The 56,330-nt window shown below is 42.3% G+C and carries 59 protein-coding genes, 11 tRNA genes, 1 riboswitch and 1 other annotated feature (1 of these 72 only partly in view); of the genes, 17 read left to right on the top strand and 53 right to left on the bottom strand.

The features are described from left to right. Positions 1-109 precede the first annotated feature (109 nt). The 12 genes from DET59_RS13975 to DET59_RS13920 all read right to left on the bottom strand — a co-directional run bounded on the left by DET59_RS13975 (position 110) and on the right by DET59_RS13920 (position 2,006). Positions 110-183 (bottom strand) — tRNA-Gly (locus DET59_RS13975). Between the two features lie 14 nt (positions 184-197). Continuing rightward, positions 198-274: transfer RNA gene (locus tag DET59_RS13970), tRNA-Pro, on the bottom strand. Between the two features lie 55 nt (positions 275-329). Beyond that, positions 330-406: transfer RNA gene (locus DET59_RS13965), tRNA-Arg, on the bottom strand. Positions 407-425: 19 nt separating this feature from the next. Continuing rightward, positions 426-511 (bottom strand) — tRNA-Leu (locus DET59_RS13960). Between the two features lie 84 nt (positions 512-595). Then, positions 596-677: transfer RNA gene (locus tag DET59_RS13955), tRNA-Leu, on the bottom strand. Between the two features lie 37 nt (positions 678-714). Then, positions 715-790: transfer RNA gene (locus DET59_RS13950), tRNA-Lys, on the bottom strand. Between the two features lie 5 nt (positions 791-795). Beyond that, positions 796-870 (bottom strand) — tRNA-Gln (locus DET59_RS13945). Between the two features lie 80 nt (positions 871-950). Continuing rightward, positions 951-1,027: transfer RNA gene (locus DET59_RS13940), tRNA-Asp, on the bottom strand. A 113-nt stretch (positions 1,028-1,140) separates the two neighbouring features. Beyond that, positions 1,141-1,212, bottom strand: a tRNA-Glu gene (locus tag DET59_RS13935). 15 nt (positions 1,213-1,227) lie between these two features. Further along, positions 1,228-1,318 (bottom strand) — tRNA-Ser (locus tag DET59_RS13930). Positions 1,319-1,325: 7 nt separating this feature from the next. After that, a tRNA-Asn gene (locus DET59_RS13925) sits at positions 1,326-1,400 on the bottom strand. Positions 1,401-1,529: 129 nt separating this feature from the next. Continuing rightward, positions 1,530-2,006 (bottom strand): SprT family protein, encoded by a 477-nt coding sequence (locus DET59_RS13920; protein WP_113970255.1) that lies wholly within the window; start codon positions 2,004-2,006, stop codon positions 1,530-1,532. A gap of 149 nt (positions 2,007-2,155) precedes the next feature. Here DET59_RS13920 and cmpA point away from each other — a divergent pair, with 149 nt between their 5' ends. Continuing rightward, on the top strand, positions 2,156-2,269 hold the full coding sequence (gene cmpA / locus DET59_RS13915; protein ID WP_113970254.1) for a cortex morphogenetic protein CmpA: 114 nt from the start codon (positions 2,156-2,158) through the stop codon (positions 2,267-2,269). 88 nt (positions 2,270-2,357) lie between these two features. Here the strand turns inward: cmpA and DET59_RS13910 are convergent, their stop codons facing one another. The 14 genes from DET59_RS13910 to acpS form a co-directional block, all read right to left on the bottom strand. Further along, on the bottom strand, positions 2,358-4,526 hold the full coding sequence (locus tag DET59_RS13910; protein WP_258549677.1) for a Tex family protein: 2,169 nt from the start codon (positions 4,524-4,526) through the stop codon (positions 2,358-2,360). A 462-nt stretch (positions 4,527-4,988) separates the two neighbouring features. Then, complete coding sequence (locus DET59_RS13905) at positions 4,989-5,585, bottom strand: PP2C family serine/threonine-protein phosphatase (protein ID WP_113970252.1); 597 nt, start codon at positions 5,583-5,585, stop codon at positions 4,989-4,991. Next, positions 5,585-6,382 (bottom strand): RNA polymerase sigma factor SigB, encoded by a 798-nt coding sequence (gene sigB / locus DET59_RS13900; RefSeq protein WP_113970251.1) that lies wholly within the window; start codon positions 6,380-6,382, stop codon positions 5,585-5,587. Before sigB ends, DET59_RS13905 begins: the two co-directional genes overlap by 1 nt. Beyond that, positions 6,360-6,827, bottom strand: a complete 468-nt coding sequence (gene rsbW, locus DET59_RS13895) for an anti-sigma B factor RsbW (RefSeq protein WP_282139240.1) — start codon at positions 6,825-6,827, stop codon at positions 6,360-6,362. The genes sigB and rsbW overlap by 23 nt, the downstream gene beginning before the upstream one ends. Continuing rightward, positions 6,827-7,159: an anti-sigma factor antagonist gene (locus DET59_RS13890; RefSeq protein ID WP_113970249.1), complete on the bottom strand. Its 333-nt coding sequence runs from the start codon at positions 7,157-7,159 to the stop codon at positions 6,827-6,829. The genes rsbW and DET59_RS13890 overlap by 1 nt, the downstream gene beginning before the upstream one ends. An 80-nt stretch (positions 7,160-7,239) precedes the next feature. Next, a complete protein-coding gene (locus DET59_RS13885) occupies positions 7,240-8,250 on the bottom strand; it encodes a PP2C family protein-serine/threonine phosphatase (RefSeq protein WP_113970248.1) in 1,011 nt (336 codons plus the stop codon). A gap of 10 nt (positions 8,251-8,260) precedes the next feature. After that, positions 8,261-8,662 carry an anti-sigma regulatory factor gene (locus DET59_RS13880; RefSeq protein WP_044340428.1) on the bottom strand — a complete coding sequence of 134 codons (402 nt, stop codon included), beginning with the start codon at positions 8,660-8,662 and terminating at the stop codon, positions 8,261-8,263. 2 nt (positions 8,663-8,664) lie between these two features. Then, positions 8,665-9,021 carry an STAS domain-containing protein gene (locus DET59_RS13875; protein WP_034763058.1) on the bottom strand — a complete coding sequence of 119 codons (357 nt, stop codon included), beginning with the start codon at positions 9,019-9,021 and terminating at the stop codon, positions 8,665-8,667. After that, positions 9,018-9,848: an RsbT co-antagonist protein RsbRA gene (locus DET59_RS13870; protein WP_113970247.1), complete on the bottom strand. Its 831-nt coding sequence runs from the start codon at positions 9,846-9,848 to the stop codon at positions 9,018-9,020. The genes DET59_RS13875 and DET59_RS13870 overlap by 4 nt, the downstream gene beginning before the upstream one ends. Before the next feature lie 413 nt (positions 9,849-10,261). Then, positions 10,262-10,612, bottom strand: a complete 351-nt coding sequence (gene ndoA, locus DET59_RS13865; protein WP_034763063.1) for a type II toxin-antitoxin system endoribonuclease NdoA — start codon at positions 10,610-10,612, stop codon at positions 10,262-10,264. Positions 10,613-10,616: 4 nt separating this feature from the next. After that, the gene (locus DET59_RS13860) at positions 10,617-10,898 is read right to left on the bottom strand and encodes a CopG family ribbon-helix-helix protein (RefSeq protein ID WP_032085355.1); all 282 of its coding nucleotides are present in this window, start codon (positions 10,896-10,898) and stop codon (positions 10,617-10,619) included. Positions 10,899-11,024: 126 nt separating this feature from the next. Further along, entirely contained in the window at positions 11,025-12,230 is a 1,206-nt protein-coding gene (gene alr / locus DET59_RS13855; protein ID WP_113970246.1) for an alanine racemase, read from the bottom strand. A gap of 285 nt (positions 12,231-12,515) precedes the next feature. Continuing rightward, on the bottom strand, positions 12,516-13,529 hold the full coding sequence (locus DET59_RS13850) for a LolA family protein (protein ID WP_113970245.1): 1,014 nt from the start codon (positions 13,527-13,529) through the stop codon (positions 12,516-12,518). 224 nt (positions 13,530-13,753) lie between these two features. Further along, positions 13,754-14,104, bottom strand: a complete 351-nt coding sequence (gene acpS / locus DET59_RS13845) for a holo-ACP synthase (protein ID WP_113970244.1) — start codon at positions 14,102-14,104, stop codon at positions 13,754-13,756. Positions 14,105-14,803: 699 nt separating this feature from the next. On the opposite strand from acpS, the gene DET59_RS13835 reads away from it, so the two are divergent. After that, positions 14,804-15,388, top strand: coding sequence for a rhomboid family intramembrane serine protease (locus DET59_RS13835; RefSeq protein WP_113970242.1), 585 nt, complete (start codon positions 14,804-14,806; stop codon positions 15,386-15,388). A 45-nt stretch (positions 15,389-15,433) separates the two neighbouring features. On the opposite strand, the gene DET59_RS13830 is transcribed toward DET59_RS13835, so the two are convergent. The 8 genes from DET59_RS13830 to DET59_RS13795 all read right to left on the bottom strand — a co-directional run bounded on the left by DET59_RS13830 (position 15,434) and on the right by DET59_RS13795 (position 24,890). Then, positions 15,434-16,891, bottom strand: a complete 1,458-nt coding sequence (locus DET59_RS13830) for a PH domain-containing protein (RefSeq protein ID WP_113970241.1) — start codon at positions 16,889-16,891, stop codon at positions 15,434-15,436. Beyond that, on the bottom strand, positions 16,884-17,363 hold the full coding sequence (locus tag DET59_RS13825) for a PH domain-containing protein (protein WP_113970240.1): 480 nt from the start codon (positions 17,361-17,363) through the stop codon (positions 16,884-16,886). The genes DET59_RS13830 and DET59_RS13825 overlap by 8 nt, the downstream gene beginning before the upstream one ends. Before the next feature lie 100 nt (positions 17,364-17,463). Then, entirely contained in the window at positions 17,464-18,426 is a 963-nt protein-coding gene (gene uvsE, locus DET59_RS13820) for a UV DNA damage repair endonuclease UvsE (protein WP_113970239.1), read from the bottom strand. A gap of 47 nt (positions 18,427-18,473) precedes the next feature. Continuing rightward, a complete protein-coding gene (locus DET59_RS13815) occupies positions 18,474-19,445 on the bottom strand; it encodes a nuclease-related domain-containing protein (RefSeq protein WP_181778166.1) in 972 nt (323 codons plus the stop codon). A gap of 336 nt (positions 19,446-19,781) precedes the next feature. Continuing rightward, complete coding sequence (gene cshA, locus DET59_RS13810; RefSeq protein ID WP_258549676.1) at positions 19,782-21,293, bottom strand: degradosome RNA helicase CshA; 1,512 nt, start codon at positions 21,291-21,293, stop codon at positions 19,782-19,784. A gap of 262 nt (positions 21,294-21,555) precedes the next feature. After that, positions 21,556-22,245: an alpha/beta hydrolase gene (locus DET59_RS13805; protein ID WP_113970236.1), complete on the bottom strand. Its 690-nt coding sequence runs from the start codon at positions 22,243-22,245 to the stop codon at positions 21,556-21,558. Positions 22,246-22,353: 108 nt separating this feature from the next. Beyond that, positions 22,354-23,730 carry a UDP-N-acetylmuramoyl-tripeptide--D-alanyl-D-alanine ligase gene (locus DET59_RS13800; RefSeq protein WP_113970235.1) on the bottom strand — a complete coding sequence of 459 codons (1,377 nt, stop codon included), beginning with the start codon at positions 23,728-23,730 and terminating at the stop codon, positions 22,354-22,356. Between the two features lie 89 nt (positions 23,731-23,819). Further along, positions 23,820-24,890 (bottom strand): D-alanine--D-alanine ligase, encoded by a 1,071-nt coding sequence (locus tag DET59_RS13795; protein WP_113970234.1) that lies wholly within the window; start codon positions 24,888-24,890, stop codon positions 23,820-23,822. 300 nt (positions 24,891-25,190) lie between these two features. On the opposite strand from DET59_RS13795, the gene DET59_RS13790 reads away from it, so the two are divergent. The 3 genes from DET59_RS13790 (at position 25,191) to DET59_RS13780 (ending at position 28,292) form a co-directional block, all read left to right on the top strand. Further along, positions 25,191-26,378 (top strand): dicarboxylate/amino acid:cation symporter, encoded by a 1,188-nt coding sequence (locus tag DET59_RS13790; protein WP_113970233.1) that lies wholly within the window; start codon positions 25,191-25,193, stop codon positions 26,376-26,378. Positions 26,379-26,639: 261 nt separating this feature from the next. After that, positions 26,640-27,191 (top strand): GNAT family N-acetyltransferase, encoded by a 552-nt coding sequence (locus DET59_RS13785; RefSeq protein WP_113970232.1) that lies wholly within the window; start codon positions 26,640-26,642, stop codon positions 27,189-27,191. Between the two features lie 12 nt (positions 27,192-27,203). Next, positions 27,204-28,292 (top strand): NAD(P)/FAD-dependent oxidoreductase, encoded by a 1,089-nt coding sequence (locus DET59_RS13780; RefSeq protein WP_181778165.1) that lies wholly within the window; start codon positions 27,204-27,206, stop codon positions 28,290-28,292. Positions 28,293-28,393: 101 nt separating this feature from the next. Here the strand turns inward: DET59_RS13780 and DET59_RS13775 are convergent, their stop codons facing one another. The 8 genes from DET59_RS13775 to DET59_RS22095 form a co-directional block, all read right to left on the bottom strand. Further along, complete coding sequence (locus tag DET59_RS13775; protein WP_113970230.1) at positions 28,394-29,818, bottom strand: dihydrolipoyl dehydrogenase family protein; 1,425 nt, start codon at positions 29,816-29,818, stop codon at positions 28,394-28,396. Between the two features lie 12 nt (positions 29,819-29,830). Next, positions 29,831-30,412, bottom strand: coding sequence for a CDP-alcohol phosphatidyltransferase family protein (locus DET59_RS13770; RefSeq protein ID WP_113970229.1), 582 nt, complete (start codon positions 30,410-30,412; stop codon positions 29,831-29,833). Positions 30,413-30,426: 14 nt separating this feature from the next. Continuing rightward, on the bottom strand, positions 30,427-31,086 hold the full coding sequence (locus DET59_RS13765; protein ID WP_113970228.1) for a TVP38/TMEM64 family protein: 660 nt from the start codon (positions 31,084-31,086) through the stop codon (positions 30,427-30,429). A 12-nt stretch (positions 31,087-31,098) separates the two neighbouring features. Beyond that, positions 31,099-32,067 (bottom strand): ABC transporter ATP-binding protein, encoded by a 969-nt coding sequence (locus DET59_RS13760; protein WP_181778164.1) that lies wholly within the window; start codon positions 32,065-32,067, stop codon positions 31,099-31,101. Continuing rightward, positions 32,064-32,699, bottom strand: a complete 636-nt coding sequence (locus DET59_RS13755; protein WP_258549675.1) for an ABC transporter permease — start codon at positions 32,697-32,699, stop codon at positions 32,064-32,066. The genes DET59_RS13760 and DET59_RS13755 overlap by 4 nt, the downstream gene beginning before the upstream one ends. A 172-nt stretch (positions 32,700-32,871) precedes the next feature. Further along, positions 32,872-33,735, bottom strand: coding sequence for an ABC transporter permease (locus tag DET59_RS13750; RefSeq protein WP_113970225.1), 864 nt, complete (start codon positions 33,733-33,735; stop codon positions 32,872-32,874). After that, positions 33,713-34,807 (bottom strand): ABC transporter substrate-binding protein, encoded by a 1,095-nt coding sequence (locus DET59_RS13745; protein WP_258549674.1) that lies wholly within the window; start codon positions 34,805-34,807, stop codon positions 33,713-33,715. The genes DET59_RS13750 and DET59_RS13745 overlap by 23 nt, the downstream gene beginning before the upstream one ends. Positions 34,808-34,813: 6 nt before the next feature. Then, complete coding sequence (locus DET59_RS22095; protein WP_258549673.1) at positions 34,814-34,945, bottom strand: hypothetical protein; 132 nt, start codon at positions 34,943-34,945, stop codon at positions 34,814-34,816. Between the two features lie 215 nt (positions 34,946-35,160). On the opposite strand from DET59_RS22095, the gene DET59_RS13740 reads away from it, so the two are divergent. Beyond that, entirely contained in the window at positions 35,161-35,652 is a 492-nt protein-coding gene (locus tag DET59_RS13740) for a BsuPI-related putative proteinase inhibitor (RefSeq protein ID WP_113970224.1), read from the top strand. 43 nt (positions 35,653-35,695) lie between these two features. Here DET59_RS13740 and sfsA read toward each other — a convergent pair whose 3' ends face one another. Continuing rightward, positions 35,696-36,421: a DNA/RNA nuclease SfsA gene (gene sfsA, locus DET59_RS13735; protein ID WP_113970223.1), complete on the bottom strand. Its 726-nt coding sequence runs from the start codon at positions 36,419-36,421 to the stop codon at positions 35,696-35,698. Between the two features lie 24 nt (positions 36,422-36,445). After that, positions 36,446-37,225 carry a hypothetical protein gene (locus DET59_RS13730; protein WP_113970222.1) on the bottom strand — a complete coding sequence of 260 codons (780 nt, stop codon included), beginning with the start codon at positions 37,223-37,225 and terminating at the stop codon, positions 36,446-36,448. Between the two features lie 458 nt (positions 37,226-37,683). On the opposite strand from DET59_RS13730, the gene DET59_RS13725 reads away from it, so the two are divergent. The 3 genes from DET59_RS13725 to DET59_RS13715 all read left to right on the top strand — a co-directional run bounded on the left by DET59_RS13725 (position 37,684) and on the right by DET59_RS13715 (position 41,636). Further along, on the top strand, positions 37,684-38,859 hold the full coding sequence (locus DET59_RS13725; protein WP_113970221.1) for an FtsW/RodA/SpoVE family cell cycle protein: 1,176 nt from the start codon (positions 37,684-37,686) through the stop codon (positions 38,857-38,859). A 51-nt stretch (positions 38,860-38,910) separates the two neighbouring features. Further along, positions 38,911-39,114 (top strand) — a binding site (T-box leader). Between the two features lie 51 nt (positions 39,115-39,165). Beyond that, positions 39,166-40,848: an arginine--tRNA ligase gene (gene argS / locus DET59_RS13720; RefSeq protein WP_113970220.1), complete on the top strand. Its 1,683-nt coding sequence runs from the start codon at positions 39,166-39,168 to the stop codon at positions 40,846-40,848. A gap of 206 nt (positions 40,849-41,054) precedes the next feature. Next, the gene (locus DET59_RS13715; RefSeq protein ID WP_113970219.1) at positions 41,055-41,636 is read left to right on the top strand and encodes a YqaA family protein; all 582 of its coding nucleotides are present in this window, start codon (positions 41,055-41,057) and stop codon (positions 41,634-41,636) included. Positions 41,637-41,684: 48 nt separating this feature from the next. Here the strand turns inward: DET59_RS13715 and DET59_RS13710 are convergent, their stop codons facing one another. The 3 genes from DET59_RS13710 to DET59_RS21705 form a co-directional block, all read right to left on the bottom strand. Then, the gene (locus DET59_RS13710) at positions 41,685-42,584 is read right to left on the bottom strand and encodes a diacylglycerol/lipid kinase family protein (protein ID WP_113970218.1); all 900 of its coding nucleotides are present in this window, start codon (positions 42,582-42,584) and stop codon (positions 41,685-41,687) included. Between the two features lie 166 nt (positions 42,585-42,750). Further along, positions 42,751-43,032, bottom strand: coding sequence for a hypothetical protein (locus tag DET59_RS13705; RefSeq protein WP_258549672.1), 282 nt, complete (start codon positions 43,030-43,032; stop codon positions 42,751-42,753). Between the two features lie 83 nt (positions 43,033-43,115). Beyond that, on the bottom strand, positions 43,116-43,265 hold the full coding sequence (locus DET59_RS21705; protein WP_181778163.1) for an Lmo0850 family protein: 150 nt from the start codon (positions 43,263-43,265) through the stop codon (positions 43,116-43,118). A 166-nt stretch (positions 43,266-43,431) separates the two neighbouring features. Between DET59_RS21705 and safA the strand changes: the two genes are divergently transcribed. The 7 genes from safA to DET59_RS13675 all read left to right on the top strand — a co-directional run bounded on the left by safA (position 43,432) and on the right by DET59_RS13675 (position 50,107). Next, positions 43,432-44,052, top strand: a complete 621-nt coding sequence (gene safA / locus DET59_RS13700) for a SafA/ExsA family spore coat assembly protein (protein ID WP_113970258.1) — start codon at positions 43,432-43,434, stop codon at positions 44,050-44,052. Between the two features lie 129 nt (positions 44,053-44,181). Next, complete coding sequence (locus DET59_RS13695; protein ID WP_113970217.1) at positions 44,182-44,595, top strand: CBS domain-containing protein; 414 nt, start codon at positions 44,182-44,184, stop codon at positions 44,593-44,595. Positions 44,596-44,814: 219 nt separating this feature from the next. Further along, complete coding sequence (locus DET59_RS21700; protein ID WP_181778162.1) at positions 44,815-44,982, top strand: hypothetical protein; 168 nt, start codon at positions 44,815-44,817, stop codon at positions 44,980-44,982. Between the two features lie 252 nt (positions 44,983-45,234). Next, positions 45,235-46,437, top strand: coding sequence for a DUF819 family protein (locus tag DET59_RS13690; protein WP_113970216.1), 1,203 nt, complete (start codon positions 45,235-45,237; stop codon positions 46,435-46,437). A gap of 309 nt (positions 46,438-46,746) precedes the next feature. Continuing rightward, on the top strand, positions 46,747-48,180 hold the full coding sequence (locus tag DET59_RS13685; protein WP_113970215.1) for an alanine/glycine:cation symporter family protein: 1,434 nt from the start codon (positions 46,747-46,749) through the stop codon (positions 48,178-48,180). A gap of 117 nt (positions 48,181-48,297) precedes the next feature. Beyond that, positions 48,298-49,746 carry a cardiolipin synthase gene (gene cls, locus DET59_RS13680; RefSeq protein WP_113970214.1) on the top strand — a complete coding sequence of 483 codons (1,449 nt, stop codon included), beginning with the start codon at positions 48,298-48,300 and terminating at the stop codon, positions 49,744-49,746. Positions 49,747-49,834: 88 nt separating this feature from the next. Next, positions 49,835-50,107 carry a YpbS family protein gene (locus tag DET59_RS13675; RefSeq protein WP_181778161.1) on the top strand — a complete coding sequence of 91 codons (273 nt, stop codon included), beginning with the start codon at positions 49,835-49,837 and terminating at the stop codon, positions 50,105-50,107. 104 nt (positions 50,108-50,211) lie between these two features. Here the strand turns inward: DET59_RS13675 and DET59_RS13670 are convergent, their stop codons facing one another. Next, complete coding sequence (locus DET59_RS13670; RefSeq protein WP_113970213.1) at positions 50,212-50,484, bottom strand: DUF2187 family protein; 273 nt, start codon at positions 50,482-50,484, stop codon at positions 50,212-50,214. A gap of 292 nt (positions 50,485-50,776) precedes the next feature. Further along, positions 50,777-51,949, bottom strand: coding sequence for an MFS transporter (locus DET59_RS13665; RefSeq protein ID WP_181778160.1), 1,173 nt, complete (start codon positions 51,947-51,949; stop codon positions 50,777-50,779). A 226-nt stretch (positions 51,950-52,175) separates the two neighbouring features. Further along, a riboswitch (SAM riboswitch) is annotated at positions 52,176-52,280 on the top strand. Positions 52,281-52,366: 86 nt separating this feature from the next. On the opposite strand from DET59_RS13665, the gene DET59_RS13660 reads away from it, so the two are divergent. Then, positions 52,367-53,683, top strand: a complete 1,317-nt coding sequence (locus tag DET59_RS13660) for a Na+/H+ antiporter NhaC family protein (protein ID WP_113970211.1) — start codon at positions 52,367-52,369, stop codon at positions 53,681-53,683. Positions 53,684-53,769: 86 nt separating this feature from the next. Here DET59_RS13660 and DET59_RS13655 read toward each other — a convergent pair whose 3' ends face one another. The 4 genes from DET59_RS13655 to DET59_RS13640 all read right to left on the bottom strand — a co-directional run. After that, positions 53,770-54,525 carry a (S)-benzoin forming benzil reductase gene (locus DET59_RS13655; protein WP_113970210.1) on the bottom strand — a complete coding sequence of 252 codons (756 nt, stop codon included), beginning with the start codon at positions 54,523-54,525 and terminating at the stop codon, positions 53,770-53,772. A 105-nt stretch (positions 54,526-54,630) separates the two neighbouring features. Next, positions 54,631-55,416 (bottom strand): divergent polysaccharide deacetylase family protein, encoded by a 786-nt coding sequence (locus DET59_RS13650; RefSeq protein ID WP_113970209.1) that lies wholly within the window; start codon positions 55,414-55,416, stop codon positions 54,631-54,633. Between the two features lie 125 nt (positions 55,417-55,541). Further along, complete coding sequence (locus tag DET59_RS13645; RefSeq protein WP_113970208.1) at positions 55,542-56,015, bottom strand: helix-hairpin-helix domain-containing protein; 474 nt, start codon at positions 56,013-56,015, stop codon at positions 55,542-55,544. Between the two features lie 15 nt (positions 56,016-56,030). After that, positions 56,031-56,330 carry the final stretch of an ABC transporter permease subunit gene (locus DET59_RS13640; RefSeq protein ID WP_142675591.1) on the bottom strand. Its footprint extends 1,680 nt past the window's final position, so only the last 300 of its 1,980 coding nucleotides appear in the window; its start codon lies beyond the right edge, outside the window; it ends in the stop codon at positions 56,031-56,033.

The raw sequence follows: 56,330 nt of genomic DNA, 5'->3' as shown, positions 1-56,330 counted from the left end.
CAAACTCTCCGATAAAAGTTTGAATAGCTCTTTAAAAATAAATCTAGAATTAACGTTGACGTATTGTCTTGTTTTGTTCAGTTTTCAAGGTTCAATAAAAGCAATAAATTGGAGCGGGTGAAGGGAATCGAACCCTCATCATCAGCTTGGAAGGCTGAGGTTTTACCACTAAACTACACCCGCATATAATATTGTGATGGTCGGGAAGACAGGATTCGAACCTGCGACCCCTTGGTCCCAAACCAAGTGCTCTACCAAGCTGAGCTACTTCCCGCTAGAAAAGCATATGTATTACTATGAGTATGAAACACTCGCTTGTAGAAATAAGATGGCGCGCCCGAGAGGAGTCGAACCCCTAACCTTTTGATCCGTAGTCAAACGCTCTATCCAATTGAGCTACGGGCGCAATATGTTTTAAATCCTTTTGGTGCGGCCGAGAGGACTTGAACCTCCACGGGGTCGCCCCCACTAGGCCCTCAACCTAGCGCGTCTGCCATTCCGCCACGACCGCGTTTAAAGCGACAAACACTATTATAACGAGGATACTATGTTGTGTCAATAGCTTTTCGAAAAGTCATTTCAACAACTTTCAAAGTGCGGGTGAAGGGACTTGAACCCCCACGCCTTGCGGCGCCAGATCCTAAGTCTGGTGCGTCTGCCAATTCCGCCACACCCGCATAAATGGTTAGATATTTTTGCTACCGCAAAAATCTTTGGTGAGCCATGAAGGATTCGAACCTTCGACCCTCTGATTAAAAGTCAGATGCTCTACCAACTGAGCTAATGGCTCTTAAATGGCTGGGCTAGCTGGATTCGAACCAACGCATGTCGCAGTCAAAGTGCGATGCCTTACCGCTTGGCTATAGCCCAATGTTTCGTCAAAAAGTGACGAGGTTTATATAATAACATGTCCAAAACATTAAAGTCAATAACTTTTTAAATAAATAATCTGGCGGTCCGGACGGGACTCGAACCCGCGACCTCCTGCGTGACAGGCAGGCATTCTAACCAACTGAACTACCGGACCAAAGTTTTTTCGCGTTAGCGAAAATAACTATCCTTACCTTGCGAAAGCAAAATAACTTTCATTATTCACGCTAGCAAAATGAATTTTTTAAGTTGCAATAACAAAAATAAAAATGACCCATACGGGATTCGAACCCGTGTTACCGCCGTGAAAGGGCGGTGTCTTAACCGCTTGACCAATGGGCCATGTTCTGAAAGTAATGGCGGAGAAGGAGGGATTTGAACCCTCGCGCCAGTTGCCCGACCTACACCCTTAGCAGGGGCGCCTCTTCAGCCACTTGAGTACTTCCCCATAAAAATGGCTCCGCAGGCAAGATTCGAACTTGCGACCGATCGGTTAACAGCCGATAGCTCTACCACTGAGCTACTGCGGAACGTAAAGTATTCTTTCGCTTAACTCGTCTTATCGACTCTTTAGATTATAATGACTCCTCTATTTATTGTCAACTACTTTCAAACACTTTTCATCAGAAAAAAATGCTCATCATCAGGGGATTAACCACTCAGGATTTTCCTTCCTTCATAATGACTTCCTTCACTAATTTAAGCTTCCCTTTACAACGTCCACACACGTATTTTCTTAAATTGATCTTCCTTCTTCTTTTAAACTCCAACCCGCACTTCGAGCACACATAAATCAAATACCTTTTTCTCTTATTCACACTCGTTAATATCGAACAATGTCTTGGACCCCCAACTTCATTTAGAAGCCTCTTAAAATCTTCATCTCCATGCTTATATCCTTTACCTTCAATATGCAAATGATAATGACACAACTCATGTTTAATGATTCCTATTAATTCATCCATACCATGCTCGTCCAAATATTTACGATTAATATCGATATTATGACTACCTAACATATACCTTCCCCCAGTGGTTCTTAGTCTTGGGTTGAAATATGCTTTATGAAGGAAAGGCTTACGAAAAGATTGAATAGATATTTTTTCAACAAGAAATTGAAGCTCAGCGTCCGTCATATGAAATCCTTCTTTCTTAATTAGAACATGACAACCTATTATAGCATAAACTAGATATCACCCTTACTGTTTCAGCATGACAAAATACTCCAAGGAATGTCATCACACGGATTCAGCTGGCACTTTCTTAGAGATAAGGAGGTTACCCCATGCCTAACTGGCTTGTGAATCAATTGAGGAGAGCCTATTTTGAGAAGGATCGATATCAAATCAAGCTCCTTAATCAATGCTGGTATTTTTACCGTAAGAAGAACAGCTCTTAAGTATGGACATTAATCATGCCCCATCCTAAATGGCAAAAAGAGCTGACCTGAGATAGCATTCACTACCACGCAGTCAGCTCTTACCTGATTATTGAATCATCGTCAATGCGACTCTGCCTTTTTGAACATCCACGCTATCAACCCAAACGGTTACAACATCCCCAACAGACACCACATCTAATGGATGCTTAACGAAACCATTTTTCAGTTTTGAAATATGGACAAGTCCATCTTGTTTCACACCAACATCGATAAACGCACCGAAATCCACTACATTTCTTACGGTCCCTTGCAACTCCATACCTTGTGTTAAATCTTCTAGTTTCAAGACATCCTTCTTGAGAAGAGGTTTAGGAAATTCATCCCGCGGATCACGCCCTGGTCGAATTAACGAATCTACAATATCTTTCAGCGTTAATCTTCCTATTTCCAACTCAAGAGAAACCTCTTCCAAATTCAATTGGTTCAAAGACTGTTTCAATTCTTCTGACCCGATGTCAGCTACACTCAACCCGACTTTCATAAGAAGCTTCTTCACATCGTTATAATTGTCCGGATGAATAGATGTTCGATCAAGTATCTCTTTCCCATCCATTATTCTCAGGAATCCAATACATTGCTCGTACGTTTTTGCACCCAGTCTTGGAATTTTCTTTAATTGGGATCTGGAAACAAACTTGCCTTCTTCTTCTCTCTTTTTCACAATATTAGTAGCCACCGTCTTGGAGAGTCCCGCAACATATTGCAATAGTGATGAGGAGGCAGTATTCACATTTACGCCCACTTGGTTTACAGCCGTTTCCACTACGAAAGTTAATGATTCATTTAGCTTCTTTTGTGAAACATCATGTTGATATTGCCCAACTCCAACTGATTTAGGATCGATTTTCACTAATTCAGCTAACGGATCCTGTAATCTTCTTGCGATGGAGACGGCACTTCTTTCTTCAACCTGAAGGTCCGGAAACTCTTCCCTTGCCACATCTGATGCTGAATAAACACTCGCTCCCGCTTCGTTGACTATTAAATAGAAGATCGATTGATCCATATCTTTTAACACATTCACGACAAATTGCTCGGTTTCCCTGGATGCCGTCCCATTCCCAATAGCCACAACCTCAATCGAATATTTTGTCATTATCGATTTGATTGCTTCTTCCGCTTTTGCGAGTTGAGATTGGGATGAATGTGGATAAATCACATTTATATCAAGAGTTTTTCCTGTTTCATCAATGACCGCTAATTTGCAGCCTGTTCGGAAAGCGGGATCGACACCCAAGACCATCTTTCCTTTCATCGGTGGCTGAAGCAATAACTTTCTCAAGTTTTCTGAGAAGATATGAATGGCTTGATCCTCTGCTTTCTCTGTTAATTCATTACGAATTTCTCTTTCTACCGATGGTTGGATCAGTCTTTTATAGCTATCTTCCACCGCTTCTTTCACAAGAGGGACGGAGATGGAATGAATATTTTTAATGACCTGTCTTTGCAAATAGCTAAGGATACCTTCTGCATCAGGCTGGATATTCACCTTTAATATATCTTCCTTTTCCCCTCTGTTCATTGCTAAAATGCGGTGAGGAACTACTTTATGAATGGGTTCTTGATAAGAGTAGTACATTTCGAAGACCTTTTTTTCGTCCTGTTCTTCCTTTTTTACCTTTGATTCAATTAACCCTTTACGGAACGTATAACTTCTTATGTATTCTCGGTATGAAGCTTCATCGGAAATGTACTCAGCAATAATGTCTTTTGCTCCATTTAAAGCTTCCTCGGTTGTCATTACTTCCTTTTCTTCAGACACGTAGAGAGAAGCCTTTTCTTCAAGCTCTCCTGATGCCGGGAATGTAAGGAGCCATTCCGCCAGGGGTTCCAGTCCTTTTTCTTTCGCTACGGTCGCTTTTGTTCTTCTCTTTTGCTTATATGGACGGTACAAATCTTCTACCGTTTGCAGCTTATCCGCCTTTTTAATGGCATGGGTTAACTCTTCCGTCAACTTCCCCTGTTCTTCGATCAATCGAATAACTTCTTCTTTTCTCTGCTCTAAATTTTGCAGGTAATTCCATTTATCCATAATATTACGGATTTGAACTTCGTCTAGTGCTCCGGTTTGTTCTTTCCGGTACCGTGCGATGAAAGGAACTGTGTTTCCTTCCTCCAGTAGTGAGATGACGTTTTTCACGTTTTTTATTGATAGGTTCAATTCTTTGGATACTCTGATAAGTAATGGTTCTTGATTTGTTAATGTTGTTGCCAATTGTATTACCTCCATTAAAAGGATTCTTATTTATTTTACCATAACTGTCTTTGAGGATTGAAAAGGGGGGCTTAACATAAAGCATATATCTGATGAATTGAAATGAAAACTCCGTCTCCCCAATCCACACTGTGACCGTTCCTTTCCGCTCCAGGCACTTCCTTTCCGCGGGGAGGAAGTCGAGCCTCCTCGACGTTCCGTCTGTGGGGTCTCGACCTTTCCTCTATTTCCCGCAGGAGTTAAGTGCCTTCCGCTACAATCCACTCTTCTCTACTACATCAGCATAAATATCCAAACTAATTTAAAGGAAGAATAAAATTAACAAAATTATGATTTTCAAAAATCAGTTATAAGATATATTGAACCGATCCCCCATCCATCGCGCACTGGATTACTGGGGTGAGTTAAAATCCAACTGTTTCTGTGAAAAGATCCTAAACAAAAAAACTTACCCTAAGACCGTTAGAGTAAGTTTCCTATAATGTATGTTGTATCGTCTGATGTACCGTCGACTAGAGATTGAATATCACCTAAAGCGCCATGAAGCGTTGGATATCTTTGAAGGATATTCTTTACTCCTGATATACTCAGTCCATCTGAGTGAATGAGAAATCTTGAGTTGGAATCGTAATGAAAACGTTGGGTCTTATATGTTTGCGGTCTTCCGGATAAATACCCTGTAACCGGTAATGGATAAGTCATCTTTCCTTCAGGTGCATACATATAAAAACGTATATTTCCTACACAGCTATACACAAACTCTTTGGAATGGTAATACGCTTTAATGATCGCTACTGCAGCGCCTCGTTTTTTCTGAAGAGCTTCGTTACAACGACTCATGAGGGTTTCAACATCCTCATGGTGATGCTCTTCCACTATATCGACGACCACATGAGACGATTCATAAGCAAACTTCCCACTTCCTAAACCATCGGCCAAAACACAGATAAAGTATTCGCTTGTAGAGGTATAGAAATAACTGTCTCCACAATAAGGATTTCCGTTTTTCGATACTTGCTCTGCATAAAGCTCTATTTCATTTTGTTGAAGATAAGCCATTAATAATGACTCTCCGAATCGTTCATCTCTTCCTGAATGGCTTCCCTAAGCTTTTTGATCGCTCTTCTTTGTAAACGGGAAACATGCATTTGGGAAATGCCGAGCTTCTCGCCAGCTTCTTTTTGGCTTAAATTTTCTAAATAGGTGTGTTGTATAATAGCCTTTTCTCTGTCGGAAAGAACATGAAGCACTTTCTCAAGAACGAGTCGCTGATTGACTTTCTCGTAGCCCTCATCCTGGTCTCCCACAATATCCAATATTGTAACAGTGCTTCCCTCTGAATCCGCTTCAATCGAGTGATCCACTGATAACGCTTGATAACTCCTGCCCATTTCCATTGCTTCCAGAACTTCCTCTTCACTAACTTCCAGATATTCAGCAATTTCATGGACTTGAGGAGAACGTTCTAATTGGTTTGTTAACTCTTCAACCGTAGATTTTATTTTCGGACCAAGCTCTTTTATTCTTCGTGGAACATGTACGCTCCACGTTTTATCTCGCAGGAACCTTTTTATCTCTCCAATGATTGTCGGAATCGCAAATGCCTCGAATGATCTACCGAAAGATTCATCGTACCTTCTGATTGCACCAAGCAATCCAATCATCCCTACCTGGATAATGTCTTCGTGGAAAGATCTTCCCTTTGAATATTTCCTCGCAATGGACTCAACAAGATTCTGGTAATGTAAGATCAGTTGACTTTGTGCATCATCATCTTGTCTTTCCTGATAGTCTTTGATCCATTGAAGTACTTTTTCTTTTTGAGCCTGCTGGTTAGGTTGAGATAGTTTTTTCATCCCTCTCCACCTGCTCCCCTGATAGGAATTTAGTCATAAAGACTGTCACTCCCTCCTTGTGATGCACTTTTACATCATCCATCAAGCTCTCGATAAGGTAAAGACCTAACCCACCTTCTCTTAAGAACTCCACTGAATGATCGGCATGATAAGGACCAACAGCACTGCGAATTTCTTTAAAATCAAAACTTTCACCGTGATCCGCTACCATAACCTCAAGACGATCCTCATATAGCGCGAATCCAACAACCACTTCTCCGTCGTTGTCTTTATACGCATGCTGAACCGCATTTGTGATAGCTTCACTAGTAGCAATCTTCAAATCCTCAATTGCATCGTAGTCAAATCCCATACGACTTGCAATTCCTGAAAGCGTCAAACGAATGACCCCGACATATTCCGGCTTTGCGGGGATCTTCATCTCGATGTAATCAAAAGCTTTCATCATTCCACGCCACCTTCTACCTTGGAATTAATATTCATAATATCCCCTAAACCTGTAATATCAAACAGTCTCTGCAGACGATCGGATAAACCGATTAGATTTAATTGCCCACCGCGAGCTTTAACCGTTTTGAAAAGACCAACAAATACACCTAATCCAGTACTATCCATATATGATACGTCTGAAAGATCCACCGTTATATCTTTATCATCAGCCTCAGCAGAGGGTAGAAGCGTTTCTTTAAGCTTTGGAGCTGTATATGCATCAATTTCACCGGCTACTTTGACGAGTAGCTCGTTCTCTTTTTCTTTCATATCTATTGATAAGTTCATAAAAAGACCACCTTTTTTTTGGCAACATTTATAATAAGTCTTTATACATTTACCCTATTTATAACAAGAATAAACTTTATTTATGAATTTCTTTTTATGATGATTAGAGTGAAATCGTCTCTAAGCTCAAAGTGCTGCATCTTCTCGAGTTGTTTGTATACATTATTGACAATCTCTTGAGGGGGGAGGTGATGGTACTTGCTTATTAATTGAACCAAATCTTCCCTTTCGATGAAGCCATCTTCGGAACGGCACTCTGTTACTCCATCGGAGAGAAGGATGATCATATCACCTGTCTCAACTTGTCTTTCGTATTGTCGGTACTTCGCTTTTTTATCTACACCTAATAGAAGACCCTTTGCATCAAGATCTTCAAATTCATTGGTTGACGCTCTATAAAAAAAGCCGGGTTCATGCCCAGCTGATGAGTATGAAAATAGATGTTCCTTCGAATTGTATACACCGTAAAACATTGTTATGAACATACTTGCATCCACATTTTGTTCCACTACTCTGTTTAAGCTTTCCAAAACAGCATTAGGTTCATTCCGGTATTCAGGTAAACTATCCATGGCATACTTGATCATGGACATGCAAAGAGCTGCAGGTATACCCTTACCAATTACATCGGCAATGGCAACACTGACGCTGTCATTCTCATCCTGAACAAAGTGATAGTAATCTCCGTTCATCTTTTTGGCAGGTACACTTACAGCTCCAATGTCCAAGGCTTCCACGGTAGGGATGACCGTCCCTAACAGGGTTTGTTGCATATTGGATGCTACATCTATTTCGTTATTTAATTCTTGTTGTTTGGTTCGTAGACTCTGATGCTCGCGATAAGCAAAACCATAGCCAATCATGACTTCAAGTAAAATATCGAATGAGTGAAGCACTTGATGTGGTATATTAGGCTCCATTTCTAATATCACACTCTTATGGAGACTAATGATTTCCTCTGGCGAAACATGGTGCTCAATTGATTTACGACTAAATTTCTGTCCTAAATAAAGGGCTTTTTCATCTTGTTCGTTTAGATAGTGCTCTATAATTTCTCTATATTTAGAATCCATTAAATCTCTGAAATTCATTTAACTCCCCCTAGCGGAGCCACTTAGTCGCTCTGATATCCGTCCCTTCTCCAGGCACAGACTCGACGTTAAACTCGTCCATTAAACGCTTTACTCCAGGCAAACCTGCTCCTAAGCCGCCTGATGTGGAATATCCATCTTCCATTACTTTTCTAATATCTGCAATACCGGGACCTTCATCCAATGCGATAATTCGCACACCTTTTTTCCCGGAATCGAATAACTTTTCAATACAAATCTGACCATAGCCAGCATATAAATATATGTTCCGTGCTAATTCGCTGATAGCCGTAGTGATACGAGCTTGGTCAACGGTCCCGAATCCGAGCTCTTTCGCTACATTCCTCCCTAACTGGCGGGCAGCAACGATGTCCCATTCATTCGTGATCTTCACGCAGGATTGGCTATCCATACCTAGTCCCCCAGTTCCAATTGTAATTTCTCCAGACCTTTTTCCAGATCCAGAGCGGTCAGGACGTCCTCTAACCTGATACCAAGCTCGATCAACGTTATCGCTACAGCAGGCTGGATGCCCGTGATGACTACTTTAGCACCCATTAATCTTGACATGTTTATAACATCACCAAGTACTTTAGCAATGAATGAATCTATAAAATCTATGGAAGTAATATCGATTACTACCCCTCTGGCGCTGGTTTCGTGAATCTTCTGCAGAAGATCTTCTTGAAATTGAAGGGCTGTTTGATCATCAAGCTCCCACTGAATGGAAATCAACAAACAATCATGCAGCTTTAAAATTGGTATTCTCACTCTAATCCCTCCGCCGAAACTATTTTTCGATTTGTCATTTCCAGAGCCTTTTCTATTCCTTTTCTTAACGTACTATTTGTACTGAATTGATTAAGATCAATTCCTAAATTAACGATCGTCTGGGCAATCTCAGGTCTGATTCCCACCAGCATACACTTTGCCCCGACTAAACGCACGGCTTCTGCCGCCTGAATGATATGGTGAGCGACCATGGTATCCACTACCGGTACACCTGTAATATCAATCAGCACAACTTCCGCTCTATGCTTCACCACACCATTTAACAGGTTTTCCATGATCAAACGGGCACGTTCAGTATCGATGGTGCCGACAAGAGGCATTATGGAAATCTTTTCAAATACCGGTATAAGTGGTGCAGATAATTCCTGCAATGCTATCTTTTGAAGAGAAACCGTTCTTTCCCACGATTCTGTATAAGCTTTAACCACTTTGTTATACATCGGTGTCAGCCATTGGTCAAACTTCTCAACCTGTGAAGCGTGATTTTCATCTGTGATCAGCTGATCCTTAGTCATACCTTCGTAAACCACTTTACCAAATGTACCTAAAGCAGTTGTCACAAATGTCAGAGGCCAACCTAACCTGACAACCTTTTCAGCGAAATCCTCCAACCGGCTATTGAACTCCTTGGAATCCCTTAAGTTAGAAGCAATCATTTCTACAAACTCATGGCTTGTCTTAGTAAAAACTTGATCTGAAACAACTTGAAGAAACTTCTCATCCGCTTCGTTCCTCATTCGTTCCATCCAAATACTAGTGATATCTGATTTATTATTCTCAATATAATCCGTGACTTCACTAAACATTTAGTTCTCTCCATTCTATCATATGAAATTTGTAGTTCGTATTTATGCCGAATGATGTAACTTAATTTTAAAGTAGTTTACAACAGTGAACGAAAAAAATGACGCAATTACTTTAATAGTAACAAATAAATACAAAAAAGAAAAAACCTATGCCTTTTCGGGTATTTTTAGTGCTTACTTTTCCCATTATAAATTGTTTACGGTGTTTTGTCATAAAATTGACTATATTTCCATTATCCATATTCTTCTTTTGGGGTTAATTGGAACTAGACTTCTCTTCTAAAAAGAAAAAAAGACAAAACAAAAAGGCTTAATGATCAAGAATGTTGTTGATCAGCAAGCCTTCTGGTTTGAAGTTATATTGTTCCTATTGTATAGCATGATAAAGTATCTGCACGATGAAAAGCTCATGGTTAGAACTGGATTAGACCCACGCTGATTTGCAGGGCGTCATCCACTTTTTCCATCATCTCATCATCCAAGTGCGTAATCTTATCGGTAAGACGTTGTTTATCAATCGTTCGAATCTGTTCAAGCAAGATAACGGAATCACGTTCAAAGCCATAACGTTTTGCATCAATTTCAACATGAGTAGGCAGTTTCGCTTTTTGAATTTGAGCGGTAATGGCAGCTACAATAATTGTGGGACTAAACCTGTTCCCTATATCATTTTGAATAACAAGTACCGGCCGAACTCCGCCTTGTTCTGATCCTACAACAGGAGAAAGGTCTGCAAAATATACGTCACCACGCTTTACAATCAAAGGATTAACCCCCGCTTACTAAGCGTTCGACTGTATGTTCTGCCTCATATTCTGCTTGAATCGCTTCTGAAGCGATCGCGAGATTAATCTTAGCCATTTCCATATAGCCGCGTCTCATAGATTCACGTAATTGTCTCTTCTTACGTTCTCTTAAATACATTTTGGTTGCACGATAAATAAACTCATTGCGATTCACATTTTCTTGATCTGCAAAGCCGTCTAATTCTGTAACGAGCTGTTGCGGTAGACGAATTAAGATTTCTGTTGTTGCGCTGGATTCAGACACAAACTACACCTCCACCAATCACTACATACCGTTTCTGTTCATTAACATATTTATCATACCATCAATTAAGGGGAATGAAAAGTTAATTTATCAATCTCTTCTATTATCCACCATATAAAATACTAATTATTCATCAAAGTTGCGGTTATTTTCCTGTTGACTGTGAATACCAGTCGATAAGAGTTTATTCGATACTTCCGTCGGCTCCCCGTTTCGCATATAGATACGCGGCACCCTCGTTGTGATCATACAAGGGATCTCATAGTTAATGGTATCAAGCTTTCCAGCGATTTCATCCATTGTAATCGCTTCTTCACCCTGATTGCCTATTAACGTCACGCGGGTACCCATATCAAGAAATTCAGGCAGTCGAATCATACATTGATCCATACAGACCCTTCCAACAATTGGAACTCTCTCACCGTTCACAATGACGTCCTGACCTTGTAATTTACGCAGCCAGCCATCAGCGTATCCAATCGGGATCGTCCCAATCCACTCTGCCTCACCCGTTTCATAAGTAGCCCCATAGCTCACTTTCTCTCCAGCTGAAAGTTCTTTTGTATGAATAAGCCTTGAATGAAGAGAAAACACTTCTTTTAAAGGAAAAGGCAGCACAGGCTTCATCTCTTGAGAGGGGGTCAGTCCATACATGGCAATTCCCACCCGCACAGCATTAAAGAGGGTGTTGGTTTTCCTTAATGTAGCGGCACTATTTGAAGAATGGATATAAGCCGGTAATGACTCCAATTGATTCAGCATGTGTTCAAATCGAGCTAACTGCCGGTCAAGATAGTCATCGTTCAACTCATCGGCTGTGGCAAAATGGGTAAAGATCCCCTCAAGCTTAAATTGGGAATGAGCTTGAACATACTGTTCGATAGCCTTTAATTCCTCAGTGGAACGAACACCTATCCGACCCATCCCGGTATCACACTTGATATGAAGGTTTAATCGATCTCCTTCTTTCAGCTGATTTTCAGCTTCCACAAGCCACTCTTGGTGGAATGTGGTTAACGAAATATCCAAATCGGCCGCAATCTTGACATCTTTCGGTCTCGTAGCACCTAATACGAGAATCGGAGCGGTTACGCCGGCTCTTCTTAACGAAATCGCTTCGTCTAAGAATGCAACAGCTAAGCCGTGTGCCCCGGCAGAAAGTGCAGTAAAAGCGGTTTGCACATCCCCATGCCCATAAGCATTCGCCTTCACAACCGCAAACACTTTCACATCTCCAGGGATATGGTCTCTAATATTCTTTACGTTTTCATATAAATGATCTAGGTTGATTTCTGCCCATGTATCACGAAAAAATTGGGTCTGGGTTTCCACTCTCTTCACTTCCTCATATCTTTACACAAAACATTGTCATTCTATTCAAGAATACCATTGATTATTCATATTATCATTCATTGTGTCAAATAGAATTTTGGAAGAGGGGGGTTGGATAAGTGTTTATGAGGCCGTTCGAGGAAGACCTTTGGGTTTTTAGATCGATATTAATTTCTTTTACTAGCGTAGGGTAGATGATGCTTTTACTTCTATTCTTCTATCACATCTCCCTCACGCACACCAAGAAAAGAGGCGAACCTGATAGGCCCGCCCCGTTCAGTTATTTTATTTCACCATCGAACCTTGTACGGATTGAGCTACCATCACCATCTCAGAAGGAGTCAGGTCATTGGAGGCAAGCATATAGTCCACTCCGTTATTGGTCCATCTGATTGATTGCTCTGTCATGGCCGCTACTGTGAATCCTAAGTCCACTAATTCACCTTTAAGAGAAGTAGAAACCGTCATTGTTGGAACGACCGTTGTTTTTTCTTGTACGATTGTGAAGGATTTTTCACCATCGTACGTTAAGATCACACGTTTACCCGTATCGGTGGCGACTTCTTTTTCTTCAATTAATTCGGTGCCGGTGATTTCAGACATTGGGTAAAGAACAGTGAATTCTGTGTCCTCTACATTTGCCGTAACCGGTACTTCAAGCTGGGCACCTGTCATGTTTTTCTTCATGTCGAAGTCCTTTTTATCGAATCCGGCTTTCATATCCATCTTGGAGAACTCTACTTTTACAAGTGGATTTTTATCAGAATCCAATACATTGACCGATGCCGGCGTCAGGTCTTTCTTGTTAAAGGCAATCTCTTGAGTCGGAAGCATCTGACTGTTTTGATAACGAGTCTTCGTGTTAAAGATGTAATGATCCTTTGTTTCTTTGAAAGTAGCCTCTTTATCCTCTAACACATCTTGAACAAGCGATTCATACAAGTACGCCTGACTGCTATTTTCAGGCCAGTTGCTTTGGAATCGGAAGCTTTTGTTCAGAGCCGGCGTAAGGACAAATACACCCTCATCATTACGTAAGATCATTTGACTCTGATCTTTCGCAGCGTTCTTTAATGCCACTCGATAATAATTAGGGTCATTATGCCACACTTCCACATCATAGGTTTGAGGCTCGTCGCCCACCTGCAGGGTCATTTTTGCATCTGCTTTGTACCCCTTCATATCCTCTACTTTAGCCTTAAGATCCTTGGTTACATCTTCTTTCGATTGCTCTCCACAAGCAGCCAGCATAAGCACCGCTAACATGGCCATCACTAGTATCACTAGCTTTTTCTTCATTTTTTCAACCCCTTTTGTCCCAGGATAAACGTAATTGAGAGAGGGGAAAGCCAGCCGTCTAAGAATGGACGATCCTTATAGAATGTCCCGTTCCTTAGTCCAATTGCCATTCGCCAAAGAACCGCGATTGTTAAACACCTGGCCTTGTCTCTCTTATTGCACTACTGAATATATGAGACAACCTGAAGGATTATGCTAGTGAAGATGACAAGCTTGAAATAATTTTACTCTTCGATGATCACCTGTGCAGCCGCAAATTCCCGGCTGTGAGTGATGGATAGATGAGCATTCGCCCCCTCCGGCTTTGAAAAATAAGGCTTTCCGTTCAGATCCTTACTGATTTCAATATCCTGAAAGGAGAGCGCTGTTCCGATGCCCGTTCCATTCGCCTTGGCAAAAGCTTCTTTGGCTGCAAATCGTCCTGCTGCGAACTCAATCTTGCGCTGCTCGTTTAATGTATAGAAAGCATCCTCCTCCTTAGCTGTTAAAATTCTCTTAACGAACTTCGGCTGCCGTTCAATCATCCTCTGAATGCGCCCTGTTTCAACGATGTCCAATCCTATTCCTTTTATCATATGCGATTCCCCTTCTACTCTTGTCCTGTCTTGCATAATTGTATAATGAACTATCCTCGTGATTTCCGACGTTTTCTTATAGTATAGTATTGACTGCGTTTTTTTAAATAGCTCTTTTTGTAATGATTGTTGCTTTAAACAATTTGTCTGCCATGGCTCTGTCAACGGGTGTCTGCTGGATGGTGAGGGGAACTGCTCCGCTTGCAGCTAGCGTTCGGCCGAGCCTCCTCAGCTTAGCCGAACGGGGTCTCGGCACGACCGTACTTCCGCAGGACTCTGCGCAGTTCCCCTCACCATCTAAACAAAATTTGAGTGACAGAGCACAGAAGGGACAAAAAGCAATCGACAGTACAGGATATCTACTATAGCTAATATCAACCTCTCGACACTTCAAAAAAAGCAGCCTGTCAAAGATAAAACGTGCATGTTTTTATATTTGTCTATTTGCACAAACTCATGCTTCGAAAGTTGATTGGAGCGGAAGGTGCTCGACTCCTGCGGGAATAGCGGGAAAGTTGAGACCCCGCAGGGCAAAGCCCGAGGAGGCTCAACTCACGCCCCGCGGAAAGCGAGCACCTGGAGCGGAAATCAACCACTACTCGCTTTTTCAAAAGCAACAAAGTTTACGAAAAAAAAGCCTTTTAAATAAATGATTCAGTAATGATATAAAAAGAAACAACCTACTTAGGAGGATACAATATGTTTGTCCGGACTGAAAGTTTTTCACAATTTTTACGGTTATACCCTATTATTTCCCTGATTGTATTCATTCATATCGCCCTATACCTAGTCAGTGCACTTCCTATTTTTCCACAACTGTGGGTGTACGAGCAGCTGGCCGGTGTGAATTTATTTATAAGCGAAGGAGAATGGTGGAGACTCGTCACCCCTATCTTTGTACATTTGGGATTCGCTCATCTGCTATTCAATTCGTTTTCCCTTGTCCTGTTTGGCCCACCACTGGAAAAGCATCTGGGAAAAGCGAAGTTTATCGGTCTATATTTAGCAAGCGGCATGTTTGCCAATATCATTACGTATGTTACCAAGCCCCTTACGTATAGTCATGTGGGAGCATCAGGAGCGATTTTCGGTTTATTCGGCTTTTACATCGCCATGATTATCTTAAAAAATCATTTCATCACGAGAGAAAGCCGGCAAATCATCCTACCGATCGTCGTCATCGGTGTAGTCATGACCTTCATGCAATCAGGAATCAACATAACGGCCCATATCTTCGGACTAATCGGCGGCTTTGTGATCGGGTGGATTTCAGGTAAAAAATAAGAAACAAAAGTGACCCGCTAACGAATCGCGGGCCACTTTTATCGTTTACACACTATGAGAAAACCAAGAAGCAATGGTTCGGAGGTCCTTCTTTTCAAGATCCCGGATCGGACTCGCATAACCAGTCTCTCCAGATTTTATCGTGGTTCTGAGACTGCCCAAGTCTTTTCTCGTTTGAAACCAGCTTTCATGGGTGTCCAGAGATTGAATGCGACTTTTCTTTATATGCATCGTATTTTTCAATATGCCCCTATACTGTAAAGATAATTGTCCATCAACAATCTTCCAGCCCCCGGCACGATATTGGTAGTATCCGAGAATCCCGAAAGGAATCATCAACAAGCCGGCCCAAAGACCATATGGCCAGTACATAAAACAAACAGCCGCCATCGGGATCACCACCCAGACTGCCTGTCTGAACACATATCTTCTTAAGGAACGTCCCGGAAGCCTCTTAAAGTCATCATGAATGACATAATCCGGAAATAAGTCGTTTAATAATTCCTGAATTCGTTTCTTCTTCACAATCGGGAATAATTTTATACTGGTGCTGTCTTTCTCTAAAACAGATCCACCTGCATTTTCAATGTGGACGGTGCAATACCCCAATAGTTGCCTGATTGGATTTTCCACTACCCGGATTCCTTGAACACGATTTAAGGGAACCGTCACCTGCTTCTTCTCCAGGAGCCCTCTTGTCATGACAATGTGATCATCCACAATTTTTATTCTGAAATCACCATAAATAATAAATGTCCAGGCAATCGATAATAGCCAGGCAACAAGCAAGCCCAAAAAGGCCATCACCGAAACGACAAACACTCCGCTTTTCACAAAAACAGCCAGCTCATCGTACACAGCTTCGTACGGAATGAACTCATTAAATTGGGACAAGAAAACAAACACCCCGGAAATAACGACCCCGACCCCGCCTGAAGTCGTAGCAAGAACCCAAATGTCTTTCGAGGAGAGGTTGAAAAAGGGGGTTTCATCTTTCAAAGTACCCGTATTTTCGCCTGACAGATCGTCGGTTACGATGTTACCCTTTTTCTCCCGATAAATCATTTCCTCCAACTCTATTGCTTCTTCTTTTAAAATAGCTGTCAATTCTGCTTCTGATTCCCGGGGATTCGAAGACCCTGCCGTTTCGACCTTGACCTTAACCAATCCAAAAGGGCGATGAAGAATGCCCTCAGAAAAATTCAAACTCTGAATCCGGTCAATGGGGATATACCTTTTCTTTTTAACGAATAGTCCGTACTCAATCCTCAGCTCCCCTTCTTCCACTCGATATGTAAACCGAAGCCACTTCACAATCCCTGTGACCAGAACGAACACAAGAACTGCCGCCATGGATATTAGAGGCATATAATCCCAAACCCCCGTCTTCTCTCCCCGGTTATTCAATACAAATAAAAAGACAAAGGGAACGATCAAGTCCTTTAACTGTTTTACAAAATTCGCTACGGCTGAAATAGGATGCAGTCTCTTGTGCTCAGACATCATCTTCCGCCACCCTCGCAAGTTGTGAAATGGAGTTTCTCAATTCATCTGCCTCCTCCACATCCAATGCCGGTATCTCATGAACCGTGGCTGCCGTCGAAATCGTAATGGTTGCCAACTCATACTTTTTTAAAATTGGCCCCTGAACCGTATCAACATGTTGAACTCTCACCATCGGTACCAATGTGCGCTTCACGATGAAAATTCCTCTTTGAAGCTCAATCTCCTGTTCCCTAACCTCATAACGCCATCTCTTCCATTTGATCGTTGGAATAAAGAAAACAAACAAATATGTAAATAGAATCAACACGGCAACTGCTGCTGCAATGATCCATTGTTGCCACTCAAACATAACAGTTAGCGTAATCGCTCCTGCGGCTACAGCTGCAACGATCAACGTTTCAAACACACCATATATCTTCCACACCTTTAAAGCCTTTGGTGAAATCCGTTTTTGCGGCTCTCCGATCATACCCATCCCCTCACTTCTCTCTTTTACTAAATCTTACAGTATATTTACGGTTTGGAACAGAGATGGTTTCAGATTAAGGAGAAAGCTTTGGGAGATTTGCCTATTTTATCTTAAACGAACTTTTATCCACCCACTCAATCCCCTCAATCCCCTGCAGGTCCTCCACTAATCGGAACAAAGCGTCATCCTTTTTCTTCGCTTCTATCATACAATGGATTTCATCCACCGATCCCTTTATCCCTTGAAGAAAATCAAGAAACATCCTAGGGTCGATGAAATCGGCATGGGCTTTGTAATCCTCCTGGGATCGAGGGCTTGAAATATGCATCTTCACAGGTAATGATGACTGGCTCCACGTTCCTACGATCCTATCCCAATCCAACAACCAGTCCCTTTCGTTATAAGCAAGATGGTGATGGTAATCAAATACAAGGGGAATCCCGAGCTTTTCACATAGATAAAGGGCATCAGCCGCACTGAATACCGTATCATCATTTTCGAGAATGATCATTTGTTGAAGAGAAACGGGAGTCAGACCCCAATTGTGTATGAATTGCTCAAGTGCCTTTTCTTTGTCTTCATATGCTCCACCTACATGGAGAACACAGCGGTGGGTTGGATCGATTCCCATCCCTTTTAATAATGCCTCATGCATTTTTAACGTCTTCAGCGTATTTTTCAACACATCCACATCACTGGAATTGAGCAAGACAAAATGATCAGGATGAAAATCCACCCTCATGGGATGAAGCTTCAGGTACTCTTCAATCGCTCTGAGCTCCTCCTTTAACGGAGATATGAAATCCCATCCTTTCAATTCAGGATGATTCGCAAGAGGGATCAACTTTGAACTGAACCGGAAAAAATGAATCTCATTCAGAACATTATGCTTTAAAAGCCGCAGGCAGTTTTCAAGATTCGATTTTGCGATCCGTTCGAGTTTATGAATAGCGGCCTCACGATCCTTGATCCCGGAAAACTGCTTATAAGTCATGGTTTGGGAAGGTGATGCATTCTGGAGGTTCATGCTCATGGCAACATAGCCTAACCTTACGAGTGTCATGTGGGGTGGACTCCTTTTTGGGGTTAGTATGTGCGGAAGGAAGGGAATTATCTTGTTGATTTTGAATAAATGACAGCCTTTGTTCCTCCTTGTGTTTCTAAATGAAGGGATTTCAATATTTTATAAGCGGTGTTTCGTGATTTCAGATGCAAAAATCTCCTCAATTGGCGATTGGTTATGTGATCACTCATTAGTAAGAAATAATCCCGAAGCGCTTCTATGTGGGCATATTTAGATGAACTACCACATTTAACGCAGGACCACGCACCACTCACTCTAATCATTGGTATGTGATTGCACTTTTCACATCGGACTCCAGTCACAATATCGCTTTGGGTAAGAGAATATGTCTCCATAAAGTCTATCTCGGATTCTTCATGATTTTTTAACATGGTTTTCTTCATTTTGGTTATTTCTTTATCAGTCATGGCTTCTTTTACGTATAACTCATTTAAATCTTTGATATTGTCTATTATATTTTGGGCATGAATAATGTTTCTGTAAGGTGAGTCAGCTGGTGGGGTTTTGGTGAAATTTAAGATAGTTGATGGGTTGCTGAATACAACGAGGTGTTCGATGGGAGGGTGTTTCAGCTTGTGGACACTGAACCATTTTTGCAGTAATAATTTTTGTCTTTGAACCTGAGAAACCGGGTCAGAGAATCCTTCTGTTAATCCTTTATAAGTACGGGTAAGCTGTCTTATGAATGGATCAATGGTGACTATTCCTGAGATGTTCTTTACTTCGATAATTAAAATATAGAATGGAGTGAGGATAAGGAAATCCATTTGGAAAAAGTTTGAGAATAGAGGAAGCCTTACATCATAAAAGATTCTATATTTCTTGTCTTTCAAGAAGCCGAGGTGGTAGTAGACGGTTGCTTCACCTTTGTAACCTGCTTTTCTTTTCTTTAAATCTTTATCTACGATGGGAGTCTTTTGATGATTGAGAGCCAGGCGCCATAATAATGTTTGGCTATTTTCAATATTGATAGGGATTTTAAATTCTTTACAGATCAATTGATCACTCTCCTTTAAGGTTCTGCTTACTCTAGTTCGCCACAGGCTTAAAAAACCCTTCTTTTCCATTACAAAAAACCACAGTTTATCACTAATTGCGTCGTTTTGGGGTTTAATTGCGTCGATATCTGAATAATTGCGTCTTTTTTCACCTTAATTGCGTCTTTTTTCTGTTTATTGCGTCGTTTCACACAATAATTGCGCCTTTTTGTAAAAATTGGAAACAAACCGCAATCCGTGATCCTTGCCCCTTTCCCATACCTCCTAATCCAACCAGCACAAACCAAAAAAAACACGACAACCCAAAGGTCATCGTGTTCCCATTCTCAATCAAAATCAAGAATTGTTATAAGATTTACGTTTGCTTGAAGATTGTGGTCTGCCGCCGCCAGTACGGTTGCGATCTCCGCCACGGCTTCCGCCTCCGCGATTTCCACCGCCGCTGCGTGGTGATCCACCACGGCTTCCGCCTTTACCGCTGCGTGCTCCACCTTTGTATCCACCGCCGCGATTTCCACCACCTCTTGATGGTAATGGACGCTCTTCAGTGATATCAACTGGTGTTGTATCCGGCTCCTTCGTCAGGACACGGATTGCTGCTGCAACTGCTTGAACAGAATCGTGGCCTCCAAGGAATTCTTCTGCTAATGGATAGTAATCCTTAAGATCACTTTCTTTCGCCGCTTCAGCTAATTTTTCAAGAGCTAAGCGTTGTTGACCTTCAAGGGCTTCGTTTAAGCTAGGTGGCTTAAGAGCCGTCATTTTCTTCTTCGTTGTTTGTTCAACGATCTTCAGGTAACCCATTTCTCTTGGTGTTACAAAAGTGATGGACATCCCTTTCTTACCTGCACGACCTGTACGTCCGATACGGTGAACATAGCTTTCAGGATCTTGAGGAATATCAAAGTTGTAAACATGCGTCACGCCGGAGATATCTAATCCACGAGCGGCAACGTCTGTTGCGATCAAGATGTCGATGCGTCCCTCTTTGAACTTCTTAAGAACCGTCATACGACGAGCTTGAGAAAGATCTCCGTGAATTCCTTCTGCCAGGTAGCCGCGAATGCTAAGAGCACGAGCTAATTCGTCTACTCTGCGTTTTGTACGACCGAATACAATCGCAAGTTCAGGTGATTGAACGTCGATTAAACGGGAAAGAGTATCGAATTTTTCTTTTTCACTTACTTTAGTGAAGAATTGTTCGATGTTCGAAACCGTTACTTCTTTAGACTTCACTTTGATTACTTCCGGCTCTGTCATAAAGCGATTCGCAATGCGTCGGATCGGATCCGGCATTGTGGCAGAGAATAGAAGTGTTTGTCTTGTGCTTGGAACCGTCTCAAGAATGCTTTCGATGTCTTCGATGAAGCCCATGTTCAGCATTTCGTCTGCTTCGTCAAGTACTAGTGTTTCAACGTTTTCAAGGTTGAGTGTTTTACGTTTGATATGGTCAAGAAGACGACCTGGTGTACCAACGATGATATGAGGGTTCTTTTTCATCGCGCGGATTTGACGTTGGATGTCCTGTCCTCCGTAGACAGATAACACACGTGCACGCTTGTCAGCTCCGATACGATATAACTCTTCAGATACTTGGATGGCAAGTTCACGAGTTGGTGCAATGATAAGAGCTTGAACGTTTGGATTTTTCACATCGATCTTCTCGATCATCGGAATTCCAAATGCTGTTGTTTTACCTGTTCCAGTTTGTGCTTGACCGATAATATCCTTACCTTCTAAACCGACTGGAATTGTACTCGCCTGAATTGGTGTAGCTTCTTCAAAGCCCATACGTTTAATTGATTTCAACGTAGATGCGCTTAAGTTTAAATCTGCAAACTTAGTCAATGTTACATTCTCCTTTAATTTACATCTTTTATAACTAATCATTTTCTGATTATATTTTTAGGTCGGAACGAAATCTTACCCACCGAAAGACTTCGGTATCTAATCTAAAACCGTCTATATGAGATGTTTAGTTTTTATGTTTGGTACAAAAAAATACACTCTTCAAAATAGAAGAGCTAGCACGTCCAACAAATTAAGAACTATGTTGTAGCTATGTTACCACTTCTAGAAATGAATTTCAATCTAATGTCAAATAGTCAATCTATTCATTTAGCAGGAATTGGTAGATCTCTTCGAAAAGTTCGTGCTTATCTTCACTATGACAGATCAAATGTTTTGCTTTAGGGGAATAAAAAAGGTTTTTTTCTTGGGAAGAAATAGTCTCGTATATATATTTTGCAGCTTTAGGGGGGACTATTCCATCAATCTCTCCTTGGGCAATAAAGGTTGGAACGTTAACCTTTTTCAGGAGCGGACGAGCAATACGAACGACTTTTCTAAATTCGTATGTGGACAGAACTGGGGTTTTGGTCACCTTCCATTTGTACCGGTTGTAGAGCTCGTTTTCAATCAGATTTCCTTGAATTCCTTCTTTAATCATATTTCCAATATCTTTCAGTAGTTGCTTCACATTTACATAATAAGCTGCTGCGCTTAAAAGCACGAGCTTATTGACTTCATATTTCACCGAAAGATACGAAGCGATCAAACCACCCATGGAGAAGCCGATAACGTAAACCTCATCGCATTTCTCAATAAGTGCCTGAAGCTCATCCTCAGCATGCTCGATCCATTCAATATGTTTAACCCCTTTTAGTTCAAGGGTTTCACCATGACCAGGCAGAGTCGGCACAACGATTTCCCAGTCGGTTCTCTCTTGAAGGAAATCTGCCAACGGCTCTACTTCAAAAGGGCTTCCGGTGAATCCATGGATTAGTAAACAACCGATCATGTTATCCCCTCTTACTTTTAAAAGGTAGGGAGAGAGCCAACCTCCCATCATCTACAAGCTCATTTTGTTCATTTCTGCTAAGGTTTAAACTTGGACGTCAGTAGAAATTTATGACTTTAATCCATCGATGACTTCTTCAAGCTTCATTCCCCTTGATGCCTTGAATAAAACCAGCTCTTCCCCTGTAATGAAGGAGGATAGCTCTTTTGTCAGGCTGTCTTTATCTGTAAATGAGTGAACACGATCAGGAGAGAAATTCTCAAGTGCACCCTTACCTATGAAACCTCCTAAAGGACCAAATGTAAACACATGCTGAACTTTTTCCGGATTGATCAATTGTCCAATTTCCTGATGAAATTCTTCTTCCTGGTCGCCAAGCTCCAGCATATCACCAAGCACCAGGATTTTGGTATGGAATCCCTCAAGCTCTGATACAAGCTGAATCGCAGCTTTCATGGAGGTAGGGCTGGCATTATAGGCATCGTTAATGATGCTTTCGCCTTTCTTGCCTTCCACCATTTCCATTCTCATCTGGGTCAGCTTTAACGACTGTAAGCCTTCTTTCATGTCATCGACACTGAGACCAAATTTACGGGCAATGAGAATCCCGGCTAGAGCGTTGTGGATATTATGAACCCCTAATACGGGAAGAAAGAATGATTCTCCTTCAGCGAGAGAAGTCTCAAAATGACTCCCTTTATTATCCATATTGACTTTTGTTGGATAAATCGTGTTGGATTCGCTTCTTCCGAAAGTCTCCACATGCTTCAGGTTGAGTGTCTGAACACCATCCTGTAACAGCGGTTCGTCTCCGTAGTATGCAAATAACCCATCAGACTTCAGGCCTTTCACAATCTCCAATTTGGCTTTGGCGATACCTTCCCGTGACCCCAGATCCTGAAGATGTGATTCTCCAATGTTGGTGATGATGGCAGCGTCGGGCTGAGAAATCTCTGATAGAAGTTCAATTTCTCCGAATCCACTCATTCCCATTTCAAGTACAGCCACTTCTGAATCCTGGGGCAGGGAAAGGATCGTTAAAGGAAGACCGATGTGGTTGTTATAGTTTCCTTGTGTTTTATGAACTCGATATTTCACTGACAACAGGTTTGCCACAATATCTTTCGTTGTTGTTTTTCCATTACTGCCTGTAATTCCGACTACCTTTAAATCCAGTTCATGGCGATATTGATTCGCCAATGACTGAAGGGCAAGCAGCGGATCTTCCACCACAATGACGGGAATATCTTCAGGTGGATTAGGAACATTGATATCCCAAAGAGCGGCAGACGCACCATTTTCAATGGCATCTCGAACAAATCGATGACCGTCCACGTTTTCTCCTTTAAAAGGAACGAACAGATTAGCATCTTCAATCTTTCTCGTATCGATGGAAACGCCTTTTACCACCACCGACTCAAACTTTGAAAGATCGTTTTTTACATCAAGCATGTTGCCTATTTCTTTGATTTTTTTCTCAAACATTCGCTTTCTCCTTTTACTCTTTTTGATAAAAACAGAGCAGGGACTGCCTTTAGACGGTGAATCCTCTGGTCAGTCCCAAGTATCGCGTGTTACATCGTATGTTTAATCGTTTGTTTGTCTTGATAACGCTCTAAGCCAAGCTCCACTAATTTTCCGATCAGGGTAGGATAGTCTACTCCTGTGTGCTTCCATAGAAGCGGGAACATACTGAATGGTGTGAAGCCGGGCATCGTGTTGACTTCATTCATATAAATCTGACCATCTTCGGTTAAGAAGAAGTCCGCACGCACAAGTCCTGAACAATCCAGGGCTTTATACGATTGAATCGCGATATTTTTCATTTCATTGTAGATGCTTCCCTCTACTTCTGCAGGAATGATGAGGGCAGTATCTCCGTCTTCATATTTCGCTTTGTAATCATAGAAGTCTTTTTTAGGTACGATTTCACCTGCAACTGAGCATTCCGGCTGGTCATTCCCTAAAACACCGAGCTCGATTTCACGTGCTTTCACACCTTCTTCGATGATGATCTTACGGTCGAACTGGAACGCTTCTTCGAAAGCCGCCTGCAATTCTTCACGCGACGTACATTTGCTGATTCCTACTGATGAACCTAAGTTAGCCGGTTTCACAAAACAAGGATAGCCAATCTCTTCTTCCACTTGTTTGTAAGCGGACTCAGGATTTCCTTTCCATGTGCTGCGGATGAACCATGTGTAATGAACTTGCGGAATGCCTGCTTGAGCAAATAAATTCTTCATGATGACTTTATCCATTCCAGCAGATGAGGCAAGGACGCCATTTCCTACATACGGAAGATTTAACAGTTCAAGCATTCCCTGAACCGTTCCGTCTTCCCCATTTGGTCCGTGAAGCAACGGGAAGATCATGTCGTACCCTTCAGACCCGGAAGGAGAGATGGATGTACTTAAGGCATTAGGGGCCAATTCTTCCCCATCCTTAAACTGTAATGCTTTCACATCTTCAACGGGAGCATTCAGTTGTGGACCTTTGATCCAGCTGCCTTCCGTCGAGATGAAAATAGGGTGAATTTCATATTTATTTAAGTCCAGGGCTCCGATTACGGCCTTGGCTGTTTGCAAGGATACATTATGTTCAGCAGATTTACCGCCGTACAGTAAGCATAACTTCGTTTTCATGTATTTAGTTACCTCCAATATTCACAATAGATGTTTCTATTTTATCACTTTCATCGGAAAGGGAAAGAATGATTCCTATGGAAAATAAAAATTACCACATTTGTCTTGATTCGAAAGACATTTAAGTCAAAGCCCATTATATATGTATGCAAAGGAAAACTAGTCCTGCGACAGGGAGTGAACAACATTATTCTGAATACATTTAAAATTTCGCCTATTTTAAAAGCTATTAAAATCTCCTCCTATAAGGTGTACAATCTTTCTATCAAAAACATTTGTATTTTCAAGGAGGACACCAAGATGAGAAAGCTAGGTTTACTGCCTAAGATCCTCTTAGGTATTGCTTTAGGTATTGTCATTGGAGCGTTTGCACCAGAGTGGTTCGTAAAAATCTTCGCTACATTTAATGGATTATTCGGTAATTTCCTAGGATTCGCCATTCCATTAATCATTATTGGCTTTATTGCTCCAGGAATTGGATCCATGGGTAAAGGAGCAGGGAAGTTGCTCGGTTTAACCACAGCTCTCGCCTATGGTTCCACGGTGCTGGCCGGCTTACTCGCCTTTACGGTTGCGAAGTCTATTTACCCAACTTTGTTAGCAAATCAAACGTCTCAATCATTTGAAAATCCCGAAGAAGCACTTCTCAAAGGGTTCTTCACAGTGGAGATGCCACCTATCATGGGCGTTATGACGGCTTTACTCATTGCCTTCACCATTGGTCTTGGAATGGCTGCCATTAAGGGAGACGCTCTTCAAAAGGGCATGAATGAATTCAGAAACATCATTGAACTTGTGATTGAAAAAATCATTATTCCGCTCTTACCGGTTCATATTCTTGGAATTTTCGCGAACATGACTCAAGGTGGACAAGTCAGTGCCATCATGTCTGTATTCGCTAAAGTATTTGTTATGATCATTCTATTACATGTAGTCTTTTTAATTTTACAATATACAACGGCTGGAACGTTAAGAAAACAAAACCCGCTTTCTATGATGAAAAGCATGCTGCCAGCTTACTTTACGGCACTGGGGACTCAATCTTCGGCGTCTACGATTCCCGTAACGCTTGAGCGCTCAAAGAAAATCGGTTCCAGGGAACGAATTGCAGATTTCTCTGTACCGCTTTTGGCAACGATCCATCTATCAGGTAGCACGATTACCCTTGTCAGCTGTGCCATGGCGGTCATGTTCATTCAAGGAGAAGCGTTACAGTTCACTCAGCTACTCCCATTCATTCTGATGCTTGGAATCACGATGATTGCGGCACCTGGTGTTCCGGGTGGAGCTGTCATGGCTGCCCTGGGATTACTTGAAACGATGTTAGGCTTTGGACCAACGATGACATCCCTCATGATTGCCCTTTACCTTGCACAAGACAGCTTTGGTACAGCGTGTAACGTAACAGGTGATGGTGCGATCACGTCGATCGTGGACAAACTCACACAGAAAAAAAAAGTACCCCTTTCTAAAATAAAAGCAAGCTGATATATGGAGGTCCGTCCCTACCAGTAGGGACGGACCTCTGTTTTCTTGTAGAAGGCCTTCTTTTCCTTATTCCCTCAGGACCATCCCCCGCAAGTGGCCGTTTTGACGAGGTGACCACCAAATCCATCGAGATACATCCTACAACAGTGATTCGTTCATATCTGGCACCCTTTCTTTTTATTCGATTAAACGAGCTTTCCTCATGAGAACGCTATTTTCTGTATAATGGAAATATTAACATGTTAAAGGAGTGCTCATGAATTGAATTTAACCGGTCAGCGTGTAACACTTAGAAAAATAGAAGAAAGAGATCTTTCTACTCTATGGGACTATATTTATGGAGAACCTTCTCCCGAATGGAAAAAATGGGATGCCCCTTATTTTGAACATAAACGCTTAACACGTGAAGAGTACATAGAATCATCCATAAAAAATAAAGGCCGCAGCGATGAATTCCAGCGCCTCATTGAAGTGGACGGAACCATCATTGGAACCATCGGATATTATTGGGAGTACGAACCCAGCAGATGGCTTGAAGCCGGCATCGTCATTTATGACCCTTCCTATTGGAACGGCGGCTACGGAACAGAAGCGTTATCCCTCTGGGTGGACCACTTGTTTCAAACAAAGGAAATCGGCCGTGTTGGCATCACCACCTGGTCAGGGAATGAACGGATGATGAAGGCCGCAGAAAAAATCGGGATGAAACTCGAAGGAAGAATGCGAAAATGCCGTTATTACAATGGAGTATACTACGACTCCATCCGTATGGGCTTGATTCGAGAAGAATGGGAGGAACAACGTCCTCTATAAAGGAGATTCATGATGAAAACAATCATCTTAGTCGGTGGCGGACACAGTCACCTGCATTGCTTAAAAAAACGGATAAAACACCTGGATGATAACGTGAAGTGGGTCCTCATTTCCCCTTCACGTTATCAGTATTATTCAGGAATGTTCTCCGGATATACGGAAGGGATCTATTCTTTAGAAGAAACGCGAATCGATTTAGAGAGATTGTGTGAGAACGCTGAGTGTGAATTCGTCGAAAGGACCGTTCTATCGATCGACCCTGATCAGCAGCATCTTCTAACGGACAAAGGGGATATCTTCACTTACGACTTTGTTTCCTTCGACATTGGATCCCGCAATGACTCATTGAAAATCGAGGGCTTACACGAACGCAATCTTCCAATCAAACCAAACTATCGTTTCCCTGAGCAAATAGAAAAGTTGCATAACAGCAGGAAAACCGTCTTTATCGGAGGCGGGGCGGCGAGTATTGAAATGGCATTGTCATTGCAGGCATGGAAGGTGGACAACGGCTTTAAGGATCATTTGGTAACGGTTGTTCATTCCTCCCCCCTCCTAGAAAAGGCCGGTTCCCATTCTTCGAAAAAAATAACAGGGCTGACTCTTTCAAAAGGGGTTGAGCTACATCAGGGGCGCGTTGAAAAAGTAGATGAGACTCGCGTATATGCTGATGACGGCACAAGCATCGACTACGATGAAGTGATTTTTTTAGGAGGACCTAAAGCACCTCCCCTATTCGGGAGCAGTATTTTACCGACAGATGAAAAAGGTTTTCTGCTGGTGAACAGCTATCTTCAATCAGTGGAATATCCCAACGTATTTGGAACCGGGGATTGCGCGACTTTAAAGGACTTCCCGGATATCCCGAAAAATGGGGTGACAGCTGTACGCCAAGGACCTGTCCTGTGGAAAAACCTGAACGGAGCTGCGGCAAACGGAACAATCATTCCTTTTGAGCCCCAGGAACGCTACCTTGCGATTATGTCGGTGGGAGATAAGCGAGGCTTTTTGACATACGGATCGTTTTCATTGGTCAGCGGCTGGGCCTGGCGGTTGAAAAATTGGATTGATGTGCGGTTTGTGAGGCGGTATGGTGGGTGAAATGATAGGTTTTGTTGTTCGACATTTGTTGAGCCAAGGGGTGTACACATTTCCACCAAAAAAACGCAACCGCCTCCCAGCAGTCGCGCCTCCTACATCCATCATCTGAAAATCTCAACAAACTTCTTACTAATCACAGGCAGCACACCATCAAACAACTTCTCTCTCCAATACAGATCCGCTACCTGCTGGACGGCTGCAGCGTGATTCGGGTAAGGATAGACCATATTGGACAGTGCGCCGATTTTGCTTCCTTTTTCCATGGCGAACACGACGGGTTGCATCCAATCTCCTGCGCCGGAACCGACTGCGTGGGCACCGAGGATTTTCCCACTTTCGTCTGTGATGATTTTGACGAGGCCATCTGTTTTGTGATTTGCCACGAACCGATCGACTTCGTCTAATGTTTTTTTATAGACTTTGTACTCTAATCCTTTTTCCACAGCCTCTTCCTCGGTTATCCCGATATGAAAGATCTCAGGTGTGGTATAGGTGGTCCATGGCAGTTTGTTATAGGAAATTTTACGTTTCAAACCGAATACGGCATTTTGGACGACAAGCTTCCCTTCCATTCCTGCCCCATGGGTGAATGGATATTGACCGTTGACATCCCCAATGGCGAATATGTGAGGATGGTTCGTTCTGAGTTCATCATTCACTTGGATGAAGCCCCGACTGTCCACCTCGACTCCGGCAGCAGATAGATTTAAAGACTCCGTACCAGGCTTTCTGCCGGTAGAGAGGAACAATAAATCGCCTTCCACCGTGTGTTCTACACCGTCCTTCACATAGTGGACCACTTTCTCACCGTTCATCTCAGAAACACGTTTAATGTCCGCTCCATACACAAACTGAATATCCTTCTCCAATATACCTGTTGCTGCTTCACGGATTTCCTTATCTTCCTTCACCAGTATCTCATCGTGCTTCTCCAGGACAACGGCTTCCGATCCCAAATGAGAGAATGCTTGTGCCAGCTCTAAACCAATCGGACCTCCCCCGATAAACACGACTCGACGGGGCAGTTCATCCACTTCAAATACCGTTTCATTCGTGTGATATTCCACGTCTTCCAAGCCTTCAATTCCAGGAATGAGCGGACTTGATCCTGTTGCAATGACTATTCTTTTCCCGGAGATCCGGTCCTCTTTTTCTACTAAAATCGTGTGAGGGTCAAGAAACTCTGCTCCTCCGAAATAAATATCAACCCCTAATTGCAGGAATCGATTGGGATCGTCATGCTGTTGAATGTGGGCAATGGCTTCTTTGACTCTGTCCTTTACCATTTTCATATCGACGGAGCCCTTTGTTTCGAAACCGTAATCATGGCTTGTCCGGATCATAGCCACTTCTCTCGCCGATTGGATGAATGCCTTGGATGGAACGCATCCAAAGTGCAGGCAGTCTCCACCCAGAAGTCCGCTTTTTTCGATGAGGGCCACTTTTGCGCCAAGAGATGCGGCTCCCGATGCGACGGTCAGTCCACCTGCCCCTCCGCCTATTACAATTAAATCGTATTGATCCATCTTGATCTCTCCTTATGAAAGTAATCGTTTCGCTTCTGAAAATCGCTGTAAGCCCGTGTACAATTCCACTGCAAAAAAAAGGAGGGTGGTCCACAGGACGATGGACGGAAATAGCATCATGACGCTGAACAGAATGAATCCTTCCGTCCTTTCAGCAAGTCCTGCTTGATAATAAAAGGATTTCATCCCCTGTTTCTCTGATACGGCTCCGACTGTCAGGAAAATGGTCATGGAAATAATGATGGATACGCTTAGTAAAAGGAGCGCCCACATAATCTCAGGGTGTAAGAAAGCAACGCCCAGAATGACACTGATCTCGACGATTCGATCAAAAGTGACATCCATGACTGTTCCGAAGGGAGATGGTTTGGTTAATCGGGCCATGGTACCATCCACCGCGTCCAAAAAGCCGGATAACCATAATAAGAGGACGGCTAAGATCGGGAATCCTAAATAATAGACCAGACCTGCAGCTGAACCTACTATAAAAGCAATCAACGTCACCTGATTGGCTGAAAATCCCCTTTTCAAAAATAAACGTGCTGTTCCCTCTATACTTGGCTGCACCCACTTACGGGCATGCGTATCTAACATGTGTTCCCCATCCTTTACTTGTCCTCTTTACTCGATAATCCCAGCCATGCCTTCATTTTTTTCTTAAAGATTAACGGCACGATGATCATCATCAAGAAAAAGCCGATGGCAATATATAAATTCGTTCGATCTTCCCCTACCAAGCTTGACCCGAGAAATACATACCCAAACGTACCAGGTAAAATCCCGATGGCTGTAGCGATGATGAAAGGGGTGTATCTCACCTTCCCCATGCCGGCAAGGTAACTGATGAGATCGAAGTTCAAAAACGGCACGAGCCGTAATAGTAATACATAAACGAAGCCGCTCTCCTCCATCTTCTCGCGGATCTTGATCATACGTGGAGACGGTCTTTTTAATAGTTTTTCCCCAAGGAAGCTTGCAGTATAATAGGCTACCGTTGCTCCACCTAAGGCCCCGATCAGAATGTAGATAAAGCCCTCAAATGCACCGAAAGCAAGACCTGCAGCCAATGAGAGGATGGAAGCGGGAAAAAGAATCAGCGGACGAATCGTATAGACGATAATAAAAACAATGGGAGCCCAAATACCATAAGACACGATCCAATCTCTGATGTCATGAGGCTTTACATGAAAAAAATTCCGGCTCAGCCACATGAGGAGCAGTAATATGGCAATGAACAACAGGATCTTACCGATTTCCTTCTTCTTCATTCTTCTTCCCTCCTATTCCTCTTTCTGAAACGTTTGGATGCTCTCTTCCTCTGCATAAAGCCAGATGTCTTCAGTAGAAGCCTCTAGTTCAATGGGTAAATTTAGCTTCTGCTTTAGTTCATCCACCCATACTTCATAGAGATTGGTCCCTGCTACAAATAACTTTTGGATCACAGTCCCTTTCCATCGTGGCAAGGAAGAGTCAGAGACGTCGCAGCTTACCTTTATGCGGGAAGCGTGAATGAATTGTTTCTGATTCAGGGTGAGACCGTCACTCATGAAAGATGCCACAAATGGGGTGTGTGGCCGATAATAGATATCCTCCGGTGTTCCTATCTGCAAGAATCTCCCGCTCTGTAAAACAGCCACCCGATCTCCAAGTTCATATGCTTCATCACGATCATGGGTGACGAATATGACGGTTGTTTCTTCTTCTTTAAAAATCTGCCGGACCCATTGCCTCAGTTCCTTCCTCAGCTGCAAATCCAGACTGCTGAAAGGTTCGTCCAAAAGCAAAAGCTTCGGCTTCAAAATCAGAGAACGAATAAGGGATACCCGCTGCTGCTGACCACCGGAAAGCTCAGAAGGATAATGATGCATCACTTCTCCCAGGCCGACTCTTTCAATATAGTTCATGGCTTTTTTCTTGTTTTCCCTTTTATTTCTTACCTTCATTTCCAACCCGTACATGACATTTTCAAGGACATTCATATGAGGGAATAATAATGGCTGTTGAAAGACCATCCCAATTGGGCGTTTTTGAGGCTTTAAAGAGGTGATATCGTTCCCATCAATATACGTATTCCCTTCCGTCGCAGACTCTAACCCGGATAGAATGCGAAGGAATGTTGATTTACCAGACCCGGATGCTCCAACCAATGTAAGAATCTCCCCTTTTTTCAATGAGAACGTCACGTTGGTTAAAATCTTTTTATCTTTAAACGATTTGGTTAACTGATTAATTTCTATGAATGAACTCAAAGGTTCTTCCTCCCTCTTGGATGTTGATAAGGGAGTAAGAATTTCAAACACCCTTCCAGAATGATGTAAAGCAAGATGGGAATGAGGGCGAACACGATGGAGAAGGTTGCCATCACCGCTTCATCTGCCGTATCGGTAAAAGGATAATAGACCATCGAGAGCGTCACGACATTCCCTCCCCCAATAATCGCTGTAAGTACATACTGACTCAGGCTGATGACAATCGTCAGGAACAAAACACTCCGAATGCTTGGAAGAAGCAAGGGCATTTCAATATGGTAAAAACGTTGAAAACCTTTGCCTCCAAGCATAGCTGATTGCTCGATTAATTTCGTGCCGATCCTCTCATAGCCTGTTTTGAACATTTTAATACTATACGGAATGGTGGGTACTAAGTGAACGAGAGCCACGCCGGTCCAGTGATCAGCCAGTCCATATCGTATGAACGTAATATGAAGTCCGATCGCCACCACCAAAACGGGGAGGAATAGCGGAAACATAAGAACTGCTTCCACGACGGACTTCCCTCTGAACGACGATAATGAAAACACTCTTCCTGAAGTAACGCCAATCAGAAGATTGATCGCCAGTACCACAATGGCAATCCAAATGGAGACACCAATCGAATCCACGAATTCCCCCTCATTTATCAGCACCTGCCACGCCCTTAAACCAGGTTCAACAGGAACGGGACTCCCCCATCTCCAAACACCGAAAAAACTTTTATAAAATAAAAATAAAAAAGGAAATACAAAAAGAAGGAAGGATAGGATATAAAATAACGATTTTCTCATGTGAACACCTCTAATTTCCAATCCCTTTTGTCATGTGCATTCGTTTCTTGTTTGTGAAGTAAATAAGGAGCCACATTACGAACCCAATGCCAAGCCCGACTAATACGAGTGAGGCGAAAGCCAAGGGACGGTCACTCCAGCTGCCACTGTAAAACCAGTCGTAAGCAAGGATGGCCAGCATTTGCGGTGACGTCACTCCCAGAAGCCGGGGAACTTCAAATGCTGTAAAAATGAAGGCGAACAGAATCGCTCCGGTTTCCACGAGAACAGGAAGGATAAATGGCCATTCTGCCACCCAAAATGCTTTATAGGGACCCGCGCCCAGTAAAGAAGCGATCTCTTTATAGCTTTTAGAAAGCGTCGCGTAAACAGGTAACAGCATCAGGGTAACAAAGGGTACCTCCTTCCAGACATACGTCAGAATGATTCCGATCCCCTTCCGGTCCTGGACCAGGATCGGGAATTGACTTCGGTCGTCGATCCAACCGGCCATTCCGAACATATTGGAGAAAAAACCACTTTGATTAAAGAGCAAATAGACGAGATAAGCCCATACAAAATGGGGAACCAGCATGGGAATCCATACAAGAAGTTTATGTTTAGTTTCCTTTAGTAAAGGTGAGAATGCCTTCACAATCCCCAATCCAATACAAAGAGATAGAATGGTCGAGATGGAAGTCACAGTCCAACTGAAGAGAAAGGATGTCACAAAACGCTTCTCTTTGAATAAATCAGCGTAGTGCCCGAATGTGATTGTTCCTTCACTTCTAACGCTTTCCAGTAGAGCAAGCACGATACCAAGCCCCGGAATGAAGATAAAAAAGAGTAGGGCGGGAATGAGGAGAAACGTGTTATTGACTCTCTGCCACTTCACGAATCCAGTTCTCCTTTAACCATTCCACGTACGCCGCATCCAGTTCTCCCCTATAGGTCTCTTCAAGTATAGATGCCTTCAGTACACTTCCTCCCCGATTCACGCTCTTAAATTTATTTCTCCATTCCTCATTCAGCTTTTCATAGGAAATAGGTGAACTTTCCCCCCAGTAGTCAGGCTTTACTTTCTCGAACTGAGCTTCAGGAGAGAGTAGTTCATTGATGGCCACCAGCGCTCCTTCTTTGTTGGGGCTATTGAATGGAATAGCCAGGAAATGAGTGTTCCCGATTGATCCCACATCGTTTAATACGAATGACTTTGTGCTTTCCGGGAACACCCCATCTTTGATCAAATGTTCTGCTCTCGCTTCGTTGTATCCCATCGTCATCCAAACCTCTTCCTGGCTATATAGCTTATCAAGGTCTGTTAATGTCGCGGGGTACGTTTCTCCTTCTCGCCACAAGAACGGCTTCATGTCATCCAGCTCTTTCCATACCTCTTCCCCCATCTTCTCTGCTGTTCCCTCGTCGAATGAAGACTGAGCTAAATCCCGGTCCGATTTCGCATAAAGAACATGTCGAAGAAATGCATTCCCGGTAAAATCGGCCGGATTAGGATAGGTGAATTTCCCGGGATGCTCTTTCATGAATGCTATTAATTCATCGAAGCTGGAGGGGGGATTTTTCACTTTTTCGCTATTATAAAAGAAGACAAATTGAACCTTTCCCCACGGTGCCTCATATCCTTCTGTTTCCGTCCCGAAGTCATATTGAAATGCTTGAGTTTCTGTATCATAATATTTCGTGAAGTTTGGTAACTTATCTGTAAACGGACCTGCAAGCAAGTCATTTTCTTTTGCATTTTTAAAGTTTTCTCCATTAATCCATACGATATCAATCGTTCCTTTCTCTTTGCCCGCCCGCTTCTCCGTTTGTAGCTTTTGCAGAATTTCCGGTGTATCCAAAGGTACTCGATTTAACTCGATATTATTTTTTTCTTTCAGCATAGGAGCAACTACGTCATCAATATAACGGTTAATCCCATCGTCACCGCCCCACATGAAGAGATTCACTTTCGTTCATTCTGCATCAGACGTGATGGTTTCCCAATCTTCATCGGGAAGTTCCCCCCTATCAGTTGCATTTGAAGGACCACAAGCAGATACTAATAGTAAGGAAATAAAACCAATAATAGCCAACCATTTTTTCATACACCTTGCTCCTCTGCTCTTTTTCTATAATTCTATTGTACTGAACCTCCAGAGAGAAAAAAGTAATCTGCCTTACATATGTAAAACTATGCCCTTGTAAAGGAAGAAAGAAACAAGTTCAGCACATCCTCATGTGTCATGGTGCTCATATTCGGGAAAGACTTGTAACCTTTTGGGATAAACCCTGTCTAATACGGTAAGGAGGTGGATTTGGCATGAAGCGATTGATCATGTTATTTATAATACTTGTGGCAGGAATAGCTGGCTGCGGTACGGCTGACGAGGAGAACAGCAGTCAATCCAAAGAGGATCAAAACTCAGGAGCTGGTGAAGATATTTCTGTACAGAAAGGGATTGTTGCAGGCGAAATGGAACCTTCATTAACGAAACAAGATGGAAGCGGTCAGGTTGTCTATGTATATTCGATTAAAAACCAAACAGAGCAAGAGAAAACCTTCGTTTTTTCATCAGGACAAACCATTGACTTTGAACTTAGAAACGATAAAGGTGAAATAGTGTATAAGGACTCAAAAAATAAGATGTATACCCAGGCAATCCAGGAGATCACCGTGAAACAGGGTGAAGAATTTTCCCAGAAGGTTGTTCTCCCCAATGTCGGGAGCGGTACCTATACATTGACCGTTTGGTTAACGGCTAAAGGAGACCAGAACTATCAAGCTAAAACAGAGGTACAGGTGGATCAGTAGAACATAAAAGGATTAATCTTCACATGCTCAGATGACAGTGAGATTAATCCTTTTTTGTATATACAGGTAAAGGGCCATTTAAGGAAATTCGCTCTGGCGTCACCATACAGCTTCTCCCAAAAAATCGGACACCCTGATCTTGGGCTTCTTCCATGACCCGGGAAAAATGAGGGTCAATTTCAGGAGCGGAAGTGATCCCCCGCAAATCCGTTCGCTGAGCAATAAACAGGACGGCTGTTTGATAGCTTCCTTTCGCCTGAAGATGTGTAAGCTCCTCTACATGCCTTGCACCTCTTGACGTGACGGCATCAGGAAATTTCCCTACTCCTTCTTCTACCATGGTGACACTTTTTACTTCAAGCAGTAATTTTTGTTCATATTGTTTGTGGGTGAGCAAGAAGTCAAAGCGTGAGCTTCCTACTGTATATTCGGCTTTTTCTAACCGCCAGTCCTTTAGCTCTTCCAGCACTTCCAGCTGTAAGGCTTCGAGCACTAACCGATTCGGATATTGAGTATTCAAAGACACATACATACCGTTAGAAGCATCATACGTCATGACGGCTGACCATTTTGTTTTTCTTTTAGGATCGGTTGATGCCTGAAGCCAGATCGGGTTTCCACGCACCAATAATTCTTTTAATCTGCCTGGATCAGGTAAATGGACTTTCTCTATTGAACCTGAAGGGAGCTGACACTCGAGCACAAACCGATTGAGGCGCTCGAGAAACACTCCTCGAACCAAGTTGTCATGAAACTGAATTTCAACCAAGCTTTCACGCTCCTTCTTTCCTCGTTACCGAAGTAAAGCACTCCAGCTTTTCGTTTTACGATCATAGGATAATAATCCGTTTGCTGGTGATTTCCGGATTTGCTTATAATCTTCCGCCATCTCGTCCATATCGTAATAATCACCGATTACCCATATAGGGATTTCTATCTTGCCTCTCGTTAGGATGGCTTTTTCCAACGAAATGACCATGCCTTCTTTTAATTTGTCTCTAAAGGAATGAATCACTTCCTGACCGATGATAGGATAGTCTTTCTCTTTCTTCATACCAAATAAGCCTTTTCCGCCTTTGACTGTACTCAATTTCGAAGAAACCGTCGCTCCTAACATATGATAGAAGTCTTCAAATTCCCGATAATAAATCTTATTAAACCACCCATCATCATGGGAAAGGTACGCGTAACGATTGTTCAATTTTGAATAAAAAGGAGGGTTCAGGGGTTGCTTGACGTGTCCCATATAAAGAAGCTCAGCGATTTCCTGACCGTTCAATTCGTTGACTCCCACTTCTTCATCAAAGTCAATCCAACAGAAATCACCATAGCTCTGTACCCCATCATTCATGATCTTCTTCATTTCATCCTGTTCCACATACTCCATATGCGTATGTATATTAAAAGCGCCATGCTCGTACTGATGCTTTATGAGAAGTAGATTCTTCAATGGTTCTCGGGCATTTGAAGCAAACTCGTTGAAATTGATCCCGTAGGAAACGACATACTGACGTTCCGTATTCTTGTGAACATAGATGATATCTTTAACCTGATTATTTGCCTTCAAGAACATTCCCTCCATCTGATTGACACGATGCACAACTCGTAGTTTCTATTTTAGCAAATATGTATGGTACTTGTTCTTTTCTATTTCATTTCAAAATGATGACAAAAGTCGCAGGTAATTGTCGAAAATAGTCATATTGCAGGACCGTTGGCTTTCATTATCTCTATATAGGTTCACCGGAATGGAAGAATCGCGGTCACGTTTTTAGACGACAGCACTTTCTTCTCATATTCTGAAGACAAATAATGATCATAATTATGTAAAAAATGGCATTCCTCTTCCCTCTTCCTCTGTCTGATCCCACTCCTATAGGCTTTATCATTGATTTCATTTCGACAAATGTCGTTTGATGCCTGTCACATCCCGTCAGAACTTCCGTATTTTATCAGGTCATGAGTAGAAATTTCCCTTCATTTCTATTAGACTAGGAATGTGAAATCTTTAGAAATTCAGGTGAATTGATTATGGAAACTCGCCAGCGATTTGCTGACAAGATCGATTGGGGTCTTCTCTTTTTATTAATGTTGTTTTTTATCGTCAGTGCTATGGGAATAAGCAGTGCCCAGACCTCAGGTCAATATGGGACAAACTTTGTGATAAGACAGGCTTTTTGGTATGTCGTAGGTGGAATTATTATTGGTGGAGCCTTATTCCTTGATTCCGATCAGTATAAGCGACTTGCCTGGTACATATACGGTGCAGGGATTTTCCTGCTACTAATATTACTCATCTCACCGGAAAGCATCGCCCCTTACAGAAACGGAGCCAAAAGCTGGTTCATGCTTGGACCGCTTGGTTCGATACAGCCTTCAGAATTTATGAAGACGTTCCTAATTCTTGCTCTGGCACGAATCATTACGAATCATCATGAGCTATACCCAAGTAAAACAGTGCAAACAGATTTTCAGTTGTTAGTGAAAATCGGGGTCACGACTCTCCTTCCCCTTGCTTTTATTATGCAGCAGCCGGATTTAGGGACTTCCCTTGTTATTTTAGCCATAATGACCGGAATCATCTTAGTTTCAGGTATTACGTGGAAGCTGATCGTTCCGATATATGCTTCTATCGGAGTGCTTGGGGGAATCATCCTATCACTTGTGATTTGGGCCCCTGAGCTGCTTGAAAAATATTTAAATGTTAAGCCTTATCAATTTGGACGTATTTATGCTTGGTTAGATCCTTATAACTACGCAAAATTAGAAGGATTTCACTTAATTAACTCCCTTAACGCCATTGGCTCCGGGCAGATCTTCGGGAAAGGCTACAGTGATGGAGAAGTATATATCCCGGAAAATCATACCGACTTTATTTTCAGTGTGATCGGGGAGGAATACGGATTTATTGGCGCAAGCGTCGTGATCAGCTTGTACTTCTTGTTAATTTACCATCTGACGAAAACGGCCTTGGACACGAAAGAACCATTCAACGCCTATGTATGCGCAGGTATTATCAGTATGATTACATTCCATGTGTTCCAGAACATCGGAATGACGATTCAATTACTTCCGATCACCGGGATCCCCCTTCCTTTTATCAGCTATGGGGGAAGCTCTCTTATGGGGAATATGCTGGCCCTTGGACTTGTATTCAGTATGAGGTTCCACCATAAAACGTATATGTTTTCATCAGAAGATTCTTAATTACAGGTTGCATTCATCTCCAGAATGTGTAAAATAATAGTAATTATATACGAATATTCTATGATGAAGAGAGTAATTCCGACGTGGATCAAAAGCGAACCGGGGATGGTGTAAGCCTGGTGTGAAGCCTGGGATGAACCGCACTTCTGAGAAGTTTTTCTTGAAGATAGTAGAGAAAAACCGGGATCTCCCGTTATACAATGAGCGCCCTTTTGGGGAATAAGAGTGGTACCGCGAGCTAAACTCGTCTCTATGTTGGATAGAGACGGGTTTTTTTGTGTTTGATTTTATCAGGAGGTGTAGATGATGGATTTGAAATCAATAGTAGCCGATAGGCTCACGCTTGTGCTGTCTGATTGGAACAAGAATGATCTTTATGAGTTGATTGAAACGCCCAAACATTCTCATTTGGGGGACCTGGCCTTTCCGTGCTTTCAGCTGGCGAGATCATGGAAGAAAGCACCCCATGTCATTGCCGGAGAGATTGCCGATTCCCTCTCCTCTCCCTATTTCAGTAAAGTAGAAGCAGTGGGCCCTTATGTTAATATCCGATTTGATGGATTGAAAGCAGGGACAGAAATTGTTTCAGCCATCCTGGCGAAAGGCACGGATTATGGAAGTCATGAATTTGGAAATCAAAAGACCATCGTATTGGATATGTCCTCCCCTAATATTGCGAAACCTTTTTCCATGGGACATTTACGCTCTACAGTCATCGGGAATTCCATCTCCACCATTGCCGAAAAATGCGGCTATACAACGGAGAAAATCAATTATATCGGTGATTGGGGTACACAATTCGGGAAATTGATCGTCGCATTCAAAAAGTGGGGAGATCAACAAAAAGTGAAAGAGAACCCAATCGCTGAATTGTTTATTTTATACAAAAAATTTCATGAGGAAGCAGAAAAGGATCCCTCACTTGAGGAAGAAGGAAGAAAAGCCTTTAAGCGATTAGAAGAGGGAGACCAGGAAGTAACGGAGCTTTGGAGATGGTTTAAAGATGAATCACTTCATGCCTTTAAAACGATTTACTCGTTGCTCGGAGTGGAATTTGATTCCTATAATGGCGAAGCATTCTTCAATGACAAAATGGATGAAGTCGTGACATTGCTTCTGAATCATGACCTTCTCGAAACTTCTGAAGGTGCGAAAGTCGTTCGTTTAGAGGGGAATCTCCCACCCTGCCTCATCAAGAAGTCTGATGGAGCCACCCTATATGCTACGAGAGACCTCGCTGCAGCACTGTATCGCCATCGTCAGCATGACTTTGATGAAGCTTTATATGTTGTCGGCCAGGAACAGACCATTCACTTCAAACAAGTGATGGAAGTCCTGAAGAAACTCGGGTTTAACTGGGCGGATGATATGAAACATATCCCCTTCGGACTTTATCTGAAAGATGGAAAGAAAATGTCCACCCGAAAGGGCAGAGTCATTTTACTCCAAGAGGTTCTTCAAGAAGCGATTCACATGGCAGAAGAAAATATTAAGCAGAAGAACCCTCATTTAATAAATGCTTCAGAGGTGTCGAAAGATGTTGGGGTTGGAGCTATTATCTTTCATGATTTAAAAAATGATCGGGTGAACGACATTGAATTTTCCCTGGAACATATGCTGACCTTTGAAGGTGAAACAGGTCCATACATTCAATACACGTACGCCAGAGCTCAATCCATTCTGAGAAAAGCGGGTGGATCCCTTCCATTGACGTTTGAGGGGCTTGACGATGCTGAAAGCTGGGACGTGATTAAACAGTTACGCTTATTTCCGGAGATGGTCGAGAAGGCGTGGAAACACTATGCGCCTTCAACCATTGCCAAATATTTAGTCGATACCGCACAAAGCTTTAACCGTTACTACGGAAAAACTAAAATCATTTCAGAAGATTCCAAGCTTGGCTCCCGTTTAGCCTTGGTTCACGCTGTTTCGACTGTACTCGCGGAAGGATTACGATTATTAGGAATGAAGTCTCCTTCAGAAATGTAGAATAAATAAGATTTCTGTCACTATTTCCCGAGAAATAGATTATTTCGATTCAAGCTATTCCGGAATCTGTTAATGTGATATCATCCGAAAAGTGGTTTCATCCACACAGGATAATTCATGACTCCTCTTGTGAAAAGTGATATACTTTCTTATGTTCCATTAAAATCGAAAATAACGCTTGATCAATAAAGGAGATTACTGAACTTATGTCTGAACTACTTCACGCTTTCGAAGCTTGGTTATTGGATTATGGTGTATGGGGTCTGATTCTTGTTTCCTTCGCCGATTCATCCTTTTTCCCCATTCCACCTGATGTATTACTGATTCCATTAGCGATTGCCAATCCGGAGAACGCATTGCTTTATGCACTTTATACAACGATCGCTTCCGTTATCGGTGCCCTTTTTGGCTGGTTGATCGGAAAAAAACTTGGAAGACCGATCCTTGTGCATTTCTTCTCTGAAAAAAGGATTCAAAAAGTAGAGGAATACTTTACTAAATATGGAGCGATGGCTCTTTTAATTGCAGGACTGACACCTGTCCCTTATAAGATCTTCACGATTTTCGCAGGGGTTTCCGGTGTTAAGATCAGAGTACTGGTGATCTGGTCGATTATCGGAAGAGGAATTCGTTTCTTCCTTGAAGGTGCAATCATCTTAGCCCTTGGAGCTAAAGCAAAACCTTTCATTGAAGAGAACTTCACACTTCTTACGCTTGGGGCTGGTGGCGTCTTAATCGCCGTTTATCTGGTATACTTGGTCATAAAGAAGAGAAAACAAACTGTATAATCACAGGAAAAGAGAGCAAGGGGACAAATAAGCCCTCTTGCTCTCTTTTTATTCTGACATTCCAACCACAAATCGCAGATGCTTATTTAACACTTGAAGAGATTGCCTGGTTCCTTCATATAATTCCCCATCCATATCGAGCTTTTCATTCTGTCCAAGTTCGATTTGGGCTTCCCTTGCTTGAATGTGCATAATATCGTCATATTGTTCACTGATATTGCCTGTACTTTTGATAACGAGAAACTCCTTTAATAACGGAAATCCACTTTTTTTGACAACGTAGATATCCATTAACCCATCTTCCATATCAATGCAGTCGGGCAGAGGATTAGAGCCTATCGATCGTCCGTTAGCGGCCAATAGCATCACCACTTCCTCTTCGATCACTTCAGTTTCCGTTGTTATCTTTACATTTAGGAGTGGGGAATCCTGAATCGATTGAAACGCACTAATATAATAACTCAGTTTTCCCAGGACACTCTTTGATCCTACGTCGATATTATCACTCGTCTGTGAGACCAGCCCCGTTCCCCAGAAATTACTGAAATACCGCTCGTCCGCTTTGACGATATCGATATCCCTTTCGTAAGGACGCTCGGTAATGAGTCGGACAGCTTGTCCAATATTCATGGGAATATGTAACGAGCGTGCAAAGTCATTACACGTCCCTCCAGGGATGAGGCCCACCAATGGCCGTTTTTCTAAGACTGCCAATCCGTTGATGGCCTCATGAATCGTTCCGTCACCACCCATAATGACCACCAGTTCATATAGACTACCCGTTTCCTTACAAATCCTTTCGGCATCGCCTTTCTCTTTTGTTTTATGAATAATTAAGTTCGTGCAGATATCTAATAAAGGGGGCACAGAGTCTTTTAACAAAACTTCTAACGTTCCTTGACCTGCCTTCCCATTACAAATCAACAATATATCCGAAAACCTCGTCATGAATATCGTCACCTAACTTTTAAAGTAGTAAATAAAAAGAGGCTGACCCAAAACGATGAGTGATGTCATCCTTAAAGGACCAGTCCTAATACTTTCAGAGTTTCAGATTTATATCTATAATGTTCCTGACTTAGAAGCCCTTGAATTCTTGGGTCAACCTCTTTTACTATGCTGTATTGGAATCTTCTTGAGGGACTTGGAGAACAGATCGATAGGCAATCCCAAGACGACCTTTAATATAACTTTCGGGGTCATAAGGAATATGGTGATTTTCCATTCGATGAATTTCCGTTTCTGCAAACATAGCAAGTGCACGACACACCTGATCTAACGCCATGCTTACACGATGAGGATCTGGCTGTTCCCGGCTCATACAGTAGTATGAAATTTCATCTGCCTTCTTTCTGATTTCCTTTAATGCCTGTAAATCAAACATCATTCTCTCCATACCTAACCCTCCTCTTCACTACTACTTAGTATATCGTGAAGAAAGGCGGAATATGTCTGTCCTACGTTTCTCGAGGAGTAAGTTTAATAGTCTTGGGTTAACGTCTTAGGTAATGGCTGATACTGCTTCAGTGAATGAAGAATTTCACGTCTTGATTTCGTCTTTGAAATATTAACACCAACGTTCGACAATTTCGTTATCACTTTTTTTAAGCGATCGTTCTCCTTTACCACGTTATTCACCTCTTTTATAAAATGTCGTTACCTATTTGTACGTTTATTCTAAAGAAAAGTTTCACTTTATGGTTAATGGTTTTCCTTTTCCCTAAAAATGAAACTATAATCCTATTTCCACACTTTTTCTTAGAATATTTTGTCCCTGATTACACATTTTAATATCATGAAAACAAAACTGACTCTCATCATTGTTGTACTATCCATTGTCATTAGTCTATTGGGTCTAAATGAAACGTCTGCTGCAAGTGCTTATACTGTCAGGAAAGGAGATACTCTTTGGAAGATTTCAAAGAAGTTGCGGATCGGACTGTCCGAAATAATTGGAGCCAACCCTCAATTGTCGAATCCGGATTTAATTTATCCCAATCAAAAGCTTAACATCCCGACGCTTCAAAAAGCTAAATCGATGGAAGGTCAAGTCATTGATTTAACCAATCAGGAGCGGCAGAGGAACGGCCTTTCTCCTCTTCAGCTTGATTGGCAGCTAGCCAGGGTTGCCCGGTATAAATCACGTAACATGAGGGACGTTGGATATTTTTCGCACAGAAGCCCGACGTACGGATCCCCATTTGATATGATGAAAAGCTTCAACATCGAATATAGTCAGGCCGCTGAGAATATTGCAGCCGGTCAAACAACTGCTGAGCAAGTTGTCCGTGAATGGATGGATAGTCCGGGACATCGAAAAAACATTCTCACCGGATCCTATACTCATATCGGGGTGGGATATGCAAAGGGAGGATCTTACGGAACGTATTGGACTCAAATGTTCATTACTAAATGATAACCAAGAAGCACTCTATGAAGGTCCGTCCCTCCCATTTGAAAATAATGGCTGAACGCATTAAGAATAGTTGAGTGGATTTGTTGAATAATAATGGTGTACTGCCAATTTGATTAAGGGGGAATTTACATGCAAGTACGTGATATTATGTCGACAAATGTGGAAGCTGCTTCAAATCAGGACTCACTTCAGAGCGTCGCTTCTAAAATGAGTTCCAAGAATGTCGGTTCCGTTCCCGTTGTTGAAAACGGACAAGTTGTCGGTATGGTAACAGACCGTGATATTGCTACTCGTGGACTGACTCAAGGTGCACAGGGAAATGTCTCTCAAGTAATGTCACAACAGGTTGTGACAATCTCTCCGGATGCCTCGGTTGAAGAAGCATCAGCTTTGATGTCTCAACACCAGGTCCGTCGTTTGCCTGTCGTGGAAAATGGACAGCTGGTCGGAATGCTGGCTCTGGGAGATTTGGCAGTACAACAGCAATCGGATCAAAGTGCCGGAAGCGCCCTTAGTGGAATTTCACAAAATCACCTCCGCTAACTGAGGCTACAGGTGCTCACTTCTAAGCTTTCTTTATCCAACAAATAAGAGGCTATCTTTGCATAGCCTCTTATTTTGTGTTGAAGATAAGAAGGTCCGTCCCTCCATTCGACTTGGTTATAGGTAAGTCGGCATATTTTTCACTTTCAGGAAGGATTTTCTTGGATTGTGACGAATATGTGATAATACAAATGATGTTTATGGAGGAGGAGGTTTTTTATGAGTCGTGCTGCACGATCGTATCGCAAGGAAGTACGTCATTTTAAACGTGAGAACCGCAGGAGAGTCTTCGCCGACAGCATTTTTGATTTCTTATTTATGTTATTTGGAATTTCAATGATTACGGGTATTTTACTATTCGCTTTAGGATTCTGGAATTATTATTAAACCTTATCCCATCCTTCTATATTAAAAATCCTCATGACAATCATTCATACATCTCTACTTCATATGAATAATCAAGATGTAGCCATGGATTCCTGTGGCTTTTTTTGTTGAGAGAAATGCTCCCTGGTTCTTAGATGCCCCCTTCTTTATATTCAGTATTGATCAAAGATTAGCACTTATTAAAATTCTAAATAGTAAACGTTTTCAATGTTATAGTAAACCTTGTTATCTATTTTTTAAGGAGGTTTTACTATGTGGTGGCGTTTTGACACTATCTTAATTCAAGAACCTATGGCAATCTTTTCATATTTAGCTGCCTTAGTAGGTCTTGTGTTCATTCTTGGGGAGTCGAAGAACCCTTTCTTACAGAAGTTCTTTCACTATGCTCCACCATTAATCTGGACTTATTTCCTTCCGATGTTATCTACAACGTTTGGAATCATCCCGGATCAGTCATCTTTATATGACTTTACATCGGCTTACATATTACCAGTCGGATTATTATTGCTGCTTCTTTCTGCGAATGTTCCAGCAACATTAAAGCTTGGTCCGAAAGCGATTACGATGTTCCTTGCCGGGACTCTTGGTGTCGTGATCGGGGGTCCCATCGCTTTAGCCATATTCCAGCCGTTTCTTCCAGAGGACGCATGGACTGGCGTAGCGGCACTTGCCGGAAGCTGGATTGGCGGGAGCGCCAACATGGCAGCCATGATTGAAGCTACTGGTACACCTAAAGAAATCCTTTCTCCTATTATTGTCGTCGATACCGTTGTCGGTTATAGCTGGATGGGAATTATGATTGCCCTTGCAGGATTCCAGCATAAATTCGATAAATGGAACAAAGCGGATAACTCGATCATCCGTAAGGTGAATGAGGATATGGGAGAACTTCAACGTAAAAATTCCAAGCCTATCGAGGTTCCTTACCTTGCCGCCATTATTGGTTTAGGATTCGGTGTAGCTTACGTTGTACGAAAGTTTTCAGAAACGTTACCGGTCACCAATGTACTCTCAGCTGGAACGTGGACGATTATGATCATTTCCGCAGTCGGGATCATCTTCTCCTTTACCAAAATTCGCACCCTTGAGAACTACGGTGCAAGTAAAATCGGGTACGCAGGAATTTATCTCCTGCTTGCAACGATCGGAGCAAAAGCCGATCTTGCTTATGTATGGGATTCCCCTCAATACGTCGCAATGGGGATTGTATGGTTAGCCATTCATGTGATCATCATTTTCTTAGTCGCACGCTTACTACGGGCTCCTCTATTCTTCGTAGCTGTAGGATCTCAAGGAAATATCGGTGGAACAAGCTCAGCTCCCGTTGTAGCCTCTGTATTCCAGCCTTCTCTTGCCCCTGTAGGTTTATTAATGGGGATACTAGGTAACGTGGTGGGAACCTATGCCGCCGTTGCATGCGCCTGGATGGCCGAATGGGTAAGCAGGACACTATAACCAATGTAAAACGGATCACTGACCATCAGTCAGTGATCCGTTTTTTTGTGAACCCTGAATTCCGTTACGTGTCTCCCGTAATAAAAAATAATTATGCGAATAGAGAGAAATGTATTATTTCAGAATAATTTTATCAACCACTACTTTGGTCTCATAACTACAAAAGAACCCTTTATTACTATGACAAAATAGTTCGACCTTCTAAATAACTCCTGGTAATTTTTTAATATTCAGATAATAACTTGACTTTTATTTCAAATTTTCAGATAATATTAAACGTAACCGACACAAATTTCTGAGGGGGTTATCATGGATATTTTAAACAATTTAGTCACGGAAGCAAATTCAATATTATGGGGTTATATTTTAATAGGCGTACTCCTCATTTTAGGATTATACTTCACAATCGGATCTAAATTCGTTCAAATTCGCCACTTAGGTGAAATGCTTCGATTATTAGGAGATAAAGATGTGGTCGAGGCGGAAGGGGAAAAGCAAATATCATCCCTGCAGGCATTCTTTATTGGAGCAGGTACTCGAATTGGTACAGGTAATTTAGCAGGAGTAGCCATTGCCTTAGCAATTGGGGGACCTGGAGCAGTCTTCTGGATGTGGCTTGTCGCCATTCTGGGAGGAGCCAGCGCCTTTGTCGAAAGTACACTGGCCCAAATTTACAAAGAAAAGGATAAGGTTGGATTCAAGGGCGGCCCCGGCTACTATATGAAGAAACAACTGGGCAAGCCATGGATGAGTTCGATCTTCGCTGTCACCATCATCCTTTCCTTTGGGACAACCTTTAATGCGGTTCAAAGTAACACCATCGCAACAGCTTTCAGTAATTCATTCGGAATTAACACGTTTGTTATCGGAATTGTGTTAGCTGGTTTGACTGCACTCATCATCTTCGGGGGCGTTAAACGTATAGCGACCTTTTCTTCCATCATTGTTCCAATCATGGCGGTCTTCTATATTGTATTAGCTTTATTTGTAGTCATTACGAATATTACAGAAATGCCGGGAGTCATTGCACTTATTTTCAAAAGTGCCTTTGGATTTGAACAAGTGGTCGGGGGCGGAATTGGTGCCGCGATTATGAACGGTGTAAAACGCGGACTATTCTCCAATGAAGCCGGTATGGGTAGTGCGCCGAATGCAGCCGCTACAGCATCTGTTTCTCACCCGGTGAAACAAGGCTTCATTCAAGCACTTGGTGTATTCTTTGATACGCTGCTCGTATGTTCTGCAACCGCGTTTATCATCTTAACTTCAGATGCGTACGGTTCCGGACTGACGGGTATCGAGCTATCTCAAGCAGCCATGTCAGAGCACTTTAACTCATGGGCTGGTATTTTCTTAGCGATTGCCATTTTCACATTCGCTTTTAGCTCCATCATTGGAAGCTATTACTACGGGGAAGCCAACCTTCCATTCATTAATAAAAGTAAGACTGGACTTCTGATTTATCGCTTCATTGCTTTAGGAATGGTGATCTTCGGTTCAGTTGCAAGCCTCGATATTGTTTGGAGCTTAGCAGACTTCTCCATGGCATTAATGGCTCTTACCAACTTAATTGCCATCGGTATTTTAGCACCAATTGCTTTTAAAGCATTGGACAATTATATGTCTCAGCGTCGACAAGGTTTGGACCCGATTTTCTATGCAGATGATATTCCTGGTTTAAAGGGTGTCGAAAGCTGGCCAACACGTGGACGGGAAATGACTAAAAAAGCTGTGAATGAATAAAGAATCCTACCGAACAGAGCAGGCTGACAGTCTGCTCTGTTTTTCTTTGTCATTTTTTTCTATTCCATTCTCAGGTATACTACTTATAGAAAGCTAGTTAAAGGAGCCTTACATACTATGAGTATCCTATCTTCTCTTTTAGGGGTTTTATTTGTTCTTAACTTGGTCCTTGCCGGGGCCATCATTTTCCTGGAGCGAAAAGATGCCGGTGCGACCTGGGCATGGCTTATGGTTCTGTTTTTCATTCCCCTGCTGGGCTTTATTCTTTATTTAATCTTCGGTCAGAACTTAACCAGAAAGCGATTATTCGACTGGGAAGATATGAAGAAAATCGGCATTGAAGATTTGATTCAAAAGCAGATACACTCCCTGAAAGAACACCGATTCCCTTTTAAAAATGAAACGTCCTCCCGCTATCAGGACCTTATTTATATGCACCTCATGAATAATGAAGCACTTTTGACCCAGGATAACGAAGTACAAGTGTTCACCCACGGGGAGGACAAATTCGAGTCCTTATTGAAAGACATGGACGCAGCACAGGATCATATTCATATTCAGTATTATATTTTTAAGAAAGACCACTTAGGCAAGCGGATCCTGGAGAAGCTTACTGAGAAAGCAAAGCAAGGCGTAAAGATCAGGGTTTTATATGATGAAATGGGCTCCCGGAGGACAAGAAGACGCTTCTTTAAAGAACTCCTTGCAGCCGGCGGGGAAGTGGCCGTGTTTTTCCCTTCAAAAATCCCCTTCATCAATCTCCGCCTAAACTATCGTAACCACCGAAAGCTCGTGATTATTGACGGGAAAGTCGGCTATGTAGGCGGATTTAATATTGGAGATGAATACCTGGGCTTGAATCCTAAGTTCGGTTATTGGCGTGATACTCACCTGCGGATCCTAGGGAGTTCAACACTTGCCATGCAAACCCGGTTTATTCTGGATTGGAATCAAGCCAGCCGCTCGAAGAAGATCGCCTACAATTTACGATACTTCCCACAGCCTTCCTTTACTGGTCATGCCGGAGTACAGATTGTGACTTGCGGCCCCGACTCTGAATGGGAGCAAATTAAAAACGGATATATTAAAATGATTTCATCTGCCAAACGATCCATCTATATTCAAACTCCTTATTTCATTCCGGACGTCAGCCTGCTGGATTCGCTGAGAATTGCTGCTCTTACAGGAGTCGATGTCCGGATTATGATTCCAAACAAACCGGACCATTTATTTGTGTATTGGGCGACCTATTCATACATTGGTGAGTTACTGAAGGCAGGAGTGAAAATTTATATATATGAAAACGGCTTTATTCATGCCAAAACCATTGTAGTGGATGAAACCATTTCTTCTGTTGGAACGGCAAATATTGATGTGCGAAGCTTTCGTCTCAACTTCGAGGTAAATGCCTTTTTATATGATCAAACTATTTCTGAAAGTCTGAGCACTGTGTTCAGGGAAGATATGGAGAAGAGCAGAGAATTAACCATGGAAGAGTATGATGAAAGACCTCTGAAGATCAAATTGAAAGAATCAATTTCAAGGCTCCTGTCCCCTATCTTATAGATAGGGATATTCTAAGACATTGCCATGAGTGCCTGGAAGAAGGCATAATAGAGGATATAATGCGTAATTGATAGAGAGGGATGAAATCATGAGTGTACATAAAGACATTACGAAACATTCAAGTAAGCAAAATCAACTGGTACAACAATTTATGATATTGGATGAGCATAGAGAAAGAGCGATCGATGAAGCCGTTCAGCTTTGTTTGAATGAGCAGCCGTTTACAACGGATGCCATTAATCAAGTGACGAATGAAATCAACGTCCTTGCCCGTCAAGGTGTCGTTCCACAGAGAAAGCTTGTCACAATTGAAATGGTGAAGGAATATGCGGCTAAATTAAATGAACCAGGTTGTAGTTGATTCATTTCATTAGCGAGTGTCAGATTCCACATAAAAAGACCTTGAAACGTCTAATCCATATTAATGGTAGGCGTGTCAGGGTCTTTTACTTTGAATGCTGGAATTTAAGCTTTTAATGCGCTATTCCACCCATCATATACAAATACAGGTTGTGTACCAATTTCAGCACGTTCTATGACGACATAGTTTTTATGTGACACGACGGTTTGATCATCCGGTAAATCCAGCTTCTTCGCAACGTCCTGGTCCATTTTAACAATGACCGTGTTTTCTCTAAGGGTAGTAACCACACCATTGATTACATGTTTCTTTCTTTTGAATTGAACGGTATCTCCAAGGTTTGCATTATCTTTTGAGTACACGAATGTATTTTCCATTTTAATATCCCCTTTTCAAATAATGTAATATGTTTCTTTTCTAGTTTATATAATTGAGAGAATTTTCTAATAATATTATTCTAACTGGTATTTATATAATTATCAATGAATACTTATCCTTCTTCTACCACAATTCTTGTTTATCAAAACCTTTTTAGATTACTTTTTTGTTTGTTAACTCTCTCTCCCTTATTATACCTATTAGCTACCACTAAAGGAAAATCCTCCCTTTTAATATTTTTTAACAAAAAAACGCCTGAAAAGAGTTGTTCTCTTCAGGCGCATTGATGTATTAATAAGCGAGTGCATTCTTCTTTTCTTCTTTCATGAGGACGAAGCAAAGGAAAATACCTAATAGGGATAGGACTGCGAAGAATAAGTACACCGTGTAAATGGAGTACGTTTCATAGATAAAGCCGCCAACAAAGGTACTGAACCAATTCCCCAGTCCGTTTCCGATTGCTGAATATACCGTAACGGCTGTTGCTGTAATGTGGGAAGGCGTGATTTCTTTGATGTAGCGCAATCCGGCTGGGATGAACAAGCCAATGGCAAGACCTTGCATGACAGCCGATGAATAGACAAGCCACAGGCTGGGTTCTGTAAAGTAAAAGAGCCAGCGGAGCATGGATGCAGCCCCTGCCAGGGCAGCGACTGATAACAAACCGAATTTATCAATCCATCCACCGGCGATCCTCATAAAGGGAACCTCCGATAACACTGCAATCAGGAACGCGAGACCAATTCCCGCATACGTTCCGCCTGAATCTTCAACAAATAATCCGAAATACACATTATTGGCTAGATTCGGACCGAACACTAAGAAAGTAACCGCTAAAAATATAAGGAACTTTTTCATCGTGAATAATTCCTTCATTCCTGCCTTTAAATCAAGCTTTGCTGCCGCTCTCTCTTTCGGAAACCGGAAGGAAAGGAATCCCGATAGAACTAAACAGATAAAGAAAGAGTAAAAAATGATGGTAGGCCCGATAAATCCTTCTGAAAGTCTTCCCATTATAAAGACTGCTATACCAAAGCCCAAAGAACCGAACAAACGGATATTTCCGTAGTTATACCGGACCTTGCTTGTATACTTCAAGCTGATACTATCGGAAACGGGAATGATCGCACTTTGGAAAATGGCAACTAGAATGGCCACGATAAGCAGACCATAGTAAAAGTCCATAAACAAGTAGCCGAGTGCAAAGATTCCCGCCACTAAAGAGGTTAAACCAAGAACCACGGTGGGACGATTGGTCGTGTCACTCACCATTCCCCAAATGGGCTGGAAGAAAATCATCATGATGGGACCTACAGACATGATCGTTCCAATCTGATAGCCATTTAACCCCACGCTTTCGCTCAAATACACACTGAGTAAGGGATATAAACTACCAACACCGAAGAACGTTAATAAGTAAAATCCTTGTAAAGTAAAAATTTGATTTCGTACTGTTCTTTCCACTACCGTATCCCCCAAGATGTTTTTTGTCTTCCTTATAGTAGACCTTGAACGTTCAATTGTCTATGAGTTTATGCCTTATTATGGATAAAGTCATGCTTTTGTTGCTGGTAAGGGAGGAAATAGACCGATGTCCGTATCAAGTAAGCAGAAAAATTTCCCGTTGACTTTTTCGAGTAAACCCTTTAAAGTATGGAAGTATATTTTAAATCAACTAAATACGATATTCTTCTTATCCAGAGAGACGGAGGGACTGGCCCTGCGATGTCTCGGCAGCGGACTCATATTGAGTGCTGTGCCACATCCAGCAAGCGAAATGCTTGAAAGATAAGAGGAGTGTTTCGTTCTTTTGAAACCTCTTCTTATTCCGGAAGAGGTTTTTTGTATTTTAGTAAACTGGACGACAAAGGAGTGTTAGGAATGAATCAAGAAAAAGGAAATCTATTGGCGTTACTGCCTTTGATCATATTTGTTTCTCTGTTCCTTGGAGCAGGCATCATTTCAGGAGACTTTTATGCCTTTCCTGTACTAGTATCAATTATCATCGCATCCGTGGTTGGTCTGTTGATGAACCGAAAAGAGACGTTAACGGCTAAGATTGAGCGTTTCGCTAAGGGATCCGGTCACCCTGATATCATGATCATGGTCTTTATCTTCCTGTTAGCGGGAGCGTTTTCCGGAGTAGCTGAAAAGATGGGAGCCGTTGATTCAACTGTAAACTTCGCCCTATCCGTGCTGCCTGGTAACTTGATCATTGTGGGATTATTTATTATCGCTGCTTTCATTTCGTTATCAATGGGTACATCCATGGGAACAATCGCAGCACTCGCGCCAATCGGTGTCGGGATTAGTTCGGGTACAGATATTTCGATGCCCCTTGCCATGGCGACCGTCATTGGAGGAGCGATGTTCGGAGATAACTTATCCTTCATTTCAGATACGACCATTGCAGCTGTTCGTACACAGAAAACGGAAATGAAAGATAAATTTAAAGTCAACTTCTTCATTGTATTACCTGCCGCAATCGTGACAATGGTGATTCTCCTTGTTCTTACTATGGGGAATCAATCTACTGTCGGAGCGGAAAGCTTTAATTGGATTAAAATCCTGCCATACCTTGGAGTGATCATCGGTGCTCTTGCAGGATTAAATGTGTTTGTTGTTTTGTTAGGCGGCATTGTTTTAGCTGGAATCATTGGATTCATCGACGGAAGCTTTACTCCAGCCAGTTATTTCGGTAGCGTGGCCGATGGTATGACAGGAATGGCAGAGATTGTGATCCTTTCCGTGCTGATCGGCGGGGTTGTCGAACTTATCCGTCATAACGGCGGGATTCAGGCTTTACTTTATCACACCACTCGCAAAATCAAGTCTCCTCAGGGAGCACAGCTTGCTACAGCAGGATTAGTGAGTTCTACTAACCTTTGCACAGCAAACAACACGATTTCAATCATTATTGCCGGTCCACTTGCTAAATCGATTAGTGAAAACTATGGGGTGGATGCCCGTAAATCAGCCAGTATCCTTGATATTTTCTCTTGTTCGATTCAAGGATTAATCCCTTACGGAGCACAGGCCCTGTTAGTGGCTGAAGTCGCAGGCATTTCACCAATCAGCATCATCCCATATGCCTTCTACCCGGTCTTGATAGCTGTTTGCGGTCTAATTGCCATTCGATTTGCACTACCGAAATTCACACGTAAATCAGCACCTGAAGCAAATCCGGTTCGATCTTAAATTCAGAGAGACAAATCCTTTGGGGTTTGTCTCTCTTTTTTTGATAAGAAAAAAGCAGATTCCGTTTCCGGTAATCTGCTTTCTTTTTATAACAAATCATTTACATGATACAGCTTACCACTTTCAATTTCGCTTTCTGTTACAAGCTTAACCAGTGCATTTGCGACAGTATCGGTTTCACGAAGCATGCCTTCCTCTTTGTAGCGCTGGAAGGATTCGACATCGGCAAAGGCTTCTTTAGAGGAGGAACGGATTTCTCCTTGCATATCCGTATCCATGACACCAGGGCTGAAGGCAATCACTTGATGGCGGCTATGCTTTTTAGAAAGCTCTAAGCTTACGGTTTCTGTCAGCATGTTCACGCCGGCTTTGGTTGCGCAGTACGTACTCCAGCCATATACAGGGCGACTTCCCGCTCCTGAGCTGATATTGATCATGATCATCTTCGAGTCAGAACCCCGTGCTGCTTTTATCATCTCATTGGTAGCAATCATGGGAGATAGTAAATTTACATGCACACTCGTTTCAAGAGCTTGATTTTCTACTTCACCAGAAGGATTGATTGGTGTCACCACACCGGCGTTTTGGATAACATAGACTCTGGCAGGTTTATATCCAAATACTTTTGCTCCCACTTCACGAAAGACCGCTTCTGTTTCTCCTGATTGTGCAAGATCGCACGGTAGGAAGTCATACGATACCTCTTTTTCCCCGGCTAGCTTTCGCAGTCTTTCATTATCTGACCGCGAAATATTGATCAGTCCTATGCCCTTTTCGATAAATAGCTTGGCGATCGATTCGCCTAAGCCTCTTGTTGCTCCCGTCACAATTGCATAATCCATATCGACTCATCTCCTTCTTACCTTCTGATTATAAGGGAGGGTCTTCTTATATCAAAAAAATATGCATTGGTTTAACATAAGATTTACAAAGAAAAAGCACACCATTCAAGGCATGCTCTCATCAATCAAATGATATTCAGGGATTAAGTCTGACAGTGGGACAATGGAAGCTTTTTTCTCATAAAGAGGAAGAAACTCTTCAAGCATGGTGGCAACCTTGATTCCTGTGACCCCGACATGACCTATGGCAATGGTTGAAGTGTCACTATCTAATTCTTTAGAAAGGAGCTTGGCTTGCTTTCCGATATGCTGGATGGTATAGACATCATCAAAGAATAATTCGTTCTCAAGATAGGGAACATCCAATTCCTTCGCAAGCTTCGGAATGACACTTTTTCCTGTAGTTTTACTATCAAGATAAAATAACCCCTTTTCCTTGCATACCTCTAAAACGATTCTCATGACCCTCTCATTGGCAGTGGCTCTTGAGCCCATATGGTGATTGACTCCTACTGCATAGGGAACTTCTTCGATCGCCTTTTCTACTCTTTTCCGGATTTCGTCATTTGAAAGCGAAGTGGTGATTGCCCCGGGTCCAAGCCAGCTTGCTTTACCGGACATCGGTTCCATTGGAAGGTGTACGATGACCTCATGACTCCGCCCATGTGCCTTTTCCGCATCTTCCCGTGTTGTTGGCAGAAAGGGCATAACCGCTATCGTCAAGGTGACGGGTAAGTTCAGGATTTCTTCTGTTCCCTTCATATCGTTTCCTAAATCATCAATAACGATGGCGAGTTCATTATGATGGGCTGGAAGGGGCAGGATGTTTCTTGCAGAAGATGAAGCATGAAAAAAGAACGTCAATAGTAAACAGAAGAACAGGATTCTCATCTTTCATCACTCCTTTTTCTTTATCATGTCCATTTTGAGGAGTATATACGAAAGAGGTCCGCCCCTGAAGAGCACGCATATAAATATAGGCAGGAAGCTGATTTTTTGCTTCCTACCTTTTTAGTTTATGAGGTCCGTCCCTCATCCCAGCCTTTGGTGGGGCGGTCGCCGGGGTAGCCGTGGGTTTGGCGATAGGTTTTTCTTTGGGTGGTGAAGTCCCACCAATTTTTGGTGGAGGATGGATGGTTGGCGTGATGGACGACACACCTTAGGGAGTCTTCTACGCAAGGGTCCATCCAGACGCCGTATTTCTTTTCCAATTCTATAATCAGGTCTTCTCCCTTTTCGTTCTTTATGTCTTCGTAAGAATAGAAACCAAGATCTTCAACGACGTTATGCGCCATATTCGGTCCGATTGACGGAATTCGTTGAAATATGGACATGCCGACTAAGTATCGGGCTCTATCCAGGGAGATATTAAGTTTTTCACTTAATGCATCGGGAGACCATTCGAAGATGTCTCCCAATCTGATTTTCTCTTTACGAAGCGATGACCTCTCTTCATCAGTCAGTGGCAATTTAGGACTTTTTCTATTCAATCTCTGTTCCCTCCTCTATCCCTTAAAGGATTGCTGTCGAGCCAAATGAAAGTCTTCCACTACTGGATGGTAGGTTTTCTTCTTCACCAGCTTATGTTTGTTCTTAATTGGAGTGTTGTTCACCAGTACCCCTACCTTTGTTTGCTGGATTTCCTTCACACCTTGTACAATCAACTGCATGGCGATGATGGCAATCATAAAGGCGGCTAACGGAGCAATGACAATCCAGTACTTTCCTGTCATTAGGGAATCTTTAGTGGAACTGATCAGACCTGACCATTCAAATGTTCCTGATTTCGGAGGATCGGGTACCAG

The sequence above is a fragment of the Rossellomorea aquimaris genome, from assembly GCF_003315075.1.
GTDB classification, from domain to species: Bacteria; Bacillota; Bacilli; order Bacillales; family Bacillaceae_B; genus Rossellomorea; species Rossellomorea aquimaris_C.
Note: the sequence above shows the minus strand (reverse complement) of the source record. Positions and strands in the feature narration are given on the sequence as shown.

Bases quoted from the DNA above. Each gene is read 5' to 3' on its own strand.
- DET59_RS21700 (WP_181778162.1), top strand. From the start codon at position 44,815: ATGAGTCGTGCTGCACGATCGTATCGCAAGGAAGTACGTCATTTTAAA.
- DET59_RS13695 (WP_113970217.1), top strand. From the start codon at position 44,182: ATGCAAGTACGTGATATTATGTCGACAAATGTGGAAGCTGCTTCAAAT.
- DET59_RS13825 (WP_113970240.1), bottom strand. From the start codon at position 17,363: ATGATCGGAGAGCCGCAAAAACGGATTTCACCAAAGGCTTTAAAGGTG.
- DET59_RS13770 (WP_113970229.1), bottom strand. From the start codon at position 30,412: ATGTTAGATACGCATGCCCGTAAGTGGGTGCAGCCAAGTATAGAGGGA.
- DET59_RS13765 (WP_113970228.1), bottom strand. From the start codon at position 31,086: ATGAAGAAGAAGGAAATCGGTAAGATCCTGTTGTTCATTGCCATATTA.
- DET59_RS13650 (WP_113970209.1), bottom strand. From the start codon at position 55,416: ATGAGAATCCTGTTCTTCTGTTTACTATTGACGTTCTTTTTTCATGCT.
- DET59_RS13880 (WP_044340428.1), bottom strand. From the start codon at position 8,662: ATGGATAGCCAATCCTGCGTGAAGATCACGAATGAATGGGACATCGTT.
- acpS (WP_113970244.1), bottom strand. From the start codon at position 14,104: ATGATAAAAGGAATAGGATTGGACATCGTTGAAACAGGGCGCATTCAG.
- DET59_RS13830 (WP_113970241.1), bottom strand. From the start codon at position 16,891: ATGTCTGAGCACAAGAGACTGCATCCTATTTCAGCCGTAGCGAATTTT.
- DET59_RS13715 (WP_113970219.1), top strand. From the start codon at position 41,055: ATGTCTGAACTACTTCACGCTTTCGAAGCTTGGTTATTGGATTATGGT.
- DET59_RS13920 (WP_113970255.1), bottom strand. From the start codon at position 2,006: ATGACGGACGCTGAGCTTCAATTTCTTGTTGAAAAAATATCTATTCAA.
- DET59_RS13800 (WP_113970235.1), bottom strand. From the start codon at position 23,730: ATGTTTGAGAAAAAAATCAAAGAAATAGGCAACATGCTTGATGTAAAA.
- DET59_RS13740 (WP_113970224.1), top strand. From the start codon at position 35,161: ATGAAGCGATTGATCATGTTATTTATAATACTTGTGGCAGGAATAGCT.
- argS (WP_113970220.1), top strand. From the start codon at position 39,166: ATGGATTTGAAATCAATAGTAGCCGATAGGCTCACGCTTGTGCTGTCT.
- DET59_RS13655 (WP_113970210.1), bottom strand. From the start codon at position 54,525: ATGGATTATGCAATTGTGACGGGAGCAACAAGAGGCTTAGGCGAATCG.
- cls (WP_113970214.1), top strand. From the start codon at position 48,298: ATGAGTATCCTATCTTCTCTTTTAGGGGTTTTATTTGTTCTTAACTTG.
- uvsE (WP_113970239.1), bottom strand. From the start codon at position 18,426: ATGACACTCGTAAGGTTAGGCTATGTTGCCATGAGCATGAACCTCCAG.
- DET59_RS13790 (WP_113970233.1), top strand. From the start codon at position 25,191: ATGAGAAAGCTAGGTTTACTGCCTAAGATCCTCTTAGGTATTGCTTTA.
- sigB (WP_113970251.1), bottom strand. From the start codon at position 6,382: ATGAAAAAACTATCTCAACCTAACCAGCAGGCTCAAAAAGAAAAAGTA.
- DET59_RS13690 (WP_113970216.1), top strand. From the start codon at position 45,235: ATGTGGTGGCGTTTTGACACTATCTTAATTCAAGAACCTATGGCAATC.
- DET59_RS13670 (WP_113970213.1), bottom strand. From the start codon at position 50,484: ATGGAAAATACATTCGTGTACTCAAAAGATAATGCAAACCTTGGAGAT.
- DET59_RS13905 (WP_113970252.1), bottom strand. From the start codon at position 5,585: ATGGCTTATCTTCAACAAAATGAAATAGAGCTTTATGCAGAGCAAGTA.
- DET59_RS22095 (WP_258549673.1), bottom strand. From the start codon at position 34,945: ATGAAAAAATGGTTGGCTATTATTGGTTTTATTTCCTTACTATTAGTA.
- DET59_RS13805 (WP_113970236.1), bottom strand. From the start codon at position 22,245: ATGATCGGTTGTTTACTAATCCATGGATTCACCGGAAGCCCTTTTGAA.
- DET59_RS13890 (WP_113970249.1), bottom strand. From the start codon at position 7,159: ATGAACTTATCAATAGATATGAAAGAAAAAGAGAACGAGCTACTCGTC.
- cmpA (WP_113970254.1), top strand. From the start codon at position 2,156: ATGCCTAACTGGCTTGTGAATCAATTGAGGAGAGCCTATTTTGAGAAG.
- DET59_RS13795 (WP_113970234.1), bottom strand. From the start codon at position 24,890: ATGAAAACGAAGTTATGCTTACTGTACGGCGGTAAATCTGCTGAACAT.
- DET59_RS13685 (WP_113970215.1), top strand. From the start codon at position 46,747: ATGGATATTTTAAACAATTTAGTCACGGAAGCAAATTCAATATTATGG.
- DET59_RS13870 (WP_113970247.1), bottom strand. From the start codon at position 9,848: ATGTTTAGTGAAGTCACGGATTATATTGAGAATAATAAATCAGATATC.
- DET59_RS13725 (WP_113970221.1), top strand. From the start codon at position 37,684: ATGGAAACTCGCCAGCGATTTGCTGACAAGATCGATTGGGGTCTTCTC.
- safA (WP_113970258.1), top strand. From the start codon at position 43,432: ATGAAAACAAAACTGACTCTCATCATTGTTGTACTATCCATTGTCATT.
- DET59_RS13835 (WP_113970242.1), top strand. From the start codon at position 14,804: ATGTTTGTCCGGACTGAAAGTTTTTCACAATTTTTACGGTTATACCCT.
- DET59_RS13850 (WP_113970245.1), bottom strand. From the start codon at position 13,529: ATGAAGAAAAAGCTAGTGATACTAGTGATGGCCATGTTAGCGGTGCTT.
- DET59_RS13730 (WP_113970222.1), bottom strand. From the start codon at position 37,225: ATGTTCTTGAAGGCAAATAATCAGGTTAAAGATATCATCTATGTTCAC.
- DET59_RS13660 (WP_113970211.1), top strand. From the start codon at position 52,367: ATGAATCAAGAAAAAGGAAATCTATTGGCGTTACTGCCTTTGATCATA.
- DET59_RS13885 (WP_113970248.1), bottom strand. From the start codon at position 8,250: ATGAATTTCAGAGATTTAATGGATTCTAAATATAGAGAAATTATAGAG.
- rsbW (WP_282139240.1), bottom strand. From the start codon at position 6,827: ATGAAAGCTTTTGATTACATCGAGATGAAGATCCCCGCAAAGCCGGAA.
- DET59_RS13780 (WP_181778165.1), top strand. From the start codon at position 27,204: ATGAAAACAATCATCTTAGTCGGTGGCGGACACAGTCACCTGCATTGC.
- DET59_RS13675 (WP_181778161.1), top strand. From the start codon at position 49,835: ATGAGTGTACATAAAGACATTACGAAACATTCAAGTAAGCAAAATCAA.
- DET59_RS13775 (WP_113970230.1), bottom strand. From the start codon at position 29,818: ATGGATCAATACGATTTAATTGTAATAGGCGGAGGGGCAGGTGGACTG.
- DET59_RS13705 (WP_258549672.1), bottom strand. From the start codon at position 43,032: ATGGAGAGAATGATGTTTGATTTACAGGCATTAAAGGAAATCAGAAAG.
- DET59_RS13710 (WP_113970218.1), bottom strand. From the start codon at position 42,584: ATGACGAGGTTTTCGGATATATTGTTGATTTGTAATGGGAAGGCAGGT.